The 55,620-nt window shown below is 73.7% G+C and carries 53 protein-coding genes (2 of these 53 cut by a window edge); 29 read left to right on the top strand and 24 right to left on the bottom strand.

Features of this window, described 5'->3' with window-relative positions; translation table 11 throughout:
• From soxR to ACZ6QO_RS12695, 3 genes are all read right to left on the bottom strand, one after another.
• Positions 1-6, bottom strand: the beginning of a protein-coding gene (gene soxR / locus ACZ6QO_RS12685; RefSeq protein WP_465850250.1) for a redox-sensitive transcriptional activator SoxR. The gene continues 450 nt to the left of window position 1, outside the view; 6 of the gene's 456 nt are visible here — the first part of the coding sequence; it begins with the start codon at positions 4-6; its stop codon lies off the left edge, out of view.
• A 225-nt stretch (positions 7-231) separates the two neighbouring features.
• Positions 232-597 carry an STAS domain-containing protein gene (locus ACZ6QO_RS12690; protein WP_465850251.1) on the bottom strand — a complete coding sequence of 122 codons (366 nt, stop codon included), beginning with the start codon at positions 595-597 and terminating at the stop codon, positions 232-234.
• Between the two features lie 217 nt (positions 598-814).
• Positions 815-1,222, bottom strand: coding sequence for an ATP-binding protein (locus ACZ6QO_RS12695; protein ID WP_465850253.1), 408 nt, complete (start codon positions 1,220-1,222; stop codon positions 815-817).
• A gap of 322 nt (positions 1,223-1,544) precedes the next feature.
• Here ACZ6QO_RS12695 and ACZ6QO_RS12700 point away from each other — a divergent pair, with 322 nt between their 5' ends.
• The gene (locus tag ACZ6QO_RS12700) at positions 1,545-5,177 is read left to right on the top strand and encodes an AfsR/SARP family transcriptional regulator (protein ID WP_465850254.1); all 3,633 of its coding nucleotides are present in this window, start codon (positions 1,545-1,547) and stop codon (positions 5,175-5,177) included.
• A 26-nt stretch (positions 5,178-5,203) separates the two neighbouring features.
• Here ACZ6QO_RS12700 and ACZ6QO_RS12705 read toward each other — a convergent pair whose 3' ends face one another.
• The gene (locus ACZ6QO_RS12705) at positions 5,204-7,246 is read right to left on the bottom strand and encodes a cellulose binding domain-containing protein (RefSeq protein WP_465850256.1); all 2,043 of its coding nucleotides are present in this window, start codon (positions 7,244-7,246) and stop codon (positions 5,204-5,206) included.
• A gap of 374 nt (positions 7,247-7,620) precedes the next feature.
• Here ACZ6QO_RS12705 and ACZ6QO_RS12710 point away from each other — a divergent pair, with 374 nt between their 5' ends.
• Together ACZ6QO_RS12710 and ACZ6QO_RS12715 are read left to right on the top strand one after the other, a co-directional pair.
• Entirely contained in the window at positions 7,621-8,601 is a 981-nt protein-coding gene (locus tag ACZ6QO_RS12710; RefSeq protein WP_465850257.1) for an ATP-binding cassette domain-containing protein, read from the top strand.
• Between the two features lie 44 nt (positions 8,602-8,645).
• Positions 8,646-9,437 (top strand): ABC transporter permease, encoded by a 792-nt coding sequence (locus tag ACZ6QO_RS12715; RefSeq protein WP_465850688.1) that lies wholly within the window; start codon positions 8,646-8,648, stop codon positions 9,435-9,437.
• Positions 9,438-9,524: 87 nt separating this feature from the next.
• On the opposite strand, the gene ACZ6QO_RS12720 is transcribed toward ACZ6QO_RS12715, so the two are convergent.
• Positions 9,525-11,042: an FAD-dependent monooxygenase gene (locus ACZ6QO_RS12720; protein WP_465850258.1), complete on the bottom strand. Its 1,518-nt coding sequence runs from the start codon at positions 11,040-11,042 to the stop codon at positions 9,525-9,527.
• A 31-nt stretch (positions 11,043-11,073) separates the two neighbouring features.
• Between ACZ6QO_RS12720 and ACZ6QO_RS12725 the strand changes: the two genes are divergently transcribed.
• Positions 11,074-11,226, top strand: coding sequence for a hypothetical protein (locus ACZ6QO_RS12725; RefSeq protein WP_465850260.1), 153 nt, complete (start codon positions 11,074-11,076; stop codon positions 11,224-11,226).
• Between the two features lie 13 nt (positions 11,227-11,239).
• Here ACZ6QO_RS12725 and ACZ6QO_RS12730 read toward each other — a convergent pair whose 3' ends face one another.
• The 3 genes from ACZ6QO_RS12730 to ACZ6QO_RS12740 all read right to left on the bottom strand — a co-directional run bounded on the left by ACZ6QO_RS12730 (position 11,240) and on the right by ACZ6QO_RS12740 (position 14,202).
• Positions 11,240-12,052: a TetR/AcrR family transcriptional regulator gene (locus ACZ6QO_RS12730; protein WP_465850261.1), complete on the bottom strand. Its 813-nt coding sequence runs from the start codon at positions 12,050-12,052 to the stop codon at positions 11,240-11,242.
• A 135-nt stretch (positions 12,053-12,187) separates the two neighbouring features.
• Positions 12,188-12,871: a response regulator gene (locus tag ACZ6QO_RS12735; protein WP_465850263.1), complete on the bottom strand. Its 684-nt coding sequence runs from the start codon at positions 12,869-12,871 to the stop codon at positions 12,188-12,190.
• A 62-nt stretch (positions 12,872-12,933) separates the two neighbouring features.
• Positions 12,934-14,202, bottom strand: coding sequence for a sensor histidine kinase (locus ACZ6QO_RS12740; protein ID WP_465850264.1), 1,269 nt, complete (start codon positions 14,200-14,202; stop codon positions 12,934-12,936).
• Between the two features lie 169 nt (positions 14,203-14,371).
• Here ACZ6QO_RS12740 and ACZ6QO_RS12745 point away from each other — a divergent pair, with 169 nt between their 5' ends.
• From ACZ6QO_RS12745 to ACZ6QO_RS12760, 4 genes are all read left to right on the top strand, one after another.
• Positions 14,372-15,289: an ABC transporter ATP-binding protein gene (locus ACZ6QO_RS12745; RefSeq protein WP_465850266.1), complete on the top strand. Its 918-nt coding sequence runs from the start codon at positions 14,372-14,374 to the stop codon at positions 15,287-15,289.
• Positions 15,290-15,575: 286 nt separating this feature from the next.
• Entirely contained in the window at positions 15,576-16,604 is a 1,029-nt protein-coding gene (locus ACZ6QO_RS12750) for a GNAT family N-acetyltransferase (RefSeq protein WP_465850268.1), read from the top strand.
• A gap of 114 nt (positions 16,605-16,718) precedes the next feature.
• Positions 16,719-17,906: a cytochrome P450 gene (locus tag ACZ6QO_RS12755; RefSeq protein WP_465850270.1), complete on the top strand. Its 1,188-nt coding sequence runs from the start codon at positions 16,719-16,721 to the stop codon at positions 17,904-17,906.
• 49 nt (positions 17,907-17,955) lie between these two features.
• The gene (locus ACZ6QO_RS12760; RefSeq protein ID WP_465850272.1) at positions 17,956-18,852 is read left to right on the top strand and encodes an isocitrate lyase/PEP mutase family protein; all 897 of its coding nucleotides are present in this window, start codon (positions 17,956-17,958) and stop codon (positions 18,850-18,852) included.
• 49 nt (positions 18,853-18,901) lie between these two features.
• On the opposite strand, the gene ACZ6QO_RS12765 is transcribed toward ACZ6QO_RS12760, so the two are convergent.
• Both ACZ6QO_RS12765 and ACZ6QO_RS12770 read right to left on the bottom strand, forming a co-directional pair.
• On the bottom strand, positions 18,902-19,225 hold the full coding sequence (locus tag ACZ6QO_RS12765; RefSeq protein ID WP_465850274.1) for an ArsR/SmtB family transcription factor: 324 nt from the start codon (positions 19,223-19,225) through the stop codon (positions 18,902-18,904).
• A 111-nt stretch (positions 19,226-19,336) separates the two neighbouring features.
• Positions 19,337-19,612 carry a hypothetical protein gene (locus tag ACZ6QO_RS12770; RefSeq protein WP_465850275.1) on the bottom strand — a complete coding sequence of 92 codons (276 nt, stop codon included), beginning with the start codon at positions 19,610-19,612 and terminating at the stop codon, positions 19,337-19,339.
• 18 nt (positions 19,613-19,630) lie between these two features.
• On the opposite strand from ACZ6QO_RS12770, the gene ACZ6QO_RS12775 reads away from it, so the two are divergent.
• The 3 genes from ACZ6QO_RS12775 (at position 19,631) to ACZ6QO_RS12785 (ending at position 23,515) form a co-directional block, all read left to right on the top strand.
• Entirely contained in the window at positions 19,631-20,638 is a 1,008-nt protein-coding gene (locus ACZ6QO_RS12775) for a cation diffusion facilitator family transporter (protein ID WP_465850277.1), read from the top strand.
• A gap of 33 nt (positions 20,639-20,671) precedes the next feature.
• A complete protein-coding gene (locus tag ACZ6QO_RS12780) occupies positions 20,672-22,294 on the top strand; it encodes a TIGR03086 family metal-binding protein (RefSeq protein ID WP_465850278.1) in 1,623 nt (540 codons plus the stop codon).
• 231 nt (positions 22,295-22,525) lie between these two features.
• Positions 22,526-23,515 carry a sulfotransferase family protein gene (locus tag ACZ6QO_RS12785; protein WP_465850280.1) on the top strand — a complete coding sequence of 330 codons (990 nt, stop codon included), beginning with the start codon at positions 22,526-22,528 and terminating at the stop codon, positions 23,513-23,515.
• 129 nt (positions 23,516-23,644) lie between these two features.
• Here the strand turns inward: ACZ6QO_RS12785 and ACZ6QO_RS12790 are convergent, their stop codons facing one another.
• The gene (locus ACZ6QO_RS12790) at positions 23,645-24,544 is read right to left on the bottom strand and encodes a glycoside hydrolase family protein (RefSeq protein ID WP_465850690.1); all 900 of its coding nucleotides are present in this window, start codon (positions 24,542-24,544) and stop codon (positions 23,645-23,647) included.
• A 279-nt stretch (positions 24,545-24,823) separates the two neighbouring features.
• Between ACZ6QO_RS12790 and ACZ6QO_RS12795 the strand changes: the two genes are divergently transcribed.
• On the top strand, positions 24,824-25,207 hold the full coding sequence (locus ACZ6QO_RS12795; protein ID WP_465850281.1) for a DUF427 domain-containing protein: 384 nt from the start codon (positions 24,824-24,826) through the stop codon (positions 25,205-25,207).
• A gap of 21 nt (positions 25,208-25,228) precedes the next feature.
• On the opposite strand, the gene ACZ6QO_RS12800 is transcribed toward ACZ6QO_RS12795, so the two are convergent.
• Positions 25,229-26,401 (bottom strand): MFS transporter, encoded by a 1,173-nt coding sequence (locus ACZ6QO_RS12800; RefSeq protein WP_465850283.1) that lies wholly within the window; start codon positions 26,399-26,401, stop codon positions 25,229-25,231.
• A 117-nt stretch (positions 26,402-26,518) separates the two neighbouring features.
• On the opposite strand from ACZ6QO_RS12800, the gene ACZ6QO_RS12805 reads away from it, so the two are divergent.
• Both ACZ6QO_RS12805 and ACZ6QO_RS12810 read left to right on the top strand, forming a co-directional pair.
• Entirely contained in the window at positions 26,519-27,148 is a 630-nt protein-coding gene (locus ACZ6QO_RS12805) for an ArsR/SmtB family transcription factor (protein ID WP_465850285.1), read from the top strand.
• Between the two features lie 5 nt (positions 27,149-27,153).
• Positions 27,154-27,903 carry an SRPBCC family protein gene (locus tag ACZ6QO_RS12810; protein ID WP_465850287.1) on the top strand — a complete coding sequence of 250 codons (750 nt, stop codon included), beginning with the start codon at positions 27,154-27,156 and terminating at the stop codon, positions 27,901-27,903.
• 98 nt (positions 27,904-28,001) lie between these two features.
• Here ACZ6QO_RS12810 and ACZ6QO_RS12815 read toward each other — a convergent pair whose 3' ends face one another.
• The 3 genes from ACZ6QO_RS12815 to ACZ6QO_RS12825 form a co-directional block, all read right to left on the bottom strand.
• Complete coding sequence (locus tag ACZ6QO_RS12815; protein ID WP_465850289.1) at positions 28,002-28,739, bottom strand: SRPBCC family protein; 738 nt, start codon at positions 28,737-28,739, stop codon at positions 28,002-28,004.
• A 263-nt stretch (positions 28,740-29,002) separates the two neighbouring features.
• A complete protein-coding gene (locus ACZ6QO_RS12820; protein WP_465850290.1) occupies positions 29,003-29,656 on the bottom strand; it encodes a class I SAM-dependent methyltransferase in 654 nt (217 codons plus the stop codon).
• Between the two features lie 367 nt (positions 29,657-30,023).
• Positions 30,024-31,214: a carotenoid oxygenase family protein gene (locus tag ACZ6QO_RS12825; RefSeq protein WP_465850292.1), complete on the bottom strand. Its 1,191-nt coding sequence runs from the start codon at positions 31,212-31,214 to the stop codon at positions 30,024-30,026.
• A gap of 77 nt (positions 31,215-31,291) precedes the next feature.
• Here ACZ6QO_RS12825 and ACZ6QO_RS12830 point away from each other — a divergent pair, with 77 nt between their 5' ends.
• Positions 31,292-32,056, top strand: a complete 765-nt coding sequence (locus ACZ6QO_RS12830; RefSeq protein ID WP_465850293.1) for a TetR/AcrR family transcriptional regulator — start codon at positions 31,292-31,294, stop codon at positions 32,054-32,056.
• Here ACZ6QO_RS12830 and ACZ6QO_RS12835 read toward each other — a convergent pair.
• Positions 31,954-33,456 carry a sensor histidine kinase gene (locus ACZ6QO_RS12835; protein ID WP_465850295.1) on the bottom strand — a complete coding sequence of 501 codons (1,503 nt, stop codon included), beginning with the start codon at positions 33,454-33,456 and terminating at the stop codon, positions 31,954-31,956. The two genes, ACZ6QO_RS12830 and ACZ6QO_RS12835, sit on opposite strands and share 103 nt — an antisense overlap.
• 288 nt (positions 33,457-33,744) lie before the next feature.
• Here ACZ6QO_RS12835 and ACZ6QO_RS12840 point away from each other — a divergent pair, with 288 nt between their 5' ends.
• Positions 33,745-34,224: a CBS domain-containing protein gene (locus tag ACZ6QO_RS12840; protein ID WP_465850297.1), complete on the top strand. Its 480-nt coding sequence runs from the start codon at positions 33,745-33,747 to the stop codon at positions 34,222-34,224.
• 104 nt (positions 34,225-34,328) lie between these two features.
• On the opposite strand, the gene ACZ6QO_RS12845 is transcribed toward ACZ6QO_RS12840, so the two are convergent.
• Positions 34,329-34,994 (bottom strand): helix-turn-helix domain-containing protein, encoded by a 666-nt coding sequence (locus tag ACZ6QO_RS12845; protein WP_465850299.1) that lies wholly within the window; start codon positions 34,992-34,994, stop codon positions 34,329-34,331.
• A 230-nt stretch (positions 34,995-35,224) separates the two neighbouring features.
• Between ACZ6QO_RS12845 and ACZ6QO_RS12850 the strand changes: the two genes are divergently transcribed.
• From ACZ6QO_RS12850 to ACZ6QO_RS12865, 4 genes are all read left to right on the top strand, one after another.
• Positions 35,225-35,992, top strand: coding sequence for a pyridoxamine 5'-phosphate oxidase family protein (locus tag ACZ6QO_RS12850; protein ID WP_465850301.1), 768 nt, complete (start codon positions 35,225-35,227; stop codon positions 35,990-35,992).
• Positions 35,993-36,121: 129 nt separating this feature from the next.
• Entirely contained in the window at positions 36,122-36,775 is a 654-nt protein-coding gene (locus ACZ6QO_RS12855; RefSeq protein WP_465850303.1) for a response regulator, read from the top strand.
• Between the two features lie 178 nt (positions 36,776-36,953).
• The gene (locus ACZ6QO_RS12860; protein WP_465850305.1) at positions 36,954-37,763 is read left to right on the top strand and encodes a universal stress protein; all 810 of its coding nucleotides are present in this window, start codon (positions 36,954-36,956) and stop codon (positions 37,761-37,763) included.
• 144 nt (positions 37,764-37,907) lie between these two features.
• Positions 37,908-39,611: a sensor histidine kinase gene (locus ACZ6QO_RS12865; protein WP_465850307.1), complete on the top strand. Its 1,704-nt coding sequence runs from the start codon at positions 37,908-37,910 to the stop codon at positions 39,609-39,611.
• Here the strand turns inward: ACZ6QO_RS12865 and ACZ6QO_RS12870 are convergent.
• Positions 39,608-40,015 (bottom strand): pyridoxamine 5'-phosphate oxidase family protein, encoded by a 408-nt coding sequence (locus tag ACZ6QO_RS12870; protein WP_465850309.1) that lies wholly within the window; start codon positions 40,013-40,015, stop codon positions 39,608-39,610. The genes ACZ6QO_RS12865 and ACZ6QO_RS12870 overlap by 4 nt on opposite strands.
• A gap of 266 nt (positions 40,016-40,281) precedes the next feature.
• Between ACZ6QO_RS12870 and ACZ6QO_RS12875 the strand changes: the two genes are divergently transcribed.
• Entirely contained in the window at positions 40,282-42,867 is a 2,586-nt protein-coding gene (locus ACZ6QO_RS12875; protein ID WP_465850311.1) for an ATP-binding protein, read from the top strand.
• A gap of 90 nt (positions 42,868-42,957) precedes the next feature.
• Entirely contained in the window at positions 42,958-43,323 is a 366-nt protein-coding gene (locus ACZ6QO_RS12880) for a DsrE family protein (protein ID WP_465850313.1), read from the top strand.
• 42 nt (positions 43,324-43,365) lie between these two features.
• Here the strand turns inward: ACZ6QO_RS12880 and ACZ6QO_RS12885 are convergent, their stop codons facing one another.
• Positions 43,366-44,439 carry a LacI family DNA-binding transcriptional regulator gene (locus ACZ6QO_RS12885; RefSeq protein WP_465850315.1) on the bottom strand — a complete coding sequence of 358 codons (1,074 nt, stop codon included), beginning with the start codon at positions 44,437-44,439 and terminating at the stop codon, positions 43,366-43,368.
• Positions 44,440-44,585: 146 nt separating this feature from the next.
• Between ACZ6QO_RS12885 and ACZ6QO_RS12890 the strand changes: the two genes are divergently transcribed.
• From ACZ6QO_RS12890 to ACZ6QO_RS12910, 5 genes are all read left to right on the top strand, one after another.
• Positions 44,586-45,950 carry an ABC transporter substrate-binding protein gene (locus ACZ6QO_RS12890; RefSeq protein WP_465850317.1) on the top strand — a complete coding sequence of 455 codons (1,365 nt, stop codon included), beginning with the start codon at positions 44,586-44,588 and terminating at the stop codon, positions 45,948-45,950.
• 8 nt (positions 45,951-45,958) lie between these two features.
• Positions 45,959-46,885 (top strand): carbohydrate ABC transporter permease, encoded by a 927-nt coding sequence (locus tag ACZ6QO_RS12895; protein WP_465850319.1) that lies wholly within the window; start codon positions 45,959-45,961, stop codon positions 46,883-46,885.
• Positions 46,882-47,706 carry a carbohydrate ABC transporter permease gene (locus tag ACZ6QO_RS12900; protein WP_465850321.1) on the top strand — a complete coding sequence of 275 codons (825 nt, stop codon included), beginning with the start codon at positions 46,882-46,884 and terminating at the stop codon, positions 47,704-47,706. The genes ACZ6QO_RS12895 and ACZ6QO_RS12900 overlap by 4 nt, the downstream gene beginning before the upstream one ends.
• Positions 47,707-47,711: 5 nt before the next feature.
• On the top strand, positions 47,712-48,602 hold the full coding sequence (locus tag ACZ6QO_RS12905) for an ROK family protein (RefSeq protein ID WP_465850322.1): 891 nt from the start codon (positions 47,712-47,714) through the stop codon (positions 48,600-48,602).
• 163 nt (positions 48,603-48,765) lie between these two features.
• Positions 48,766-49,911: a glycoside hydrolase family 68 protein gene (locus ACZ6QO_RS12910; protein WP_465850324.1), complete on the top strand. Its 1,146-nt coding sequence runs from the start codon at positions 48,766-48,768 to the stop codon at positions 49,909-49,911.
• 35 nt (positions 49,912-49,946) lie between these two features.
• On the opposite strand, the gene ACZ6QO_RS12915 is transcribed toward ACZ6QO_RS12910, so the two are convergent.
• From ACZ6QO_RS12915 to ACZ6QO_RS12925, 3 genes are all read right to left on the bottom strand, one after another.
• Entirely contained in the window at positions 49,947-51,191 is a 1,245-nt protein-coding gene (locus ACZ6QO_RS12915; RefSeq protein WP_465850326.1) for an MFS transporter, read from the bottom strand.
• A 120-nt stretch (positions 51,192-51,311) separates the two neighbouring features.
• Positions 51,312-51,983 (bottom strand): hypothetical protein, encoded by a 672-nt coding sequence (locus ACZ6QO_RS12920; protein WP_465850328.1) that lies wholly within the window; start codon positions 51,981-51,983, stop codon positions 51,312-51,314.
• Positions 51,984-52,094: 111 nt separating this feature from the next.
• Complete coding sequence (locus tag ACZ6QO_RS12925; RefSeq protein WP_465850330.1) at positions 52,095-53,492, bottom strand: ricin-type beta-trefoil lectin domain protein; 1,398 nt, start codon at positions 53,490-53,492, stop codon at positions 52,095-52,097.
• A gap of 325 nt (positions 53,493-53,817) precedes the next feature.
• Between ACZ6QO_RS12925 and ACZ6QO_RS12930 the strand changes: the two genes are divergently transcribed.
• Positions 53,818-53,982, top strand: coding sequence for a hypothetical protein (locus tag ACZ6QO_RS12930; protein ID WP_465850332.1), 165 nt, complete (start codon positions 53,818-53,820; stop codon positions 53,980-53,982).
• A 53-nt stretch (positions 53,983-54,035) separates the two neighbouring features.
• A complete protein-coding gene (locus ACZ6QO_RS12935; RefSeq protein WP_465850333.1) occupies positions 54,036-54,947 on the top strand; it encodes a lysostaphin resistance A-like protein in 912 nt (303 codons plus the stop codon).
• A gap of 77 nt (positions 54,948-55,024) precedes the next feature.
• Here the strand turns inward: ACZ6QO_RS12935 and ACZ6QO_RS12940 are convergent, their stop codons facing one another.
• Positions 55,025-55,159, bottom strand: a complete 135-nt coding sequence (locus ACZ6QO_RS12940; protein ID WP_465850334.1) for a hypothetical protein — start codon at positions 55,157-55,159, stop codon at positions 55,025-55,027.
• A gap of 113 nt (positions 55,160-55,272) precedes the next feature.
• Positions 55,273-55,620, bottom strand: partial view of a DUF488 domain-containing protein gene (locus ACZ6QO_RS12945; RefSeq protein ID WP_465850335.1) — the 3' portion only. 18 nt of this gene lie beyond the right edge of the window; the window shows 348 of its 366 coding nt (coding positions 19-366); its start codon lies off the right edge, out of view — the gene reads right to left on this strand; it ends in the stop codon at positions 55,273-55,275.

Below are 55,620 nucleotides of genomic sequence, written 5' to 3' on the forward strand. Positions count from 1 at the left end.
TGTCATGACGCCAAGGCTAACCGGACCTGAACATTGGTTCAGGTCCGGCGGTGCCCCCCGCCCTGGCCGGCGTGAGGTGACCGCGCCGCGTTCTCAACGGCGGTCGACGATCCCTTGCTCGGGCAAGCGCGATGTGCGGGCCGGTGGCGGCGGCGCGGCGCGCGGTCCCGGGCATGCGGGCACGGCCCCGGTCAAGATCCTTGGGCGGGGTGTGCCGCTGGGGTGGCCTCGTCAGGAGGCGGGGAGCGCGGCGCGCGCCTCGTCGGCGGTGGGGTAGGTGGAGAAGGCGTCGGCCACGCCGGTCAGGCGGAAGGTGCGCTGGATGCGCGCGTTCAGTCCGGCGAGCGCGACGCTTCCCTCGCGCGTGGCGAGGGTGCGCCTGGCGCCGAGGAACACGCTGATGCCGGTGGAGTCGCAGAAGGCCAGGCCGGTGACGTCGATGATCAGATGCCGGCACTGATCGTCGTAGGCCCTGTCCAGCGCCTTCTGCAGCAGCGGGGCGCTGCCGTGGTCCAGTTCCCCCGACAGGACCAGCGTGCGCACCGAAGAGGGGTGGCCGTCGGCGCAGCCGCCGTCGACCTGCACGGTGAAGTTCATGGGCGACCTATTCGGGGGGTGAGCACTGGGCCAGCGGGGACGGCGAGGGAGGGCACGGGGGGCGGGGGCCCGGTGTGGTGACCGGGACCGGCCCGCGTTCCAACAGCTGATGCTCCACATCGGTGACGATATGCGAAGCGGCCACGCCTGCCCACAGAAAAGCCATGCTTGATCGGTAGGTCGGTAAGTCGGGATCTCTCTGGGGCGGCTCGGGCCGTCAGGCCGGTGGCGTGCCGGCTATCGCCTGGCGCAGCACCACGGCCGAGCCGCTGGCGTCCCGCGTGATGCGCAGTTCGTCGCACAGCTGTTGCATGAGCCACAGGCCGCGGCCGCGCAGCGTCGTCACCCCCGGGTTGCCGGCGTTGGCGTGGGACGGCACCAGCCGTCCGAGGCGGTCGTGCACGGCCACGGTCACCGACTGGTCGTCGTGCCAGGCTTGGACGTGGCCTTCGCCGTGGGCGTGGTCGAGCACGTTGGCGGCGGCCTCGTTCACCGCCAGCACCAGGTCTTGCAGGCGGACGCCGGACAGGCCGGCCCTCGCGGCGTAGCCGCGCACCTGTCCCCGCAGGGTGCTGAGATCATCGGTGATCGGCCACTGCGCGGACGCATGCCCCCTGCGATCCACCGGCACCCTCCTGCCACGCCGCGAGTCGTTCACCTTGCCATAACTGCGCCACCGGCTTGACCATAACGCCTGGACGTCCTGGGTCACGCACCGGCCAGTCTTCCATTCCCGGGCGACGCGGCGTGCGTACAAAGGCACGGTACGGGAGAACGTCGCGCCACGCCCCGGGACGGATGAAAACTGGTGCTACCCGATATGCGTCTTGGTAAAAGGCCTCGCGGCGCCTCGCTGGGCGGGGAGGCGCCGTCCGGCGGAGACCACGGGGATGGCGCGGTCCGCGAGAATGGAGCCGGTCGGGGTCGAGGGAAGGGACGGGGAGGCCGTGCGGGTCGGGATCCTCGGGCCGTTGTGGGTTCAGGACGCGAGCGGGGACACCGTCGAGGTCTCGGGCGCGCGGCTGAGGGCCTTGCTGGTGCGGCTGGCCCTCGATCCGGGGGGTGTGGTCACGGTCGGCCGTCTGGTGGACGACCTGTGGCCGGGGGAGCCTCCGGTCAATCCGGTGGCGGCGTTGCAGTCCCTGGTGGCGCGGCTGCGGCGCGAGCTCGGCGAACGGGACGCGGTCGTCTCGCATCCGTCGGGATACCGGCTCGGCGTGGCGGGGCCTGCCGTCGACGCGTGGGTCTTCGACCGCCAGGTGGCGCGTGGCGTGGCCGCCTTGCGCGCCGGCGACCCGGGCGGCGCCGGGCGGCTGCTGCGCGAGGCGCTGGAGCTGTGGCGGGGGCCGGCGCTGGTGGACGCCGCCCGTTTCCCCTACGCCGCCGCGCCCGCCGCGCGGCTGGCCGAGCTGCGGCTGGCGGCGCTGGAGGCCCGGGTGGACGCCGACCTGGCGTGCTCGGTCCCCGGGCTGGTCGCGGAGCTGGAGGAGCCGGCCGCCGAGCATCCCACGCGTGAGCCGTTGCAGGCCCGGTTGATGCGGGCGCTGTGCGCCGAGGGCCGCCGGGCCGACGCGCTGGAGGTGTACGAGCGGGTGCGGGCGGCGCTGGCCGGGCGGCTCGGCGTGGATCCGGGGCCGGAGCTGCGCGCGGCCCATCTGGACGCCCTGCGCGCCGATCGTCCCGCCCCGGAGGCGGCTTCGGCCCGCGGACGGTTTCCCGGTCACGCGGGCGTGCCCGGCGGGCCGCCGGCCGATGATGTGACCTCGCCGGCCGATGATGTGACCTCGCCGGCCGATGGTGTGACCTCGCCGGGTGGGGCGCCGGCCGGTGAGGCGGGGCCGCGTGGCGTGCGGCCGTCCGACGGCGGTGTCTGGCCGGGTGGGGCGACGGCGGGGATGCCGGTGGAGGTCGCGGGGAACCTTCCGGCGCCGTTGACGAGCCTGGTGGGCAGGCAGGAGGACCTGAGCAGGGTCGCCGAGCTGTTGCGGGGCTCGCGTCTGGTCACCGTGACCGGGCCCGGAGGAGCGGGCAAGACCCGGCTGGCGGTGGAGGCGGCGCGGCGCGAACGGGCGCCGGACGGGGTGTGGCTGGTCGAGCTGGCGCATGTCGCGCGGCCGTCCGGTGTCGCGTCGGCCGTCCGGGCGGCGCTGGCCGGTGCGGGCCTGCCTGCCGGCCTCGGCGGCTCGGCGCGGGCGGAGCCGGCCGAGCTGCTGTGCGCGTCGCTGGCCGGGCGCCGGGTGCTGCTGGTGCTGGACAACTGTGAGCATGTGGTGGAGGAGGTCGCCGAGCTGGTCCAGCGCCTGCTCGCCGCGGCGCCGGGGCTGCGGGTGCTGGCCACCGGCAGGGAGCCGCTCGGCGTCACCGGCGAGTCGCTGCATCCTGTGCCGCCGCTCGCGGTGCCCGAGGAGGACGCCGGGCCGGGTTCGGCGCTGTCCTTCGCCGCGGTCGCGCTGTTCGCCGAGCGCGCGGCGGCCGTCCGTCCGGGGTTCGCGGTCGACGAGGGGACGGTCGCGGACGTGGTCAGGCTGTGCCGGGAGCTGGACGGCATGCCGCTGGCGATCGAGCTGGCCGCCGCCCGGCTGCGTTCCCTGACCGCCGCCCAGGTCGCGGGGATGATCGGCGACCGGCTGGAGGTGCTGGGACGCGGCAGCCGGGCGGTGGAACGCCGGCACCGCACGCTGCGGGCGATGATCGACTGGAGCTGGGAGCTGCTCACCGAGGCCGAGCGGGTGGCGCTGCGGCGTCTGTCGGTGTTCGCGGGGGGCGGGGCGTTCTCGGGCGGGGCGTCGGCCGAGGCGGCGGCGCGGGTGTGCGGCGTGGGCCTGGAGGTGCTGGCGTCGCTGGTCGACCGGTCGCTGGTCGTCCACGCGGTGGAGGACGTCCGGCGGGGGGCGGGCTCGGGCGCGCCGGCGGGCGGGGACGGGGTGCGTTACCGGCTGCTTGAGACGGTGCGGCACTACGCGGCAGAGAAGCTCGCGGACGCCGGGGAGGAACTGGAGCTGCGGGCGGCGCACGCGGCGTACTTCCTCGATGCGGCCGAGCGTGCCGAACCGCTGCTGCGCGGGCCGGAGCAGGACGGCGCGCTGCGGTTGCTGGACGGCTGCCGGGGCGATCTGGACGCGGCGCTCGCCTACGCGGTCGCGGGCGGGCGGGCGGAGACGGCGGTCCGGCTGTTCGCCGCGCGCCTGTGGTCGTGGGTGATGCGAGGCAGGCGGCGGGAGGCGGCCGACTGGGCGGCGGCGGTGGCGCGGGTGGCCGGGGGCGCGCCTCCGCAGGGTCTGGCAGCCGAGCACGCGATGTGCCTCCTGCTGGCCTCGCCCGAGGGCACGTCCGCCGAGGGCGTGCCGGCCGGGAGTGGTTCGGCTGGGGGCGTCTCGACCCAGGGCGGTTCAGCCGAGGGCGTCTCGGCCGGGGACGGCTCGGCCGGGGGCGTGTCGACCCAGGGCGGTTCGACCCAGAGGGGTTCGGCCGAGGGCGTTTCGGCCCAAGGCGTCTTGGCCGGAGGCGGCTCGGTGGCCGTCGGGCCGGGGGAGTTGCTGGACCGGTTGTACGAGTCGGACCGGCCGGCCGTGCTGGGCTCGTGGGCGATCGTCGGCGGGCACGTCGGTGGCGTCGCGGACATCCGGCGTCGCGCGGCCGCCGCGGTCGAGCGGTTCGGCGGACACCCGGACGCGTGGTCGCGGGCCACGGCGCTGCTCGTCGAGGGCATCGTGGAGTTCGAGTTCACCGCAGGGGGCGCGCGGCGGGCGGAGGCGCTGCTGCGGTCGGCGTCGCGGGCCTACCGCGGGCTGGGCGAGCGGTGGGGGATGGCGATGGCGCTGTTCTGGCTGTCGCTGGTGTTGGAGAACCGCGGCGAGCCGGAGCGGGCGCTGGCGCTGCTGGAGGAGTCGGCGGCGCGCGCGGGAGAGATCGGCGGCGTGGACGCGCTGCCGGGGCCGGCGATGCTGCCCGTGCGGCTGGGCCAGTTACGCGCACGTACGGGCGATCTGGCCGGGGCGGAGGCGGTCCTGCGGGAGGCGCGGGCGGCGGCGGAGCGGGCCGGTGACGCGCTGGCGCAGGGGCGCACCTGGCACGCGCTGGGCGAGGTGTCGCGGCGCGCGGGCGATCCGGCGCGGGCACGCGCACGCCTGGACCGGGCGATGGAGCTGCTGACCCCGGCGCGTCCGGACGGCGCTCCCGGAGGCGCGCCGCCGCGCCTGCCGGCGGCTCCGCCGCAGTTGGTGGCGTTCGTGCGGCTGGAGGCGGCGCGGGTGGAGACGCTGGCGGGAGACCCGGTCGCGGGGCGGCGGCACCTGCGGCACGCGCTGGAGCTGATGGCGACGAGCCCGGACGACACCGCGCTGGCCACCGTTCTCGAAGGAGCGGCCGAGTGGCTGGCCGGCGCCGGCGAGCCGGGGCGCGCCGCCGCCGCGCTGGCGGCGGCGGCCCGGCTGCGGGGCGTGCCGCGCAGCGGCGACCGCGAGGTGGCCGCCCTGATCGCCCGGTGTGCCGGCGAACTCGGGGGGGAACGGTTCGCCGCCGCCTGGCGGGCCGGCGGCCCCTCGACCGCTGCGGACCTGGTCGCCGCCCTGTCCGGCTGAGACCAGGTCCGCTTTCGCGCGGGGTGTCAGATGGTGGTGCAGACGGCTCCGTTGAGGGTGAAGACGGCGGGCAGGACGTTGGGGCCGCTGTAGTTGCCGACGAAGCCGGCCGTCGCCGTGGCTCCGGTGGGCAGCGAGCCGTTGCCGGGCTCGTTCACGATCTTGACGTCGGATCCTTCCTCGGTCCACACGCCGCCCCAGCCGCTGCCCAGGCTCTGCCATGGCCTGGGCCAGGCGAACTTCAGCGTCCAGCTGGTGATGGGAGCGCCGTTGTTGGTGACGTCGATGGCGCCGACGTAGCCGCTGCCCCAGTCGTTCTGGTCGGTCAGCCGTACCGCGCAGGAGCTCTCGGCGGGGGTGCCGGTGGTGAACGTCAGGGGCGGGGACGCCCACGAGACGCCGCCGCCGGCGTCTCTGGCGATCACGTTGACCGTGTAGCGCGTGCCGGGGATGAGGTTGGCGACGGTGTAGGAGGTGCCGGGGGTCTCGCCGAGCTGCTCGCTGGTGACGCCGTTCTGGCGGTGGACCTCGTACTTGACGATCGGGCGCGCGCCGGCGGTGGCGGCGGGCCAGGAGATCGTGGCCGTGCGGTCGGTGACGGCGGAGGCCGTCGGCGCTCCCGGGGCGCCGGGCAGGCCCGCTGCGGAGGAGGAGGGGCGCACGATGAGCGTGGTCATCGACAGCGGCGGCAGCGTCCGGGCGGTCGCGCTGCCGGCGGTGGCGGTGGTGATGGCTGTGGCGCCGTTGGTGTGGGTGAGCACGGTGGGCGCCGCGGCGGCCGGGGTGAAGCCGGCGTAGCCGATCGTGACGGGGTAGGAGGTGTCGGCCGAGGCGTTGATCAGCAGGACCGCCAGGTCGCCGTTGGGGCGGCGCGCGGCGTGCGCGGAGACGTTCGCCTCGCCGGTGGCGGCGCGGATGAACTGGTCGCCGGGGCGGGCGAACTGGCTGATCATCCCCAGCGCGAAGTACGGCGCGAAGGGGGTGTTCAGCGGTGGCTCGCAGACGTCTCCGGCGGCGGTGCACGTGGCGCTGGACAGCAGGCCGAAGTCGCCGTAGTCGGTCTGCCCGGCGACCTGCGTGACGGCGCCGATGCCGTTGTGGGTGTTCCACCAGTCGACCGTGAAGACCCCGGCGGCCAGCAGTGTCGCGTAGGTGTCGGCGGCGGCCAGCGCGCCGGGCTGGGTGTTGGTGCCGTTGCTGCTGGTCCCGGTGTTGAACTCGGTCATCGCGATGCCGATGCGGCCGGAGCCGGGGCCGGCGTGGGCGGCGATCTGCTGCCGGGTGAGGTGGATCATGTCGGGGATCTGGCCGGCCTTGTCCAGGGCGCCGGGGTACCAGTGCAGGATCACGAAGTCGATCTTCGGTCCGGCGATCGACAGGACGACCTTGTTCCAGCTGCCCTCGTCGCCGGCGGCGGTCAGCGCGTCGGGCCAGTTGGCGGGGGTGGTCAGCACCGCGCCGATCTTGATGGACGGGTCGGCCGCCTTCATCGCGTCGGCGTAGGCGACGACGTGGCGGGCGTACTCGGCCGGGCTCTTGTCGGCGTGGTCGTCGGCCTCCCACGCGGCGCCGTAGTGGCCGTTGCCGTAGTTCTCGTTGCCGATCTCCCAGTACTTCACGCCGTAGCCCTTGGTGACGTTGGCGTGGCGTACCCAGGCCGCGGCCTCCTCGGCGGTGCCGGTGCCGTAGTTGGCGGTCACCATCACCTGCGCTCCGGTGCGCCGGGCGCCGCGCATGAAGGTGTCGAAGTCGGTGTTCGGCGCCACGTAGCCGCCCGGCGCGGTGTGGTCGGCCCAGTGGTAGATGTCGGAGTAGGAGCCGCCCGGATAGCGCAGCAGCTTCACGCCCGCGTTCTTGAGCCGGTCGGCGGTCTCGTCTGTGCCCAGGTTGGTGTCCCAGATCGCGTGGTTGGCGCCGATGCCGGTCTGCGGCATGGTCGCGAGCGCCGCGCGGGCGTTGACGGTCACCGCGACCGGCGCGGGCTCGTCGTCGGCGTGCGCGGCGCGGACGTTCAGGCCGGCCAGCGTCAGCACGACGGCGGACGCGACCGCTAACAGGGCTTTCGGCATCGGCACCCCTAGCCATGGACGGCATCGGCCTCCGATCCGGAGGCATCATGATCCTGGGAGCTGCCGCCATGCGCGTCAACCGTGCGTGAAACTTTCACCGCACACCGTCAGCGCGGCCGGACGCCGGACGCCGCGTACCGGCCGCCGTGTGCCGCGCTCTCCGCCCTCGTGCCCGTCCCGTGCCTGCCCTGTGCTCTGGTCCTGTGCCCGTGCCGTCCCTCGTGCGCCGTGCCACGGCCTGTCCCTCCGGCCCTGTGGCATGCGGGAACCGCGCCGTCGGAGAGGCGCGGGGTTCGGACCGTCGCTATCTCCGTACATCGTCCGGTATTGTTGCTCTCGGTACAACGTACGGAGTAGGGGATGAGGAGGCCGGAGTGGGATCCACAGGACACGCGATCCTCGCTGAAGGGTTGCGCAAGCGGTACGGCGGCGCCGAGGCTCTGGCCGGCTTCGACCTGGCGGTGCCGCAGGGCACGGTGTGCGGGCTTCTGGGGCCGAACGGGGCGGGCAAGACCACGGCGATCCGCATCCTGACCACGCTGCTGCGGCCCGACGCGGGACGGGCCGAGGTGGCGGGGTTCGACGTGGTGCGCCAGGCGGAGCAGGCCCGCTACCGCATCGGCCTGGTCGGGCAGAACGCCGCCCTCGACGAGGTGCTGAGCGGCAGGCAGAACCTGGAGATGTTCGGCCGCCTGTACCACCTGGGCGCGGCGGGAGCGCGCCGCCGGGCCGGCGAGCTGCTCGAACGGTTCGACCTGGCCGATACCGGCGACAAGCCGGTCAAGCGGTACTCCGGAGGCATGCGCCGCAGGCTCGACCTGGCGGCGAGCCTCATCCTCACCCCGCCGGTGCTGTTCCTGGACGAACCGACCACCGGACTGGACCCTCGCGGGCGGGGGGAGGTCTGGAAGGCGGTCGCCTCGCTGGTCGCCGGCGGGACCACGGTGCTGCTGACCACGCAGTACCTGGAGGAGGCCGACCGGCTGGCCGGCGCGATCTGCGTCCTCGCGGCCGGCCGGGTGATCGCCCAGGGTGGCCCTGAGGAGCTGAAGTCGCTCGTCGGCGGCGACCGCGTCGAGCTGGTGGTGCGCGAGGTCGACGGCATCGGCGCGGCGGCCGCGATCGCCGAGCGGGTGGCCGGGGCGCGCCCGGAGTGCGACCGCGACCGGCGGCGCGTGAGCGTGCCGGTGCGCGACCGGGTGGCCGCGCTGACGGCCATCGCGCGGGCCCTTCAGGACGAGGGAGTGCAGGTCGAGGACATCGCCCTGCGCCGGCCCACCCTCGACGAGGTGTTCCTGCACCTCACCGGCCATCGCGCCACCGCGTCCGGCCCGGCGGCGGAGGTGGCGGCGTGACGGTCGTCGGCCCGGTGGCGGCGCCCGCGCCTCCTCGCACGGCGATGGACCGGCTGCGGTGGGCGCTGGCCGACGCCTGGACCATCACCCGCCGCGACCTGTCGCACCGGGCGCGTCAGCCCGCCCAGGTGGTCGTGGAGCTGCTGTTCCCTGTCATGATCGTGCTGATGTTCGCCTACCTGTTCGGCGGCGGAATGGCCGTCCCCGGCGGAGGCGACTACCGCGAGTTCCTCATGCCGGGCATGTTCGCCATGACCATGGTCTTCGGCATCGAGGCCACCTTCACCGCGATGAGTTCCGACGCCGCCAAGGGCGTCACCGACCGGTTCCGCTCGCTGCCCATGGCCCCCTCGGCGGTGGTGACCGGGCGCTGCGCCGCGGACATGCTGAACTCGGTGCTCGGGCTCGCCGTCATGATCGCGTGCGGGCTCGCGGTCGGCTGGCGCTGGCACCAGGGCCTCGGCCCGGCGCTGGCCGCCGTGGGCCTGCTGTTGCTGCTGCGGTTCGCCCTGCTGTGGGCGGGCGTCTACCTGGGGCTGGCGATCAGCAATCCCGAGGCCGTGATGGCCGTGCAGATCCTGGTGTGGCCGCTGGGGTTCCTGTCCAACACCTTCGCCTCGCCGGCCACGATGCCGGGCTGGCTCGCCGCGGTCGCCGAGTGGAACCCCATGTCGGCGACGGTCTCGGCGACCCGCCGGCTGTTCGGCAACCCCGGCTGGGGCGGCGAGTCCTGGGCGGCGGAGCACGCGTCCCTGCTGGCGCTGGCCTGGCCGCTGCTGCTGGTCGCGGTCTTCTTCCCGCTGTCGGTCCGCCGCTACCGCACGCTCGGCCGCTGAACGTACGGTCGCTGACGTACGGCGGCCGAACGTACGGCGGCCGAACGTCTGGCCGCTGAACACTCGGCGCCCCTGACGCCCGGGCGGTCAGCCGGCGACGGCCGGGGCGGCCGGGCGGTGGCCGAGGGCGGCCAGGTACTCACCCGCCTGGACCGGGTCCTCGGTGACGGCGCCGAGGTACCCGTCCGGGCGGACCACCACGTACCCCCTGTCGCCGTACGCGTCGCGGATGTGCCCGCCGGAGTCGACCAGATCCGCGCCGACCCGGTGAACGCGCACTCCCTCGCCGACCTCGGCGCCGATCCCTCCGGCGGGGGAGCCGCCGTCGGCGGGCGGGCCCAGGACGAGCAGCGTGGTGTGCGGTCCGCGGTAGAGGTCGAACAGGCGGATCGCCACGCCGTCGGCGGTGCGGCACGGCGCGTCGGGCGCCCGGTCCCCGGCGCGGGCGCCGACCGTGGCCAGGGAGTGGCCGCGGTAGGACAGCAGCAGCTGCTGGGTCTCCTCTCCCCGGCGCGCGGCGTCCGGGGCGCCGCTTTTCGCCTTCTCGTGCAGGGCGGTGCTGATGCCGAGGACGTCCGCGGCGACGGGCAGGCGCTCCTCCTCGTAGGTGTCCAGCAGACCGGCGGGCGCGCCGCCGATCACCTGGGCCAGCTTCCACCCCAGGTTGTAGGCGTCCTGGACGCCGGTGTTGAGCCCCTGGCCGCCCGCGGGGGAGTGCACGTGGGCGGCGTCCCCGGCCAGGAACACCCGTCCGACGCCGAACCGTTCCGCCATCCTGATGTTGACCCGGTAGACCGAGGTCCAGGTCAGGCCGGTCAGGCGCACCCGCGAGTCGCCGCTGGCGGCGTCGAGCCTGCTCTGGTACCCCGCCAGGGTGAGCTCGGGCGTCTCCCCCTCCTCCAGGGCGGCGGTGAACTGGAAGACGTCGGTGCCGGGCAGCGGGCACAGCCCGGCGGCGAGCCGCTGCGAGGCGAGGTCGCCCCAGACGTGCCAGTGGTCGTGGTCCAGGTCGGCCGTGGTGACGTCCCCGATGAGCATCCGCTCGCTCTCGTGGGTCGTGCCGGCGAAGCCCACGCCCAGCACTTTGCGCACCGTGCTGCCGCCGCCGTCGGCTCCGACCAGGTAGTCGGCCCTGACCTGTTCACGGACGCCCGCCGGGCCGTCGAGCGTGACGCTCACCCCGGCGGCGTCCTGCTCGAAGGCGGTCACCGTGGTGCCCTGCTCCACGCGCCCGCCCAGCTCGCCGAGCCGCTCGCGCAGGATCGCCTCGGTGCGCCACTGCGGCTGCATCAGGACCATCGGGTACGGCACGGCCGGGGTGGGCTCGGCCGGTTCGTGCAGCCGGCCCTGCCACACCACGGCGTCGCCGGCGTAGGCCTGGATCGGCGGGTAGGGCGCGGCGGTGGCCAGGGTCGGGCCGATCACGCCGAGGTCGTCGAAGACCTCCAGCGTGCGCGGTTGCAGGCCCTTGCCGCGCGAGCCGTTCGGACGCGCGGAGGGCGAGGCGTCCACCAGGCGGAAGGCGACGCCCCTGCGGGCCAGGTCGACGGCGAGGGTCAGCCCGGTGGGCCCGGCGCCGGCGATCAGCACGTGGGTGTGGTTCATGGCCGTGTGTCCCATCTGTGTGGTGGTCTGGATGGGAACCACCCTGGACGGGTCCGCTGCCATGCCACTGCCATGCCACTGCCACCCCGTCCCGCGCCTGCCGTCCGCCTGCCACCGCGTGCTGACCGAGGACGGCCGGCTGCGCGACGTGCACGGCTTCCTCGACAAGGTGCCCGCCGCCTGAGGCGGGCACCCCGTCATGAACCGGACGTCGGCCGGGCTGCTCGCCGGTGTTCGCCGCCGCGCTGCTCGATGAGGACGCCCAGGCCGTCCAGGACGCGCCGCAGGCCGAACTCGTAGGCGTGGTCGGGGCTGTAGGCGGCGTTGTGCGCCTCACCGGAGGCCGCGCCGACCCGGGCGGCCGTCGGGTACTTCTCGGCGTCGAAGACGCGGGCCAGCACGGGGGCGCTCGCGGCCCACCACTGCTGGTCGGTCATCGCGCCCTCGTGCTGGAAGGCGCGGGCGTCGGCGGCCGACCTGGCCGAGGAGAGCACGAAGCCGAGCAGGTAGGTGAGCGCGTCGTCCATCTCGACGTCGTCCAGGCCCAGGCCTTCGAAGGCGCGCAGCTCATGCTCGTACTTGGCCAGCAGGCCGGGGCCGAGCGGCGGGCGGCTGGTGGAGACGGCGGTCACCCAGGGATGGCGTTCGAGCAGCTCGCGGTTGGCGCGTGCCACGGCCTGCAGGCGCTCGCGCCAGTGCAGGCCCGACAGGTCGGGGTGGGACATCTCGCCGAACACCGAGTCGAGCATGAGGTCGAGCAGTTCGGCCTTGCCGGGGACGTAGGTGTAGAGCGACATGGCTCCCACGCCGAGCTCCTGCGCCACCCGCCGCATGGTCAGGGCGGTAAGGCCCTCGGCGTCGGCGAGCCGCACGGCGGCCGTCACGACCTCGTCGACGGTCAGCCCCTGGCGGGGCCCACGCTGTGATGGACGGGCTCCCGGCTGCCTCCAGAGCAGCTCAAGGGTGCGCACCGGGTCTCCGGCGCCGCTGCGTTCGATCGTAGGCGGCACACGGCCATCCTTCCATCAACCATGCACGGTACAAAGTACGGTGTACTGTGTACGGAGTTATGTGGCCGTGCCGGAGCCGCCAGGACACCCCTCGGCCCCTCCGCGCGCGCGCCGGGCGGAGCTTCGTGGACGGGACTAGCCGGCGGGCGGCGCGCTCACCAGGCCGCTGTCGTAGGCGACGACGACGAGCTGGGCGCGGTCGCGGGCGTGGAGCTTGGCGAGCAGCCGTCCCACGTGGCTCTTCACCGTCGCCTGGCTGAGGTGCAGATGCTCGGCGATCTCACCGTTGGACAACCCGCGGGCGATGTGGGTGAGCACCTCGCGTTCCCGTTCGGTGACGCCGTCGAGCCGGCGCGGCAGCGCGCGGGCCGGCTCGGGCCTGCGGGTGAACTCGGCGATCAGCCGCCGGGTCACGGTGGGCGCCAGCAGCGCCTCGCCCGAGGCGATCACGTGGACGGCGGCCAGCAGGTCGGCCGGGCGGGTGTCCTTCAGCAGGAACCCGCTCGCCCCGGCCCGCAGCGCCGCGTAGATGTAGGCGTCCAGGTCGAAGGTGGTCAGGATCAGCACCCGCACCCCCGAGGTCAGCGGGTCCCCGCAGATGCGGCGGGTCGCCTCGATGCCGTCCATCTCGGGCATCCGCACGTCCATCAGCACGACGTCGGGACGCTCCGCGCGGGCCAGCGCGACGGCCTCGGCGCCGGTACCGGCCTCCCCGACGACCGTGAGCCCCGGCGCGGTCTCGATCAGCAGCCGGAAACCGCCGCGCAGCAGCGCCTGGTCATCGGCGACCAGAACCCGGATGTCATCGTCACCGCCCACCACGCGGTCACCCTCCCGAACCTCCCCGGCGTCCGCATGCGCCGCCGGCGTGACGTCGTGCCTCACCGCGCGGCTCCGGTGGCGGCCTCGGCGGCGTCGGCCGTCTGCCGGGTCGCGGGCTCGTACGGCAGGGCGGCGGTGACCGCGAAGCCGCCCGAGGGCCCAGGGCCGGCGTCGAACGACCCTCCGTACATCATCACCCGCTCTCGCATGCCCACCAGGCCGTGCCCGGCGCCGGGCCCTCCGGGCAGCACCCGCGCCCCCGGCCCGTCGTCGGCCACCTCCACCCGCACCTCGCCGCCCCCGCCGTGGACCGTCACCCGGCAGTGCGCGGGCGCGGCGTGCCGGACGACGTTGGTCAGCGCCTCCTGGACGATGCGGTACACCGACAGCTCGACGCCCTCGGGCAGGTCGCCGGCCCGCGCCACGTCCAGCTCGACCCGCACGCCGGCCAGCGCGGCGCGCTCGGCCAGCTCGGGCAGCCCCGACAGCCCCGGCGCCGGGCACAGCTCGGCCGCCGCCTCCCCTTCGCCCTCGGAACGCAGCACGCCCAGCATGTGGCGCATCTCGACGAGCGCGCCCCGGCTCACGGCCTCGATCTCGCGCAGCGCCTTGCGCGCCTCCTGCGGCCGGACCTCGGCGACGTGGTCGGCCACGCCGGCCTTCACAGTGATCAAGGTCATGCTGTGCGCGACGACGTCGTGCAGCTCGCGGGCGATGCGCAGGCGTTCCTCGGCGACCGCCCGCCGCGCCAGCTCGCTCGCCGATCGCTCCACGTACAGGCGGCGCTCCCGCACGGCACGGCCGATGGTCCACGCCCCGCCCATGAGCGGCACCCCGAACAGCAGCGAGGGGAACGGGAACCCGTCCACCCGCCAGCCGACCGGACCGGCCATCGTCGAGGCGACGATGACGACGGCGCTGAGCGCGCCGATCGTTCGCGTGGGCACCCAGCGAAGCCCGGGACGGGTGAGCGCGACCGTGTACAGCGCGAACGCCGCCGCGGCGAAGGCGTCGTGGACCATGTCGGCGAACAGCGACAGCAGCGTCGTCCCCAGCACCGCGCAGAACACCTGCGCCGGCCACAGGCGCCGCACCGCCAGGGGAAGCCCCATGCCGGCCAGCAGCAGGCACTGCGCCACGGCGGGCAGCGTCCCGGACGCCGGATCGCGCCCCAGGGTGATGCCGACCAGCGACAGGGTGTAGCCGGCCGCCGCCACCATGTCGAGCCTGACCAGCCGGCTCAGGCGCGGTCCGGGCGGCGGCCACGCCGAGGCGGAACGGCCCGTGATGGCGAACGGCCGTAGCCGGCCGGTCTCCGCGTCGTCCACCCTTGGAGGTTAGCCGGTGCCGGCCGCCGGTCACCTCCTGCCGGAGGATGTCATCCTCCGGGCGGACCCGCGGCCCCCGCGGGCCCCGGCCATCCGCCCGCGGCAGGGCGGGCAGATCGCGGCCCAGGGCCGATGCGGCGCGCCGCGTCCCCGGAGGAGCCTGGCACCTGTGATCGAAGTGAGAGAACTGACCAAGCGGTACGGCAGCGCCCTCGCCGTCGACCGGCTGTCGTTCGAGGTGCGGCCCGGGCAGGTGACGGGCTTCCTCGGGCCGAACGGCGCCGGTAAGTCCACCACCATGCGCGTCGCCCTCGGCCTGGCCGCCCCGACCTCCGGCGCGGCGCTCGTCGGCGGCCGCCCGTACGCGTCGCTGCGCCGGCCGATGAACGAGGTCGGAGCCCTGCTGGACGTGGCGGCCCTGCACCCCGGGCGCAGCGCCCTGAACCACCTCAGGTGGCTGGCCCGGAGCGGCGGCATCGGCGACGCGCGCGTCGCCCGGGTGCTCGAACAGGTCGGGCTGGCGGGCGTCGCCCGGCGGCGGGCCGGCGGCTTCTCGCTGGGCATGAAACAGCGGCTGGGCATCGCCGCCGCCCTGCTGGGCGACCCCGGGATCCTGCTGTTCGACGAGCCGGTCAACGGCCTGGACCCCGACGGCGTCCGCTGGATCCGCGAGCTGATGCGGGATCTGGCGGCCGAGGGACGCACCATCCTGCTGTCCAGCCATCTGATGAGCGAGATGGAGCTGACCGCCGACCGGCTGATCATCATCGGACGCGGGCGGCTCATCGCCGACACCTCCGTGCGGGACCTCGCCCAGCGGTACGGGCGGGGCGTGCTGGTGCGATCGCCGCGCGCGGCGGACCTGGCCAAGGTGCTGACCGAGGCGGGAGGGTCCGTGGCGGTCGAACCCGGCGGCGGCCTGTCGGTGAGCGGGCTGGAGGTGACCGGCATCGGCGACCTGGCCGCGCGTCACGGCATCGCCGTGTACGAGATGTCCCCGCGCGGAGCCTCCCTGGAGGAGGCCTACCTGCGGCTCACCGCGGGAACCGGCGACCACACGACCCCAGAGTCCAGAAGGACGCCCTGACCGGAACGCCGGTCACCGGGCGTCCTGTGGGTGCGGGGTGGAGGGTGCGCGGCCGGACGGAAGGCGGCTCGGCGGTGTGACGGGCGGGGTGCGCGGAAAAGCGGTTGCGGCGCGGGTGCGCGTCCCGGTAGAACTTGCGGCCGGACGCCCCGCCGGACGGCGGCGGCCCGTAGCAGAAAGGAGGAAGAGGCGATGACCACCCATATCACCGCGCTCGTGTCCTCCGAGGTCGCGCACTGTTGCTGACGCTCGGAGACAGGCGGGCGCGCCTCCGCAGGAGAGTGCTGTGACCGCTGTACCGCAAGACCTGATCATGCGCCCGATCACCGGGCCCGAAGAACTCGGCCTTTTCACCCGGCTGCCCTACATGCTCGACCGCGAACTGGCCGGCGACCTGGAGTCCGGCAGGAGGCGACCCGGCTGGATGTGGGTCGCCCTGCGCGGCGACCGGCTGGTCGCCAGGCTCGCCTGGTGGAGCCGGCCAGGAGATCCGGCCCCCTACCTGCTCGACGTCTTCGACGTGGCCGACGAGCCCCACGGGCCCACCAGCGACGAGCCCCGCGAGCCCACCCGCACCGGCCACCCCCGCGACACCGGGGACTCCGGCGAGAACGGCGGCCACCGCGCGGTGGACGACGGCGTCCTGTTGCTGCGGACGGCCATGGCGCACGTCCTGCCTCAGGGCGCCCGGCCGCCGGAGTACATCCGCTACGCCCCTCCCGGCTGGCGAGACGACGCCGCGATCCGCCATGCCATCGAGACCAGGACCGCCGCGCTCGAACAGACCGGCGCCCGGCTGTTCGTGGAACGGCTGCGCCTGGAATGGCGGCCGGGCACCCCGATCCCCGAGCCCACCGGCCGCCTGGCGTTCCGCCCGGTGGCCGGCCGCGACGAGCTGGTGGCCCTGATGACGCGGGTGCTGGAGGGCACGCTGGACGCCCACAGCCGCGACGAGCTGACCCGGATGACCGCGGAGAAGGCCGCCGCCCAGCAGTACGAGGAGGAACTGGAGGCCTATACCAGTCCCCACGACTGGTGGCGCGTCGCGACGCTGCCCGGCGGCGAACCGGTGGGCTTTGTCATCCCGGCGCACAACTCCTACAACCCGATCATCGCCTACATCGGGGTGGTGCCGGCGCACCGCGGCAACGGCTACATCGACGAGCTGCTCGCCGAGGGCACCCGCGTTCTCGCCGCCCAGGACGTGCCCCGCGTACGAGCGTCCACCGACGTGGCCAATGTCCCCATGGCCAGGGCCTTCCACCGCGCCGGCTACGCCGTCTTCGAACGCGAGCTCAACTACACCTGGCCATGAAACGGCGGGCGGGAGGCCCATGGGCCGGGCTCTCGGCTTCGGGCGCCGGTCGCCGCCTTCCGGGGCTGGATCGTTTCGACGGGCGTCGAAACGATCCAGCCCTAGTGTCGGGGCATGGAGTTCTCGCTGGATGAGAGGCCGTTCGGGCAGGTCGTCGCCACGGACGGAAAGCTCGCGCCCGCCTCGCCGGGCTCTGGCGCGGGTGTGTCTTCGGTGCCGGGGCCGGACGGCCACTTCGTGACGGTCGGCGGCCATCGTGAGGTGTCCGCCGTGCTCGCCGACCCGCGCTTCGTCGTGCCGCCCGCCGCGGCGGACGGCGGTCCTCCGGGGACGGTCGCCTGGCTGCGGCGAAGCGTGGCGCGGTTCAGCGACGGGCCCCGGCACGAACGCCGGCGGGCCCTGGTCGTCGCCGACCTGAGCCGCATGGAGCCCTCGGTGCTGCGTCCGGCCGCACGGGACAGGACGGCCGCCGTGATCACCCGAGCGGGAGGCGAGCCGTTCGACGTCATGTCGTCGGTCGCGCGGACGGTGCCGATCGGCGTCCTCGGTGGCATGCTCGGCGTGGCCGAGGCGGATCCGGCGTCCCCGGCCGGCCTGGAGGCCCTTGTCCACGCCGTCTCGGCGGTCGCCGCGGCCTACCTTCCGGGCGCGGCGCCAGAGGGCGGACCCGGCGCGGAGCGGGCGGACGCGGCGGTGTCCACGCTGGTGGGGATGCTCGGACCGGGTGACCCCGAGACCGTCGCCGCGCGGATCGGCCTGCTGGTGCAGACATGCGAGGCGATGGCGGGCCTCATCGGCAACACGCTGCACGCGGCGCTGCGGCCCCCTGGAGCGGACGGCCAGGAGCCCTCGGCGAGAATCCCGGGGGAGCGGCAGGCCGGTGTGTCAGGGCAGTGGGCGGTCGGGGGCGCGCGGGAACGGCCGGTGGACGTGCTCGTCGCCGAGACGCTGCGCCTCGACCCTCCGGTGCGCGCCACCAGAAGGCTGGCCACCGAGAGCGCCGAGCTCGCGGGGCAGGTCGTTCCGCCGGGCACGACCGTGGTGCTGGACTTCGCCGCCGCGAACCGCGACCCGCGCGTGTTCCCCGATCCCGACCGGTTCGATCCTGCCCGGCGGACGCGGGGCCACCTCACATTCGGCCATGGACCGAGGGCGTGTCCAGGCGCGGATCACGCCCTGGCGCTGACATACGGCGTTCTCGAAGCACTGCTCCCCGGCTGCGAGCCGACCGGCAGCGGTGCCATCTACGGCCCGCTCGCCAACCCACGTGTCCCGCTCCGTCTGGAGGTCCGCGTCCCGTGAAGCGTTGTTTTGTTGACATGTGTTCGGTTGTGCGGGGAGGTCGCGTCCGATGAACGCCACGGTTGACCGTTTCGAGGAGTTCAGCGGGCTCCACCACGGGCAGCGGCCGCTGTTCCTGCCCAACGCCTGGGACCACGCCTCTGCGGCGGCGCTGGTGGCTCGCGGGTTCACCACTCTGGGCACCACCAGCCTGGGTGTGGCGGCCGCCGCGGGCAAACCCGACGCCGTCGGCGCCACCCGTGCGGACACCGTGCGCCTGGCGCGCGGCCTTGCCCGGCTGCCCGCGCTGATCAGCGTGGACATCGAAGGCGGCTTCAGCGAGGACCCGGGCGAGGTCGCCGCCCTCGCCGCGGAGCTGGCGGCCGCCGGAGTGGCCGGCGTGAACATCGAGGACGGTCGCGCCGACGGCACGCTGGCCGATCGTGACCACCAGTGCGCCCTCATCGCGTCGGTCAAGGACGCCGTCCCGGGGTTGTTCGTCAACGCGCGCACCGACGTCTTCTGGCTGGGCGCGGGCGCAGCCGAGCCTGCGCCGCAGCGGGGCGGCGAGCCCGGTCCACCGGAAGGTACCGAGCCCGGTCCACCAGGAGGTACACGGCAGAGGTCCGCGCCCTTGGCGGCGGCCTTGGAGCGGGTGCGGGCGTATCGCGGGGCCGGTGCCGACGGGGTGTTCGTCCCGGGGCTGGCCGACGAGAGCGCCATCGCCGCGCTGGCGGCCGGGGTGGACGCCCCGCTCAACGTCCTGTTCACACCGGGAGGGCCGTCCTTGCGCCGCCTCGCCGAACTGGGGGTGCGCCGGGTGAGCTGCGGCTCACTGCTGTTCCGCGCGGCGCTGCACAACGCCGTCGAGCTCGCCTGGGCGGCCGCGCACGACGAGGTCGCCCCGGCCGGCCTGCCCTCCTACGCCGACGCCCAGGCTCTCGCGGACGTCTTCAGCGTCGAATAGGCCAGTGTCCACGGCCGGTCAGGCGGGTCGCGTCTGTGGCCAGGGATGGTCAGGTCTCGTGGCGGGGGATGCCGGAGACCTCGTGGTCGGCGTGGAACAAGGCCTCGGAGATCAGGCCCCGGACGTGGGCGTCACGAGCGCGGTACAGCACGCGGCGCCCGTGCCGGCGGGTGTCGACCAGTCCGGCGAGGCGGAGTTTGGCCAGGTGCTGGGAGACCGAGGGGCGGGCCACGCCGATGATCTCGGCCAGCGACGAGACGTCGTACTCGCCGGACACCAGGAGCCACATCAGCCGGAGGCGTGTGCCGTCGCTGAGCATGCGGAACGCCTCGACGGCCGTCTCGACCTGAGCGGCGGTGGGTTGCGGTTGCAACGGATGCGCATCTGATCCGTTGTCGCGTGCGTACATGACTACATATACTCCACCCAAGAATCCCCGTCCGCAAGCGAGGAAGCCATGTCTGACCAGCAGCGGTCCGGCTCTTCAGCCCCCGGCAGGCTCGACCGGCCTGACCAGGGGCACGACCACCCCGGCGCTCTCGAAGGCGAACAGGGACTGGAACAGGGAAGCGAGGCGCATGGCGAAGGCCGCGCGTCGCATGTGGAACACGACCACGATCACGACGACCATCACGGGCACTCGCAGTCCCACGTCCCTGGAAACGCGGAGGGCGAGGGTCACGGGTACGTGGAAGAGGACGGTCACGGAGGCGAGCACGGGCACGTGGACGGGCATGGGCATGGGCATGGGCATGGGCATGGGGAAAGGAAGGGGGGCGTGCTGGGGCGGTTGCTGGAGTGGGGGTCTCATCTCGTCACCCCGCACAGCCATGACAGCGCGGACAAGACCGACACGGCGCTGGAGTCCAGCAGCCGGGGCATACGCGTGCTGGCGCTGTCCTTCGCGGTCCTGATGGCCACGGCCGCCGTCCAGGCGGTGATCGTCGCCTATTCCGGATCGGTGGCCCTGCTCGGCGACACGCTGCACAACTTCGCCGACGCCCTGACCGCCGTCCCGCTCGGCATCGCCTTCTGGCTCGGCAGGCGGGCGGCGACCCGCAGGTTCACCTACGGCTACGGCAAGGCGGAGGACCTCGCCGGCCTGGTCATCGTCGCGATCATCACGGCCTCGGCGATCCTGGCCGGTTACGAGGCGGTCCAGCGCCTGCTCGACCCGCAGGACGTCCGGGGGCTGGGCTGGGTCGCGGGCGCCGGTCTGGTCGGCTTCCTCGGCAACGAGTGGGTCGCCCGCTACCGGATCCGGGTGGGGCGCGAGATCGGCTCGGCCGCCCTGGTCGCGGACGGCCTGCACGCCCGCACCGACGGCTTCACCTCGCTCGCCGTGCTGCTCGGCGCGGGCGGCGCGGCGCTCGGGTTCCCGATCGCCGACCCGATCGTCGGCCTGCTGATCACCCTGGCGATCGTCGTGGTGCTGCGGGACGCGGCCAGGGAGATCTACCACCGGCTCATGGACGCCGTCGACCCCGCCCTGCTCGCCCACGCCGAAGGCGTTCTGTCGCAGACGCCGGGCGTGCGCGGAGTCGGCGCCGTCCGGCTGCGGTGGATCGGGCATGTCCTGCGGGCCGAGGTCGACATCAGGGTGGACCACCGCCTGTCCGTCGTCGAGGCGCACGCGGTCGCCGCCGAGGCCGAGCACCGGCTGATCCACCAGGTGCCCCGCCTGCGGGCGGCCACCGTCCACGCCGACCCGGACGGCCCGCTCGACGCCGACTACCACGACCGGCTGAACGAGCACCGCGAGGCGAGGACGGCCCGACCTGCTTGACTCTCCCATCGTGGGAGACCCGAAGGTGGCCGGGTGAGTGAAGACGACAGGACATTGTTGAGCATCGGAGAGCTGGCGGAGCTCACCGGCATGTCGGTGAAGCTGATCCGCCACTGGTCCGACATCGGTGTGGTGCCGCCGGCGAGCCGTACGGCGGCCGGTTACCGGCTCTTTCCGCCGCAGGCGGTGGCCCGGCTCGAACTGGCGCGCGCGCTGCGCGACCTCGGGCTGGGCATGGCCGCGATCAGGGAGGTCGTCGCCCGCGAGCGCGATCTGATCGAGGTGGCGGAGGTCCACGCCGACGCGCTGGAGGTGCAGATCCGCACGCTGAGGTCGCGGCAGGCGGTGCTGCGATCGATCGCCGCCCGCGGGACCGCCGCCGAGAGGCTCGCCGTGATGACCAGGCTGGCGCGGCTGTCGTCCGCCGAGCGCGACGCGGTCGTCCGCGCGTTCGTCGCCGACGCCGTCGGGGACGTGGACGCTCCCGCCTACCGGGAAGGGCTGCTGGCCGCGCTGCCCGAGCTGCCGCGCGAGCCCACGGCCGAGCAGATCGACGCCTGGCTGGAGCTGGGGGAGCTGATGGAGGACCCGGCGCTGGGCTCGGCGATGCGGCACATGGCCGAATACGCCGCGCGGCACGCCCTCCGCGAGCACGACGAGCACGACGTGGCGGAGGTGGAGCGGGTCACCGATCTGTGGGTCGGGCAGGTCACCGCGGCGATCGAGGCCGGCCTCGCGGCCGACTCGCCGGCGGCCGAGCCGGTGGTGGCCGCCGTTGTCGCCGCCTGGCTGCCCACGCAGGCCCGCGTCCCCGGCAGCCCGGAGGGGGACGGCGCGGCGGCACGCCGCATGCTGCTGGAGCAGCTGGAGAACGCCGCCGACGCCCGCCTGGAGCGGTACTGGCAGCTGATGTGCGTACTGAACGACCGGCCGGTGCGGCCCAGCATGGCGGCGGCGGGCCGGTGGCTGACGACCGCGCTGCGAGCCAACCCCGAGCCGGGGGCCCGCGCCGCACGCGTCGCCGCGATACTCGGCGTCGACGGCGAGGACCACCGGGGCGGGGACCAGGAAAGCGTGGACCGGCAGGGCGGGGACGACGCCGGCCCGGCGGGCCTTCTGGACGGTTGCGCCCGCGTCCTGGCCGAGGTCGCGGAGCTGGTCGCCGCCGTGCCGCCCGAGCGCCTGGCGGATCCCACCCCGTGCGACGACTGGGACGTGAAGGCGCTGCTCGACCACCTGGTCTGGGAGAACCTGATGTGGACCAGCCTCGCCGAAGGCGCCCCTCGCTCGGACTTCGACGCCGACCACCTCGGCGGTGACCATGTCGCCGCGTTCGACGCCGCGGCGGCGGGGACGATGGCCGCCTTCTCCCGGCCCGGCATGCTGGCCCGGCCGTACGGGCCCGCGCCCGGGTGGCGGCTGGTGGAGCAGGTCGTCATCGAGATGATCGTGCACGGATGGGACCTGGCCAGGGCGATCGGCCGACCGGCCGACCTGGTCCCCGACGTCGCCGAGGCGATCATGCCCTCCGTGCGCGAGATCTACGGCGACCTGCCGCGCACGCCCGGCGGCTCGTTCGCCCCCGAGCGTCCCGTGCCCGACGGCGCGACCTCCGCCGACCGCCTGGCCGCCTACCTCGGCCGCTCCCTCGGCTGAACCCGGCCGACCGCACCCGCCACGCCCCCCCGGAAGAGCCGGAAGAAGGGACCGGAAGGAAAACGCCGGGACGGATCCGTGTCGCGGGTGCACGAGCGGTCTCCCTACGGAGATCGCTCGTTCGCCGGGGAGATCAATGGGCAGAGATGCGCCATACCCCGATTAAGTCCCCTTTCCCTAGTCATTAAGTGGGTATGATGCTCGATGTTGTGATCTGACCGAGGAGATCGGATGGCCCTACCGGATTTCCTGGTGATCGGTGCGCCCAAGTCGGGCACGACCGCCCTGCACGCGGCGCTCGCCCGGCATCCTGAGATCTTCATGTCCGCCGTCAAAGAACCCAAGTTCTTCCTCACCGACGGCCCGCCGCCCGACCGGGGCGGCCCTGGGGACGCCCAGACGTTCAAGGAGCACATCTGGCGCAGGGCGGACTACGAGGCGCTGTTCGACCAGGCTCCGCCCGGGACGCTCAAGGGGGAGTCGACCCCCTTCTACCTGTACGACCGGCAGGCGCAGCGGCGCATCCGCGCGCTGATCCCGCACGCGCGGCTGATCGTCGTGCTGCGCGACCCGGTCGAGCGCGCGCACTCCAACTGGACGCACCTGTGGTCGGCGGGGCTCGAACCCGTCGGCGACGTGGTGCGCGCCTGTGCCGACGAGGAGCGCCGCGTCGCCGCCGGATGGTCGGCGTTCTGGCATTATGTGTCGCTCGGCCGCTACGGCGAGCAGCTTGAGCACCTTTTCTGGCTGTTTCCCCGGGAGAACGTGCTGGTGTTCCGCTACCGGCACCTCGTGGACGAGCCGGCCGCCACCCTCGACCGCATCTGCGCCTTTCTCGGCGCGCAGCAGGGGCTGATCGACGAGGTGCCCCGCGAGAACGTCACCGCCCATCCCGACCCGACGCTCCGCCACCGGGCGCTCTCGCGGCTGCTGCGCGCGGGCGCCACGGCGGGGCGTCATCTGCCCGGCCCGCTGGCCGTCCGCCTGACCGAACCGCTGGAGAAGGCGCTGCAAGACAGCGGCAGGCCGCGCCGCCCGCTCAGCTGGGAGCAGCGCCAGGCGCTCATCCCGCGCTTCCGGGACGACATCGCGCTGCTGCAGAGGGTGACGGGAGAGGACTTCGGCGACTGGCTGCGCCCGCGCGAGAGGTCGGGCGGGCTGATGGGCGACCGGCCGCCCGGCCAGCGCCAGGCGCGCAACGGACGCCCGCGCGTGCACTGACGCCGGCCCTCACGCAGTGCGACTCGATGGGGCGACTCGTGGGGCCGTCGCGCAGTGCGACCTGATGGCGCTACTCGTGCGAGCCGTCGCGCGGTAGGGCTCGGTGACGCCGCTCGTGGAAGCCGCCGCTCAGCGCAGCTCGGTGCGCAGCTCGTGGGAGCCGTCCTGCCGGGTGATCTCGTAGTACAGACGACGGCGACCGTCGGGCAGCGGCAGGACGTCCAGGTAGCGCAGGCCGCCGTAGGGGGACTGGGCGATGGGCTCGGTGCCGACCGGGGTGAGCGTGGCGTGGTCGGCGCCGGTGGCCAGGCCCGTGCGCTCCTCGTAGTTCTCCGCCGCGCCGGCCCGGCCGTCATAGGCGGCCAGGACCGTGTCGCCGGCGTGCACCACCGAGGTGACGCGGGCCCCGCGCGAGTCCCAGCAGCCCGGGCGGCCGCTGAGCGCCGTGCCCTCCCACGTCCACTCCAGGCCGTCGGCGCTGGTGGCGTAGTCGGTGACCATCTGGTCCTCCTCGCCCGGGTCCGACAGGGGGTGGCAGGAGGCCCACAGGTGCCACAGACCGTCGCGGTAGAGGATCACCGGGTCCTTGACGGCGGTCTTCGGGTCGCCGGGAAGCACGACCTTGCGCTGTGAGGCGTCGAACGCCGACGGGTCGCCGGCCTGCATGACCTCGACCCGCCAGTGCTTGGTGCCGTAGGTGGCGCAGCTGATGTAGAGCCGCCACAGGCCCTCGGGCGTGCGCACCAGCGCGGGACGCTCCAGCGACTCGGTGTCGGCCTCTTCGCGGGTGATGGTGTAGATGGTCTCGAAGTGCTCGCCGTCCAGGGAGCGCGCGACGGCGACCGCGTAGCCGCGGCCCTCTCCGATCGGGCGGCGGAGGCGGTAGGCGAGATAGAAGACGCCGTCGCTGTAGACCGAGCTCGGCGCGCCCACCCAGTTGCCTGGCTCGTCCCCAGGAGGGGCGAGGACGAGCACCGAGCGGTCGGGCCGGGGGATCGGCAGGGCGCTTCGCGGGTCGTTTTCGTTCATCGGCACGTCGAAACAATAGACGGCGATCGGGGGTGTTGACGAAAGATTGGCCGGTCACAGGGGGTGTGAGTCACCCCAGAGGCCCACCCCTGCGCGCCCGCATATCCGGCGAATCCCCGGCCGGGGCGCGAGATCACGCCCGCCGTCGGCGCGCGGTCGCCGGGGCGGCGACAATGGAAGCGGCCACCGCGACGGGCGCCGGTCACCGTCCTTGCTCGCGGCCCGTCCGAGCGGCCGGCAGGCCGTGCGCACACACGAGTCAACGGAAAGGAGCCGACCATGGCCGACAAGCCGGTGCTGACACCAGGTCCGGACCACCCCATCACGGTCGAGCGCAACCCCGCCCGCGTCGTGGTGTCGGCGGGCGGGCGCGTGCTGGCCGACACCCGAGACGCCCTGACCCTGCGCGAGGCGAGCTACCCGCCCGTGCAGTACATCCCGCGCAAGGACGTCGACATGGGGCGGCTCACCCGCACCGCCCACGCGACCTACTGCCCCTACAAGGGCGACGCCTCCTACTACAGCCTCGCCGACGCCGGCGAGCAGGGCGTCAACGCCGTATGGACCTACGAGACCCCCTACGCCGCCGTCGCCGGCATCGAAGGCCACCTCGCCTTCTACCCCGGCCGCGTCGACGCCATCGAAGAACACCCCGCCGGCTGACCGCGCCACGGCGACGGCGGCTCAGACGGCGGCCGGCTCCCGCTCCCCGACCGGGGGGCGGCGGGCCAGCGAGCCCGCCGACAGCGCCACCGCGGCCATCGCCACGGTGACCAGCGCGAACGAGGCCGGAAGGCCGGTGAGGGCCGCGACACCGCCGATCATGCTCGGCGCGACGAAGCCCGGGGCATAGGTGATCATGGCCACCGCCGCGACGCCCTCACTGGGCGTCCGCCCCGCGTTGCCGGCGGCCGCGAACACCAGCGGCACCACCACGGCCACCCCCAGCCCGATCAGCATGAAGCCCGCGATGGCCGGCCACGGGGTGCGCGCGAGGACCACCAGCGCGCCGCCGCACCCGGCCAGCAGGCCGCCGAGGCGCACCGACGCCACCGGGCCGGCGCGGCGCACCACGAGGTCGCCGCAGAGCCGCCCGGCGGCCATGGTGAAGGCGTACCCGGTGTAGGCGGCCGCCGCGACGCCGGGGGTGGCGCCGGTGACCTGCCGCAGATACACCGCGCACCAGTCCTGGGCGCCGGCCTCGCCGAACACCGCGCAGAAGCCGACCAGGCCGAGCACGAGCAGGTGCCGCGACGGCAGCACGAACCGCGCGGGCGCCGCCTGCCCCTCGGGGGCGCGTACGTCCAGCAGCCACGGCCCGGCCGCCGCGCCGACCACCAGCAGCGCCCCGGCCATCACGGCCAGGTGGACGCGCGCGTCCACCCCGGCGTGCGCCGCCAGCACCCCCGCCGCGCCGCCCGCCAGACCTCCGGCGCTCCACATCCCGTGCAGCCCGGGCATGATCGAACGGCCGATCCGCTGCTCGATCTCGATGCCCTGCGCGTTCATCACCACGTCGCACATGCCCGCGACCGCGCCGTACACCAGCAGCGTGACCCACAGCACGGCCAGGTTGGGGGCGAGGGCGGGGAGGGCGAGCATGAGGCACCCGAGAGCGGTCAGCCGGCGCGTCGCGGGGCGGACGCCGATGCGGTGGGCGAACCGCCCGACCATGGGCATCGTCACCAGGGAGCCGACGGCCGGCGCGAGCAGGGCCAGCCCGAGCTCGCCCGGCCCAGCGCCCAGGTGCTCCTGCACCCAGGGAATGCGGGTGGCGAAACTGCCCGACACCGCCCCGTGTACGACGAACGTCACGGCGACGGCCGCGCGCGCGCGTCTGAGGGTCCCCCGATCCACGGGAAAGAACCCTAACAGCGCGGCCCACGCGGGGCGGCCGGCCGCGGTCACGCCTGCCGCCGCGCCGGATACGGGCTCTCCTTGACGGGCAAATACGGTCACTGCGAGGGTTGCGGCATGTTGGATGTGGCGGTCATCGAGGACCCGGCGGCGGCCGAGGTCTCACTGGACCCGATGCGGGCCCGGCTTCTGTCCGAGCTGTCCGAGCCGAGGTCGGCCACCATGCTGGCGGCCAAGGTCGGCCTGCCGCGTCAGAAGGTGAACTACCACCTCAAGACGCTGGAGCGGCACGGCCTGGTCGAGCTGGTCGAAGAGCGGCGCAAGGGCAACGTGACCGAGCGGGTCATGCGCGCCACCGCGGCCTCGTACGTCATCTCGCCGATGGCGCTGGCCGCGGTCGCCCCCGACCCCTCCCGCGCGCCCGACCAGCTGTCGGCGCGCTGGCTGCTCGCGGTCGCCTCCCGGCTGGTGCGCGACGTGGGTCAGCTGATCACCGGGGCCACCAAGGCGCGTCAGAAGGTCGCCACCTTCGCCATCGACGGCGAGATCCGCTTCGCCTCGGCCGCCGACCGGGCCGCCTTCGCCCGCGAGCTGGCCGAGACCGTCACCCGACTGGTCGGCAAGTACCACGACGAGGGCGCCGAGGGCGGCCGTGACCACCGGGTCATCGTGGCCGTCCATCCGAGCATCACCCGTGGCCCCGAGGACGACGGCGGCGCCACCCCGAGCGCGAGCAAGGAGCAGTGAGCGGCATGCGGCACGAATTCGAGGTGCGCGAGGAGATCGCGCTCGACGCGACGCCCGAGGAGGTATGGGAGGCGATCTCCACCGGCCCCGGCGTCGACTCCTGGTTCATGGGCCGCAACGAGATCGAGCCGGGGGAGGGCAACGTCGTGCGCCACAGTCTGATGGGGCGCACCCAGACCGCGACGGTCACCGCCTGGGAGCCCGGCAAGCGGTTCACCTACCAGTCCGACCCCAACCCCGACGGCACGTTCATGGCCTTCGACTACCTCATCGAGGGCCGCGGGCAGGGCAGCACGGTCCTGCGCCTGGTGCACAGCGGCTTCCTCGGCGACGACTGGGAGGCCCAGTACGACGCGCTGAAGAAGGGCGACGGCATGTACCTGAAGAAGCTGGCCGCCTACCTCAAGCACTTCCCCGGGCGCACCTCGACGTTCAGCCTGCTGGTCCCCGGCCCGCAGGTGCCCGATCACGAGCAGGTGTGGGGGGCGTTCAAGAGCGCGCTCGGCGTGGTCGGCGAGGTCACCAAGGGCACGCCGGTGCGTTTGTCGGTCCCTGGGCTGCCCGCCGCGGAAGGGGTCGTCGAGAGCACCGACCACCCGAGCATCCCCAGCGTCTGCACCAGTGACGCGCTGTACACGTTCATGCACGGCTACCGCGACACGGTCGTGGTGGAGCAGCACGGCTTCACCCAGGGCGCCGACGTCGAGGCGACCGAGCAGGCCTGGAAGACCTGGCTGACCCAGGCGTTCGCCTGACCGGCCGGGTATGACCCGGCTGCCGGGCGGCCGGGCCCCGCCCCGCCGGGGGCGCGTCGCGCCCGCAGCGGCCCTCGCCGTGGCGGCGGAGCCCGGGGTCAGGCGAGCTTGCCGAGCCAGGTCTGCCAGGAGTGCTCGGCCTCCTCGGCGTCCACCGGGGCGAACAGGTGGTGACCGATGACCAGCGTGTCGTGCATGCCGAGGATGAAGCGGTAGAGCGCGTCGCCGGTGCGCACGCCCAGGAAGCCCGGCGCGACGTAGTCGGCGACCCCGTCGATCGGCGCCGGCCCGTCGGGGGTCAGCCGCACGCGGTCGCCCGCGGCGACGGGGCCGGTCAGCCCGAGGGCGCGCTCCAGCGTCTCCCACACCGGCTCGCCGCCGCTCGCGGACGGGCGCGCGCCGAAGACCACCGCGGCCCTGCGGCCGTCGAAGTGGGCGAGGTACTGGCCCAAGCTGTGCAGGTACAGGTCCCAGCCGCGCTGGAGGGCGTCGTACTCGGTCTCCCAGTCGTCGCCGAGGACGCCGCTCTGCACCATGCGCAGGACGGTGCCGCCCTGCTCCCGGCCCTCGATGAGGTACTCGAAGGCCATGAACAGCCCTTCGGGGCTCTCGTCGCCGCGGAAGGCGAAGCGCTCGCCCGGCTCCCACGCGGTGACGGCGGCCTCGGTGGCGAAGCCGCCGAAGTGCTGCCGGACCGCCCCGCCCACGCGCGGCTCGATCTCGTTGCGGCCCATGAACCAGGAATCGACGCCGGGGCCGGTGGCGATCGCCCCCCACACCTGCTCGGGGGTGGCCTGCAGCGTGATCTGCTTGCGAAGCTCGAACTCGTGCGGCATCGGATAACTCCTCGGCTCGGCGCCCTGGGGCGCGCCGTCGGTGTCGGTCATGGGGGAGCGGCGCACCCGTCTCGGCGACCGCCTTCCGGTCAATCACGATGCCACCGAAAGTATTAGTTGTCAAGAAGGCTCAAGTTGTCGGTGGTCGCCGCGAACGGCGACGCGCCCGGGGTCGCGAGCCGGGCGGCGATCAGGCCGCGGCGCCGCCTGGCGTCGCGGCTCGCCGCCAAGGAGGCGGGCGCCGGCGCCGCCGGGGGTGGTCGTCACCGCCGCCGGGTAGCGCGCACGACGACGTCGTGCAGGGGGACTGTGTGGCCGTCGTGGCCGTCGTGGCCGTCGTGGCCGGTGAGCGTGCGCAGGTGCTCCTCGGCGGTGACGACCTCCCACTCCGTGCCGTCCATGCGCGCGGTGATGTCCGCGGCGGTGACCGACGCCTCGGCGGGAGGGTGGTGCCCGTGGCCGGTGGAGCCGGGCGTGCGCAGGTGCCCCACGATGAGCAGCGTGCCGCCGGGAGCGACCCATCCGGCGATGCGGTCGTAGAACTCCAACTGGGGCATCGCCGGGTGGGCGTAGTGGGTCATGACCAGGTCGAACCGCGTGTCCGGCGTCCAGACGCCCAGGTCGGCCTCGACCCACCGCAGGCGCTCGGGGGCCGCGCTCGCCGTCGCCCGCTCCGCGGCGCGGGCGAGCGCCGCGGAGGAGATGTCGGCCGCGGTGACGTCCCAGCCGTGGCGGGCGAGCCAAATAGCCTCGGCGCCGCCGCCGCACCCCGCGTCCAGGGCCGTGCCCGGTGTGAGGCCGCCGGTCTCGCGGGCGAGGTACGGGTTCGGCGGGTTGCCGCCCATGGATCCGGGCTTCCCGGCCCGGCCCTGCCGCCAGTGCTCCTCCCAGAACTCCTTGTCGAATCCGTGCGTCACAGGTCGTCCTCCTCGTTCGCGACGATCTCCGCGTCGTGGCCGATGACCGTCGCGGTCACGTGGCGACGGCTCCCCCCGGCACTCACCCGCGCATGGTCCACCCATGTCCGCGAGTGCTCCCCGGTCGGTGCCTCATGGTGCTGACGGAGAACACGAATGCGCAAACCCTTTTGCCGGAATGGCAAAACGGCGGGCCGGGCGAGGCCGGCGACCGCGCTCTTGACGCCGCCGGACCGAGACGCCGGTACGCGAGCATCCACTGCGACGTCATCCACGGCGGGCGGTCCGGTCGCGCCGCCGCTCGGCGCCGAGACGGCCAGGCGGCCCGGCGGTGAGGCGGCCCGGCGGTGAGGCGGCGAGGCCGGCGTCAGGACGCGGGGAGCCAGGCGGTGTGCCGGGCGTCGGGGAAGGCGCCAGGCAGGTGGACCACCGCCTGGGGGGCGCCGGCCAGGTTGTGGGCGTCCAGCACCAGCAGCTCGCCGCGGCGGCCGGTGAGGTCGCGCGTGAGCACCATGACCCAGCCGTCCCCCTCGATCGCGCCGGGGCGCGGCACGAAGACCGGGCGCCCGGCGCGACGGTCCGGGCCGAGCTCGCGCACCTGGGTGACGCCCGCGGCCAGGTCCAGCCCGACGACCGACCGCCCGCCCGCCGCGCGGGCGAACACCAGGTGGTGCCGGCGGCCGGCGCGCCGCGGGTCGGCCGACGCCTGCGCGGCCGACGCGATCAGCTCTCGCGCCGACGCCGTGCCGGTGGACAGGTCGAGCGTCCAGCGGTGCACCGACGAAGGCTCGGCTGCGCCATCGCCGTCCTGCCAGGGGCTGCCGAAGGCCCGCGCGTGACGGACCGCGTCCACGACGACCCGCCGCCCGCGGTCCTCGTAGGCGTTCACCACCTCGGACACGTAGCAGGGGTCGATCGGGAACCAGCTCGGCCCCGAGGGGTCCCAGGCGTCCCGCCGCAGCAGGCCGACTCGGGCGGCACGGCCGGGCCGCCAGCGGTAGGGCGAGGCGGAGCCCATCATGGCCGCGGCGCGGTCGTGGACGACCGGCAGGTCGAACACGACGACGAACCGCTCGGTGAGCGCCACCGTCCGCAGCAGCGGCGCGCCGGGCAGCGCGAACGGCCGGACGTCGCGGACCTCGCCGTGCGGCCCGAGGACCAGGTGCTCGGCGACGCCGGACCCCGGGCGCACGGCCACGGTGTGCCACTCGCCGCCCGCCCGGTCGCGGACGGGCGTGGCGACGTGCGCGCCGGGGAGCGAGGGCATGGGGATCGAGGCCGTGAAGGCCGTCCCGTCAGCGGCAGGGCTCAGACCCGCGGCCATGGAGGCCGTCCCGCCGGTGGCGGGGGTCAGGCGCCGCGCGGTGCCGCCGCCGAAGCGGACGCCGTACACCAGCGCCGGCCGGGACGCGCCGCTGGAGCCGCCCGCCGGGTGGGCGGAGGCGCACACAAGCGCGCCGCCGAGACCCGCGGGCACGACTCCGTCGACGGTCAGCGGCGCGTCGTGCGGCCCGCGACCGGATGCCGCGATCGCGGCGGCGTGCTCGGCGACGGTCATCTCGGGACACCTCCTGGAAGGCCGTATGGCATAACGGCGTTATGAAAAAAATAACGGCGTTATGCCATACTGTCAAGATGAGTCCACGCCGAACCGATCCGCAGACGCGCACCGCCCTCGTCGACATCGCCGCGGGCCTGCTCGCCGGGGAGGGCCCCCAGGCGCTCTCGGCCCGCCGCATCGCCGCGGAGGCCGGCAGCTCGACGATGACCCTCTACACCAACTTCGGCGGTATGAGCGGCCTGGTCCGCGAGATGGTGCACGAGGGGTTCTCCCGGCTGGAGGCCTACTTCTCGCACGTGTCGCAGACCGGCGACCCGGTGGCCGACATGGCGCTGCTCGGGCGCGCCTACCGGCACAACGCCCTGACCAACCCCCATCTGTACGCCGTCATGTTCGGCGGTGCGACGCCGGCCGGCTTCTCCCTTACGGCGGAGGACCGCCAGCACGGCCGCTACACCCTCGGCACGGTGGTGCAGTGCGCCACCCGCTGCATCGAGGCGGGCCGGTTCCGCGCAGGGGACGCCGAGCTGGTCGCCCACCAGCTGTGGACCGCCGTCCACGGGCTGGTCACGCTGGAGCTCGGCGAGTACCTCATCGAGCCGTGCAACGCGGGCGTGGTGTTCGAGGCCCAGCTCACCGGCCTGATGGTCGGCGCCGGCGACGGGTACGAGCCTGCGGCCCGGTCGGTGCGCGCATCGCTGGACCGCCTCGCGTCCGAGCTCGGCGGCGTGGCCCCCTACCCGGCCGGCGGCGACCCGTCCCTGAACGACCCCGCAGGCGGCGGCCCGTCGGCGAGCGACCCGTCCGCCAGCGACACCTCCGTGAACGACCCGGCCTGACCGGGCGCCCCTGCGACCGGAAGCCGCTCGCGCGCGTTCTCCTCCGGCGACGGCGCCCTCGGCAGGCACAGGACGAACCGCGCGCCCCGGGGACTGTCCTGGATGGTCAGCGTGCCGCCCGCCATCTCGGCGATCTGCCGGGCGATGGGCAGGCCGAGGCCCGTTCCCCCGGTGTCCCTGCTGCGCGCGGCGTCCAGCCGGGTGAAGCGCTGGAAGACCAGCTCCCGCTTGTCGGGGGCGATGCCGGCGCCGTCGTCCAGGACCTCCAGCACCGCCGCCCCCGCCTTGTAGGCAGGGCTCCCGCCGGGTCGCACGTCGCGGTACACCTTGATGGTGATGGTGCTCTCGGCGTGCCGCTCGGCGTTGTCCACCAGGTTGGTCACCAGCCGGGCGAGCCGCACGCGGTCGGCCACCACCTCCACCCCCTCGCTCAGGGCGTAGTTCACCCGCTTGCCGGTGTGGCGAACCTCCATCTCGGCCCTGGCCAGCTGTGCCAGGTCCACCCGGTCGCTGGCGCCGGGCGTGCCGGCGTCCAGGCGGGCCAGCGTCAGCAGGTCGCTGACGATCGCCTGCAGGCGGTCCAGCCCGCTGAGGACGGCCCGGCTGGTCGCGTGCCAGTCGTGGTCGTCGGAGTCCATCAGGGCGTCCTCCACCTCGGCGCGGATGGCCGCGATCGGGGTGCGCAGGTCGTGGGAGGCGTCGGAGGCAAGGCGGCGTTGCTGCTCCACCGCCGCCTGCAGCCGCCCGAGGGTCAGGTTGACGCTCTCGGCCAGGTCGTGCAGCTCGTCGTCGGTGCCGGGGGTGGGCACCCGCCTTCCCGGGCAGCTCGCGTTGATCTCGTCCAGCTCCGTCCGGATGGCGTCCACCGAGGCCAGGGACGCCGCCACGGCGCGGTGGGTGCCGTAGGTGATCGCGATGACCAGCAGCACCGCGCCGCCGATCACGGCCGTGGCCACCATCGGATTGACGAGCGGCGGGATCACCGGGGCGGCGGTGTAGATCTTCCATTCCCGGCCGGAGAGGAGCACCTGCTGCCCGGCCACGATCGAGCACTGGTCGCGAGGGAAGGCGGGGCTGCCGCAGATGGTCTCGGTGACCCCGCTCCTGCCGTCGCCCAGGCGCAGGTCGGCCATCGGCGGCTTGCCCTCGATCTCCTTGGACGCCGCCACGATCGTGCCCTGCGGGTCGATCACCTGGATGTCGTAGATGACTCCGTGCGGAATCGGATCCAGGACGTTGCCGCGGTCGACCTCGGCGGCGACCCGCACGGCGGTCCCGAGGACCTCCTTGGTCAGGTACGCGGTGGCGGTGCGCTGCACGGCGATCAGGATCATGGCGGCCAGAAGGGCGCACAGCAGTGCCGCCACCACGCCGGCGTAGAGCGTGAGGCGGCGTTTCACCGGCCAACGTTGCCCCGGAGTCATACCGAATCCCCCTATAGCAGTCGACCACACCGTGCAGGGAATCTTGTCGCGGGGGTCATGGTGACCCCGGTGCCGCCGCCGGGGCGGCCGGCGAAGCCCGTGACAGCGGTGATCGTCCGTGCCGGGTCCGAGGTTCGTCGCCCGTGAGTCGGAGGTCCCGTGGTGCCGGGACGTTCGGCCCCTGCCCGCGAGCGGCGCACCGTTGTTCGATGAGGTGACGGGCGAGCCGTCAGGGCCCTCGTCGGACTTCGGTGAGGAGGCGCCATGGACATCGAGAGCTTGACCGCGGCGGACGTGATGAGCCGTGTGGTCGTCACGGTCAGGCCGGACGAGTCGCCCCTGATGGCCTGGGAGCTGATGCGGCGCGGCGGCGTCCACCACCTGCCCGTGGTCGACGCCCGCTCCCGCGTGCTCGGCGTGCTGAGGCGCGAGGACATCGCCTCCCACTGGTCGGGCGGACCGGCCGAGCAGTCCAGCGGCCAGGTGGGGCGGTTCCTGGGCTCGCGGCGCTGCCCGCACGTGACCCGTGGCACGGCGCTGCCGAGCATCGCCGCGACGATGGTGGACTGCGACGTCGACGTCGTGCCCGTGGTCGGCGACGCAGGCACCCTGGAAGGGCTGGTCACCGCCGTCGACGTGCTGCGGGTCGTCGCCGGGCGGCGGGCGTCCGCGACCGGGCCGAGCGACGTGGTGGCGGCGCTGTTCCGCCTGGAGCCGGTGCTCCCGCCCGAGCATCCCCGCTGAACGCGAGCCATCCCGCCGTAGCACGTCGCGGGCGGCTCACATGCTGAGCTTCGCGGCTCATATGCCGGGGGCGGCCGCTCACATGTCGTCGATGCGGCGGCGACTCACATGCCGTCGATGCGGCGGCCGGTGACCTCATGCGGGACGATGCGGATGTACAGGTCGCGCTCGCCGCCCGCCCACGGCTCCACGCCCCGCGCCGCGCCCGCCCCCTCGCCGGGGGACAGGTGGTGCGCCGGGCCCTGCGCGAGCACGCTCCACCCCTCTCTGCTGAACTCGTCGATGCGGTCCACCTCGAAGCCGACCTTGACCTCGACGCCCGCCGCGCCGCTGCGCAGGCTCAGGTCCATCGCGCCGCCCGCCCGCGTGCGGAACACGATCGCCCCGTCCTGGACGGCGTAGTTGACCGGGAACGCCGCCGGGCCGGTGGGACCGTCGAACGCCACCCGCCCGACCCCTCCCGGGGAGATCAGGCGCAGGCACTCGTCGCGGTCGAGCGCGTGCAGGACGGGCCGGACGGCGGCCCCGCCCTGGCCGGGCGGACTGCCGGCGCCGGCGCCGAGGAGCTCGGTGGCCGTGGTCTCCAGGGCCGCCGCCAGGCGGAGCAACACGTCCTCGCCCGCCGGGGAGGGGTGGGTCTCCAGATACTGCAGGTAGCCGGGCGCCATGCCGGCCCGCTCGGCGACCTGCCCGCGGGTCAGCCCGAGCCGCTGGCGCCGGTGGGCGATGCGGCGGCCCAGATCGCCCGGCGAGGTCGTTCCGTACGACATAGGCACCTCCCGTGCGCGGACCGGGCCGGTGCCGCCGGGCTCCCGGCCCGGCCGCCGGCCCCCGGGCGCGCCGATCGCATCGGCCCGCACCCGCGTCCGTCACCTCCGACGCTACTCCGGTCACCCATCGCCGATGCCCGGCGGGCGGCCTCGATCAAGGGACGAGGGTCCCTGGCGGGGAGGGACTTCGCCCCTGTGCCCGCCCGTCCCGCCGGCGCGATCATTGGATCATGAGACCCGCCCCGCCCGAGGGCCACGACGTCGTTCCGCGCTGCGCCGATCGGCCGCGCCGAGGCGCGCACGAGGCCGCCGGACCGCCGCGCGTCCCCGTTCGGTACGAGTACCGACACCGGCGCGCGGCGGACGTGGAAGAGTTGGACGCGCGCATCATCGGGGTAGGGCCGCTCATGGACGACGATCGCGAGATCGCCGAGCCGGTGATCGTCACGCCCTCCGGCGCGGACGGCCGCGGCGCAAGGAGTGCGGCCGGCTCGCGCCCGGCCGATCGCCTCCCGCCGCGGCCGTCCGCGCCGATGGCCACGACCATGGAAAGAAGGACACAGATGAACGACCGCGTCGCCCCTCCGTCGCTGGACGAGCTCGACCTAGAGGAGTGCCTGCGGCTCATATCCCGGGGAGGAGTCGGCCGGGTCGGCTTCACCGCGGGCGCGGGGCCGGTGATCCTGCCGGTCACCTACATCATGTACGAGAACTCGGTGCTGTTCCGCACCGCCATCGGCGGCCCGCTGGACGCCGACCTCAGCACCGGGGTGAGAGGCGTCGAGCTGAAGGTCGCCTTCGAGGTGGACGAGTTCGACGTGGCCGCCCGCGAGGGCTGGAGCGTCCTGATCCAGGGGGCGGCCCACCAGGTGACCTCGGAGGAGGAGCTGGCCGCCGTCCAGGGCACGGGCGTGGAATCGTGGGCGGGCGGCGAGCGGCCGCTGTACATCCGGATCACCCCCATGCAGATCACCGGCCGCCGCGTCCGCAGAGCCTAGGGGGCGACCGCTCATGCTCGCCAAGCGCGCGTCCTCCCGTCCCTCCGCCGAGGTTCTCCCACCGGCGCCCGCATCGCCGTCGCCGAGCCCTCTACCGTCAGGCGGGCGTGAGCGAATAGCGTCCGCACTATGATTCGGGTTTTCCTGGTAGATGATCATGAGGTGGTCCGGCGCGGCGTCGCGGCGCTGCTGGAGGCCGAGGACGACATCGAAGTCGTCGGCGAGGCCGGCACCGCCGAGTCGGCGCTGGCGCGCATACCCGCGCTGAAGCCGGACGTCGCCGTGCTCGACGTCCGGCTGCCCGACGGCAGCGGCGTCGACGTCTGCAGGGAGGTCCGCTCCCGCATGCCCGAGCTGGCCTGCCTCATGCTGACGTCGTACGCCGACGAGGAGGCGCTGTTCAACGCCGTGATGGCGGGCGCGGCCGGCTACGTGCTCAAGCAGATCCACGGGTCCGACCTGGTGGGGGCCGTGCGCACCGTCGCGGCCGGGCAGTCGCTGCTCGACCCGCGCACCACCGCCACCATGCTCCAGCGGCTGCGCGACCAGGCCTCCCACAAGGATCCGCTGGCGGCCCTCACCGACCAGGAACGCCACATCCTGGAGCTCATCGGCGAGGGGATGACCAACCGGCAGATCGGCGAGCGCCTGTTCCTGGCGGAGAAGACCGTCAAGAACTACGTCTCCAACCTGCTGGCCAAGCTGAACATGCAGCGCCGCACCCAGGTCGCGGCCCTGGCGGCCCGCCTGAAGGCCGACCGGCCCGGCGCCGACGCCGGCTGACCCGGCACGGGCGAAGGCGTCCGCTCCTTGTGCGGAGGAGCGGACGCGAACGCAGTCCCATCGCAGGGCTGCGCGCCCGGCCGCTCCCTTCCCTTCCGGCCTCCCTCAGGACCTTGTGCTCTGTTCCCTCACGGCGCCGGTCGGTGTGATGGAACGGTACGAACGGGGAGGGAGCGCCGTGATAGTGGTGGGAGTCGACGGATCCCCGGCCGGGCTGGAGGCCGCACGCTGGGCCGCTGCGGAGGCGGCGCTGCGCGGTGCCGCGGTGCGGGTCGCCCACGCGATGGCGGCATGGGCCTGCGAGCCCGGCGCCGGTCCCTACGCCGAGGTCGCGCGGTGGATGCGCGAAGGCGCCGACGCGGTCCTGGCGGCGGCGCTGGACGAGGTGCGCCGGGCCGCCCCCGGCGTCGAGGCGAGCACCGCCCGGCTGCCCGGCGACCCGAGGCCCGCGCTCATCGCCGCCGCCGAGGACGCCGAACTGCTCGTCGTGGGCAACCACGGCCTCGGCGGGTTCCGTGGCCTGCTGCTCGGGTCGGTCGCCCTCGGCGTCTCCGGACGCGCCCGCTGCCCGGTGGTCGTCGTGCGCGCCGTGCCGGAAGACGCCCGGCCGCGGATCGTCACCGGCCTCGACGGCGCGGGCACCGGAGCCGAGACGCTGCGGTTCGCCTTCACCGAGGCCCGCCTGCGCCGCGCGGAGCTCGTCGTGGTCCACGCCACCGACGCCGGCCCCGGCCCGCCGGGCGCGGAGGAACAGGGGCCGCCGTCCGGCGCGCTGGGCCCCTGGCTGGAGCGCCACCCCGAGGTCAAGGTAAGCGAGCTGGAGCTGCCCGGGCATCCGGTGGACGTCCTGCTGGAGGCGAGCGCCCACACCGAGCTGCTGGTCGTGGGCTCGCGCGGGCGCGGCGGCTTCACCGGCCTGCTGCTCGGCTCGGTCAGCCACGCCCTGCTGCACCACGCGACCTGCCCGGTGGCGGTGGTGCGCGGCTGAGCCTCCCGGTGACACGGCGCCGCGCCGCCCGGCGCGGCGCCGTGGAGGAGTCGTCGCAGGCCGGGAGGCCAGGCCGGGAAGCAGGCCGGGATCCGGGCGTCCCGGAGCACGACACGACGCCCGGTCGATGCGACACTTCCTGGTATGACGGAGAACGAGCCGCGTTCGGTCATCCCCAACATGCGGCTGGACGACCTGCTGTCGGAGCTGCAGGTGCGGCTGGAGGCCGTGCTGGCCACCCGCGACCGTGTGCACGCGCTGCTGGACGCCGTGGTGTCCGTGGGCAGCGACCTCGCCCTGGAGACGGTGCTGCACCGGATCGTGGAGACGGCCACGACCCTGGTCGACGCCACCTACGGTGCCATGGGCGTGATCGGCGAGGAGAACACCCTGGTGCAGTTCGTCCCCGTCGGCCTGGGCGAGGAGGAGATCGCCCGCATCGAGCACTGGCCGCACGGGCTCGGCCTGCTCGGGCTGCTGATCAAGGAGCCGCAGACGCTGCGGCTGTCCCACATCTCCCGGCATCCCGAGTCCTACGGCTTCCCGCCCGGCCACCCGCCCATGGGCAGCTTCCTCGGCGTGCCGATCCGGGTGCGCGAGGAGGTCTTCGGCAACCTCTACCTGACCGAGAAGCGCGGGGGAGGGGAGTTCGACGAGGACGACGAGGCCATCGTGGTCGCCCTGGCCACCGCCGCCGGCGTCGCCATCGAGAACGCCCGGCTGTACGAGGACACCCGGCGCCGCGAGACCTGGCTGCAGGCCTCCTCCGAGATCACCACCCGCCTGCTGTCCGGGGCCGATCCGCAGGAGGTGCTGAGCCTCATGGCCCGCCGCGCCCGCGAGATGGCCGACGCCGACAGCTCGGCGATCCTGCTGCCCGACGCCGGCGACGACAAGACGCTGCGCGTGGCGATCAGGGACGGCGAGCCGGGCGCCTGGCGGCCCGGCGGCGAGGTGCCCATCTCCCGGTCCCTGGAGGGCGAGGCGTTCGTACGCGGCGAGCCGCTGATGCTGAACGAGCACGGCGACGGCGAGCTCCTCGGGGCCGTCGACGACCGCCCCATGCGCGGCCCGGTGGTGGCGGTGCCGCTCGGCGCGGCCGGCGCCGTGCGCGGCGTGCTGTCGCTGGGCAAGCGGCACGGGCGCATCCCGTTCAGCCGCTCCGAACTGCGCACCCTCGGCGCCTTCGCCGGGCAGGCCGCCGTCGCGCTGGAGCTGGCCGAGACCCGCGAGGACGCCGAGCGCCTCGGCCTGCTGGAGGACCGCGACCGCATCGCCAAGGACCTGCACGACGTCGTCATCCAGCGGCTGTTCGCCGTGGCCATGACGCTGATGAGCGCGGTGCGCCTGGTGGAGCGGCCAGAGGCGTCCTCCCGGCTGCAGAGCGCGATCGACGAGCTGGACACCACGATCCGGCAGATCCGCTCGACCATCTTCGCCCTGCAGACCCCGCGCGAGGCCGCCGGGCCGAGCCTGCGCGCGCAGATCGTCGAGGTGGTGGAGAACGCCCGCGGTCACCTCGGGTTCATGCCGGCGCTCAGCATGGAGGGCCAGCTCGACAACCAGGTGCCGCCGCGGCTCGCCGAGCAGGTGCTCGCCGTGCTGAGCGAGTCGCTGTCCAACGTCGTCCGCCACGCGAAGGCGACCCGCGCCGAGGTGGTCGCCCGCGCCGACGGCGGCCGGCTGACGGTGATCGTGGAGGACAACGGCGTCGGCGTCCCCGAGGGGGGACGGCGCAGCGGCCTGCGCAACCTCGAAGAGCGCGCCGCGAACCTCGGCGGCTCGTTCGAGGTGAGCCGCCCCGAGGCCGGCGGCACGCGCCTGCGGTGGAGCGTGCCGCTCGGCTAGCGGTGGATGCGGCGGCCGGAGATCTGCTCGGTGGACACCACGATGAAGTGCTCCCGGCCGCCCGGCGTCCACGGGACGAGCGGCAGCCGGGCGAGGCGGGCGATCTCCTCGGGGTCGGTGACCGCGCGCGCGTTCCCGACCGCGGTGACCGACCAGCCGGTGCGCGCCTCGGCGTCGAACTGGTCGGCCTCGAACGCGACGATGGCGTTGCGGGCCGCGGCGGACAGCTTGGAGCCCTCGCCGGTGCGGATCACGATGGTCGAGCCGTCGAGGTGGAAGTTGACCGGCTGGACGGCCGGGAGCGCGCGGTCGGTGTACACGATCCGCCCGATCGGGGCGGAGCCGAGCAGTTCCATGCACTCTTCCCGGGAGAGCACCTGCAAACCGGCAGCATCGATCTTCACGCGTCAAAGCCTGCCGGAGCGGCAGGCGGTCCGGTTAGGGGCTAAGGTCACCTCTTTGGGCATGTCACCTGGCGTGCTCCCGTGGGCCCGGCCCGAATCGGGCCTCCCTGCGCTGACGCCGGCCGGGCGCCATGACCTCCCGGTGCCATGGGTGAGGACGCCTCGCGCGCTCCGGGCGCCGGGCTGTCCGGCGAGGCCGCGGCGCCTACGGTGATCGTGCGCGACCGTCGCCCCCGTCGCGCCGATGCGGGTCTAGCATCAGGTCGATGGAACTGTGGGAGCGTTCGGCGACGCTGGACCTCCTCGGCGATCTTCTGCGCGAGAGCGCCCGCGGCGGGCGCGTGGCGGTCGTGGCCGGCGAGGCGGGCATCGGCAAGTCCGCGCTCGTGACCGAGTTCGCCCGGCGCTGCGGCCCGGCGGCCCGGGTGCTCTGGGGCGGTTGCGACCGGTTGATCACGCCACGCGCGCTAGGACCCCTGCATGACATCGGCCGCCGGGCCGGAGGCGCGCTGGCCGACCGGTTGAGCTCCGGCGCCGCGCGGGAGGAGATCTTCGCAGCGTTCTTCGACGAGCTTTCCGGCCACGCGCGGCGGCCCCGCCCGGTCGTCGTGGTGGAGGACGCCCACTGGGCCGATGAGGCCACCCTCGACTGGCTGGTCTGGTCGGGCCGGCGGATCGGCCGCGTGCCGGCCCTGTTCGTGGTGACCTACCGTGACGACGAGGTGGGCGCCGAGCATCCGCTGCGCGGCGCCCTGGCCGCTCTGCCCAGCGCCATCGTGCGGCGCGTGTCGCTGCCGCCGCTGTCGCAGGAGTGCGTGGCCGAGCGGGCGCGCCTGGCAGGCCGGGATCCACGGCAGGTCCACCGGCTGACCGGCGGCAACCCGCTGCTGATGACCGAGTTGCTCAAGGCCGGCGGGCCGGCGGCGCCGGCCACCGTGCAGGATCTCATCCTGGACCGGCTGCGGGCCCTGCCGCGGCCCGCCCGGGAACTGGCCCGGCTGGTGGCGGTCATCCCCACCCGCGCCGACGCCGCCGTCATGGCCCACGCCCCGGACCTGGTCGACGTGTGCGTCGACGCCGGAGTGCTCGTGGCCTCCGGCGACGGCGTGTCGTTCCGTCACGAGCTGCTGCGCAGCGCGGTGGAGGACGCGCTGCCGCCCGCGCGGCGCGCCGCCCTGCACCGGCGGGCGCTGGACATACTGGCAGGTGTCGCCGGGGTCGACCCCGGCCGCCTGGTCCACCACGCCCTGCACGCGGGGGACGACGCCGCGGTCCTGCGGTACGGGCGGCTGGCGGGGGCCGGCGCGGCCCGGCAGGGCGCGCATCGGGAGGCGGCCGCGCATTACCGCGCCGCGGCGGCACACGCCGACCGGCTGCCCGACCTTCAGCGGGCCGAGCTGCTGGAGGCGTACGCGTTGCAGGCCTACCTCGCAGGGCAGGCCGAAGAAGGGCTGCGGGCCCGGCGGGCGGCGCTGGCCGTACGGGAGGATTTGCGCCAGCCCGAACAGGTGGGGGAGAACCTGCGCTGGATCTCCCGGCTGGCATGGTGGGCCGGGCGCGCGGGAGAGGCCCGGGAGGCGGCGGCCCGTGCGGTGGCGGTCCTGGCCGCCGGCCCGCCGGGGCGGCGGCTGGCGATGGCCTACAGCAACCGATCGCAGCTGCACATGCTGGCGGGCGAGTTCGAGGCCGCGGTCGCGTGGGGGGAGCGGGCACGGAGCCTGGCCGACCGGCTGGGAGACGCCGAGACCTCCGTCCACGCCGCCGTCAACGTGAGCACCGCCCGGCTGAAGGACGGCGACGAAGGCGCGGCCGCGGCGCTGCGGGAGGCGCACGAGCGGGCCTCGTCCCTGGGATTGGCCGACCACGCCGCCCGGGCGCTGGTCAACCTGGCCACCTCGCTGGTCGAGACGGCCGAGTACGAGGCCGCCGTCCCGGCGGTCGAGCGGGCGCTGGCCTACGCCACCGGGCAGGACCTCGACGGCTACGTCCAGTATCTGCTCGGGGTGCGGGCGGGGGTGCGGCTGGCCCGCTGCGACTGGACCGGCGCGCTGGCCGACGCCGAGGCGGCGCTGGGCCGGCCTGCCCGGGCCGGCGTCGCCGTGGTGCCCGCGCTGATCGCCCGGGGCCGCATCCAGGCGGCTCGCGGCGAGCCCGAGGCGATGGCCACGCTGGAGGAGGCGGCCCGCCAGGCCGAACGCACCGGTGAGGCGCAGCGGGTCTGCCCGGTGGCGGCGGCCAGGTCGGAGTGCTTCCTGCTGTTCGGCGACGCCCGGCGCGCCGCCGAACAGGCCCGGCACGGCCTTGACCTGGCCGTCGCGGCGGGCGGCACCCACCACATCGGCGAGCTGGCCTACCGGCTGTGGCGGGCCGGCGGAACCGGCGTCCCTGACCAGGTGCCGCCGCCGTACCGGATGATGATCGACGGCGACTGGGCGGGCGCGGCCGCCGAGTGGTCCCGGCGCGGCGCCGCGTACGGGCGCGTCGAAGCGCTGGCGGGCGGTGACCGGGACGCGGCGGCCGAGGCGTTGCGCGTCCTGCACGAGCTGGGGGCCACGCGGGCGGCGGAGCGGCTGCGGGCCGAGCTGAGAAGGCGGGGATTCACCCGGCTGCCGCGCGGCCCCCGCCGGGCGACGGCCGCCAACGCGGCCGGCCTGACGCCACGCCAGGCGGAAGTGCTCGCGCTGCTGGCCGAAGGGCTGTCCAACGGCGAGATCGCCGCGCGGCTGTCGCTGTCGGCCAAGACCGTCGACCACCACGTCTCGGCGGTGCTGGGCAAGCTCGGCGTGGCCGGCCGCGGCCAGGCGGCCGCCGTGGCCCGCCGGCTGAACCTGGTGCGTCCTCCCGCAAATTAGGGAGAACTCCCCAATCGCCGCGCACTGCCGGCGACCTACCGTTCCCCACGAATCCCTCATTCTCCATTGGCAGGAAGAACAGGAGAGATCATGGCTGGAAAGGCCGTCGTCAGTCTGACGACCGGGCTGGAGGACACCGAGCGGGTCACGGTGGCGTTCCTGGTCGCGGTCGGCGCCGCCGAGCAGGGGCGTCCCACGCTCATGTTCCTCACCAAGGAGGCGGCGCGGCTGGCACTGGAAGGCGTCGCCACCGCCGTCGCCTGTGAGGGCTGCCCTCCACTGGCCGACCTCGCCGCCCGGTACGCCAAGGCGGGCGGACGCTACCTGGTCTGCCCGATCTGTTTCGAGGCCCGCAAACTCGACAAGGGGCGGCTCATCGAGGGCGCGGAACTGGGCGGCACCGTCCCCATGTGGCAGTGGATCGGCGATGAGGGCGCGACCACCTTCAGCTACTGACGCGACCCGGCCGCCGGCCGGACGGAAACCACCCGGGGGCGTTCAGCCGGGGGACCCGGCGGTGAGCGACGGCGAGACCGATTCGCGGCTCCGCAGCGGCATCGGCACCCGGTGCACCTCGCCGGTCCGGCCGGTGTCCGCGGGGTCGCGGTCGATCTCGGTGAACAGCACGTCGACGGCCTTGCGGCCCAGCTCGTAGTGGGGCAGCGCCACGGTGGTGAGCTTGGGCCGCATCCATGAGGCGACGGGGTGGTCGTCGAAGGAGACGACGGAGACGTCCGCGGGCACCTTGAGCCCGAAGTCGTCGAGTGCCTGGTAGGCGCCCATGGCGATCCGGTCGTTGAAGCAGATCAGCGCGCGCGGCCGTACGGTCTCCAGCAGGTCGCGCGTCGCGGCGAGGCCGTACTCGGGCTGCCAGTCGGGGCACCTGCGGCCGCCCGCCACCTTGACCCCCGCCTCGCTGAACGCCGCGCGGATGCCGACGAGCCGTTCCCCGGCCGCGACGCTCTCCGACCGCACCTCGCGCAGGCTCGGGCCGACGCCGATCAGGTAGATGCCGTCGCGGTGGCCGGCGTCCAGCAGGACCTGGGCGGCGAGGCGACCGGCCTGGACCTCGTCGGGCAGGACGGCGGGCAGGACGGCGGGCCCCTTGGACAGCGCGTTGAGCAGCACGGCGGGCGACGCCGTGATGCCTTTGGGCACCTTGATGGTCCTGGTGAACATCGAGGCCAGGATGAGGCCGTCCACCTGGCGGTCGTGCATGGCCTGCAGCAGCAGGCGCTCGAGCTCCGCGTCGCCCTCGGTCTCGCCGATGAACAACATGAACCCGCGGTCCCGGGCGGCCTCCAGCGCTCCCTTGATCATGTCGCCGGCCAGCCGCGAGGTGGCGACGGTGTCGGAGACGAAGCCGATCGTCCGCGAGGTGCCCGTGCGCAGGCCCACCGAGACGATGTTGGGCCGGTACTGAAGCTCGGCGGCCGCCGCCAGCACCCGCTGCTCGACGTCCTGAGAGATGCGCAGCTCACGGCCGCGGCCGGACAGCACCAGCGAGGCGGTCGGCCGGGAGACACCCGCGGCCTTGGCCACATCGGCCAGCGTGACCCGTCGTGTGCTCACCCAGGGCTCCGATCGTCAAGAGTGTGTTACGGAGGGTTGACATCCTGCGACGCGCATGGTGAGACTATCGGGCGCTAACCCGATTTAGCAAAAGGTCGGGACGTCAGCCCCGTGCCGGTCGTCCCAGGCAGCAGAGGAGATGCAACATGGCTCGTCGAGGTCGCCCCGGCAGGTCCGGGGCCGTGCTTGTGATCGCCATGGGGACGCTGGCCGCCGCCTGCGCGGCTCCCGGCAGTGACAACGACCCGCAACCCCAGGCCACCGGCACCTCGTCGGTGTCCGCGGCGCCCACCTGCGGCACGGCGCCGATCACGCTCAACGGCTACTTCGAGACCGGCTTCCCGCTGCCCAAGACGCTGACCACCGAGTTCACCAAGCAGCACCCGAACGTCACCTGGAACGTCCGCGAGGACCAGTTCGCGGTGATCACGCAGAACGCCCCGCGCGTGCTGGCGGACAACCCGCCCGACCTGATGCGCCTGCCGCAGGTCTCCGAGCTGGTCAAGGACGACCTGCTGAAGAACCTGGACGGCTATGCGACCGCGTTCGGCTGGGACAAGTGGCCGGCCTCGCAGCTGGAGCAGCTGCGCCTCGGCCCGGGCGGGCGGCCGCGCGGCGAGGGCTCGCTGTACGCCATGGGGCTCAACACCAGCATGACCGGCGTCTTCTACAACAAGAAACTCGCCGACAAGATCGGGATGTCCGCGCCGCCCGCCACGCTGGCGGAGCTGGACGACGCGCTGGCCAAGGCCAAGAGCGCGGGCATCACGCCCATCGTGCAGTTCAACGGCGGCGCCACCGGCGGCCTGGCGTTCCCGCTGCAGAACCTCATGGCCTCCTACGGCCCGTCCGGCCCGATCAACGACTGGATCTTCCAGAAGCCCGGCGCCACCATCGACACCCCGTCGAACCTGCAGGCCACCCGGCACCTGGAGAAGTGGATCAAGGCGGGCTACTTCCAGAAGGACGTCAACGCGGTCGACTACGCGACCATGATGAGCCGCTTCATCGACGGCCAGGGCCTGTTCATGTTCGACGGCGACTGGGAGTCGGGCAGACTCGACAAGGAGATGCCGGGCGGCGCCGGCTTCATGTTGATGCCGCCGGCGCAGCAGGGCGGCAAGCGGGCCGCGATGTCGGCGCCGCTCACCTTCGGCATCGCCGCGAGGGCCAAGAACGCCGACTGCGCCGCCTTCTTCCTCAACTGGGTGGCCACCGACAAGCGGGCCCGCGAGATCGGCGTCGAGGTCGGCGGGTCGCGGCCGATGGGACCGGCCGACGCGTACATGCCGGCCGTCGCCTCCGACACGGTCACCGCGAGCACTCTGGCCGCCGGGGCCGACATCGCCAAGGACAATGGCGCGATGGACTTCATCGCCAACGCCACCGGCGCCATCTACGCCAAGAGCTGGACGCCGCAGCTGCAGAAGCTGGTGGCCGGCCAGCAGACCCCGCAGGAGCTGCTGAAGACGGTCCAGGCCGACTACGCCGGCCAGCTCGAAGGGAACTGAGCGATTTGATGACCCGCCCGGCCGGCGCCCGATCGGCGCGCCGGCGGCCGGTCGCGACCAGGTTGCGCGGCCCGCGCGGCCTGGTCGGCTGGCTGTTCGTCGCCCCGGCGCTGCTGTTCTACGCGGTGTTCGTCCTGCGCCCGATCGCCGTGACGGCACAGTACTCGCTGTACGAGTGGAACGGCATCGGCGCCTCCACCTGGGTGGGCCTGGCCAACTACGGCAAGGTCTTCACCGACCCGGACCTGTTCGACTCGCTGCTCAACGCCGTCAAGCTGATCGTGTTCTTCAGCGCGATCCCGGTCGTGCTGGGCCTGGCGATCGCCGCGACGATCAGGCGCATCGCGGCGAGCCGGCTCGCCCTGGTGGCCCGGACGGTGCTGTTCCTGCCGCAGGTCATCCCGCTGGTGGCCGCCGGCATCGCGTGGAGCTGGCTGCTGGCCTCCACCGGAGTGATCAACCAGCTTCTCTCGCTCGTCGGCCTCGGCGGGGTGACCCGCGCGTGGCTCGGCGACTTCGGCACCGCGCTGCCGGCGGTCGGCATGATCGGGGCGTGGGTGCTGCTCGGGCTGTGCACGCTGCTGCTGCTGGCGGGCATGAGCAAGATCGACCCGGCGCTGTACGAGGCCGCCCGGCTCGACGGCGCCGGGCCGTGGCGGGAGTTCGTCTCGATCACGGTCCCGAGCCTGCGCCAGGAGATCGCGGTCTGCGTCACCGTGACCGTGATCGCGGCCCTGGCCAGCTTCGACATCATCTACATCTCCACCCAGGGCGGGCCCGGCAACACGACCATGGTCCCCGGCCTGCAGATCTTCTACCTGGCCTTCTTCGAACGAGAGGTCGGCCTGGCCTCGGCCCTGGCCATGGTGCTCATGATCCTGGTGGTCGCGTGCGCCCTGCCCATCCAGTGGTTCGCTAAGGACGGCAACCGATGATCACCGCGCGGGGGGAGGCCTGGACCGGCAGGCTCCTGCTCATCGTCATGATGGCGGTCACGCTGCTGCCGTTCCTCAGCCTGTTCGTCACCGCCCTGCACCGCTCGGGCTCCTACCCCGCCGGACTGGCCTGGCCGGACGACCCGCAGTGGGGCAACTTCCTGCTGGCCTTCGAGGCGGCGCACATGGGGGAGCTGCTGAAGTCGAGCGTCCTCATCGTGCTGGGCGTGGTCCCGATCTCGATCCTGCTGGGCACGATGGCCGGCTTCGCCGTCGGCCACCTGCGCGTCATCGGCGGACGCGTGATCTTCCTGCTGTTCGTGCTCGGCCTGACCCTCCCGTTCGAGGGCATCATCACGCCGCTGTACTACCAGATCCGCGACATGGGGCTCCTCAACACGCGCTGGGCCATCATCCTGCCGCTCATCGGCCTGTTCATGCCGTTCAGCGTCTTCTGGATGCGGGCCCACTTCGTCAACATGCCCGCCGAGCTGTCCGAGAGCGCGCGGATGGACGGCGCCAACGTGTGGCAGCTGTTCCGCCGCATCCACGTCCCCCTGGCCATGCCGGCGATCTCGTCGCTGGGCATCCTGCTGTTCCTGTGGACCTGGAACCAGTTCCTGCTGGCCATCGTCCTGGTCGACGACCCGCTGAAACGCACCATGGCCGGCGCCCTGGGCGCCTTCCAGGGCCAGTGGGGCACCGACATCCCGCTGCTCTGCGCCGGATCGCTGCTGATCCTGACCCCCACGCTCCTGATCTTCCTGATCTTCCAGCGTCACTTCGTCAAGGCCCTGCTGCAGGGTTCACTGAAGGGATGACGGCGATGAGCGCACCGGTCTACGGCGGGATCGAGGCGGGCGGCACCAAGTGGGTGTGCGCGGTCGCCGACGCCGGCGGAGCGATCCTCACCACGAAGGTGATCGCGACCACCACGCCGGAGGCGACCATCGCGGGCGCCGTACGGTTCTTCCAGGACCACCGGACGCTCACCGCGATCGGCGTGGGCAGCTTCGGCCCCCTCGAACTGCGGACCGGCTCGCCGGCGTACGGCCACATCACCGTCACCCCCAAACCCGGCTGGGCGCACACCGACGTCGTCTCCCCGCTGCGCGCCGCGCTGGGCGTCCCCGTCGCGCTGGACACCGACGTGAACGCCGCCGCGCTGGGGGAGTGGCGGCACGGCGCGGCGCGAGGGCTGGAGACGGCCGCCTACATGACCGTGGGCACCGGCATCGGCGTGGGAGCCGTGGTGCACGGCCGGCTGCTGCACGGCCTGTCCCACCCGGAGTTCGGGCACGTCCGCGTCCCGCACGACCGGGCCCGGGACGCGTTCGCGGGCAGTTGCCCCTTCCACGGTGACTGCCTGGAAGGGCTCGCCTCCGGCGAGGCGATGTTCCGGCGGTGGGGACGGCGTGCCGAGGACCTCGACGACCCGGCGGCGTGGGAGCTGGAGGCCGAGTACCTCGCCCACGCCGTCATGAACCTGACCTACGCGCTGTCACCCGAGCGGATCATCATCGGCGGCGGCGTCGCCAAGCGCGCCGGGCTGATGGCGCGCGTCCGGGCGCGCGCGTTCGACCTCGCCGCGGGCTATCCGGCGGCACCGGCGCTGACCGGCCGGGCCGCCATGGACGAGTACGTGGTCGGTCCCGGGCTCGGCGACCACTCCGGGATCGCGGGCGCCGTCGAACTCGCGATGCGCCGCCCCGCCTGACCGGCGGGCCCGGCGCACCCTGCGGCCGGACCACATCCACCAGTTGAGAGAAGAGGTCATCCATGCTGTCCCGAGGACGGTCAGGCGCCCCAGGCGCAACGGCGACCGGACCCACCGCGCTCCAGCGACGCCCCGGGGTTCTCCGTCGCGGGCAGGGCGCCGCGTGAGCGGTGGCCGACCGGCGTACTGGACCCGCCGGCATCTCGACCTGCTCGCCGAGACGAGCGCCGTCACGGCGCCCGTCATCGATCCGCCGTCCCTGCCGCGGATCCTGCCCGGCCACGATCTGTGGGACCTGTGGCCGGTCCAGGAGGAGGACGGCGCCACGAGCGTGATCGGCGGCCGGGAGCTGTGGATGGCCCTGTCGGCGCCCGCCGCCGGGCATCCGGAAGAGCGCCACGACCGGGCGCGGATCCGCTTGCTCGGCAAGGACGGCGAGCAGTGGCACGACCTGGGGGACGCCTTCGCCGACGGCGCCTCGCCCGGCAGCCGTGAATGGTCGGGTTCGGCGGTCCGCCGGCCCGGCGGCACCGTGTCGGTGTTCTACACGGCCGCGGGACGGCGCGGCGAGGCGCGCCCGACGTTCCGGCAGAGCGTCGTCGAGGCCCGCCTCACCCTGGTCGCCGACGGCGGGCGGATCGTGCCGCGGCGGGACGCCGAGCATCGGGAGGTGCTGCGCTCCGACGGCCGGATGTACCTGCCGGCCGACGAGGTCGAGGGGGCGCCGGGCCGTATCAGGGCGTTCCGTGACCCCGGCTGGTTCCGCGACCCGGCCGACGGGCGCGACCACCTGCTCGTCGCCGCGTCCGTGGCCTGGGAGGACGGCTTCACCGGCGCGATCGCCCTGGCCGGGTCACGGGCCGGCGCCTGGTCGCTGCTCGCGCCCCTGATCGTCGCCGAAGGCGTCAACCACGAACTCGAACGGCCGCACGTCGTCGTGCACGACTCCTGGTACTACCTGTTCTTCTCCACCCAGCGTCACAACTTCCATCCGGCCGGCCGTGCGCCCACCGGGTTGTACGGCTTCGCCGCGCCGAGCCTGACCGGACCGTACGAGCCGCTCAACGGATCCGGGCTCGTGCTGCGGAACCCTTCCTCCGAGCCCGACCAGGCCTACGCGTGGTGGGTGCTGCCGGACCTCCGCGTGGTCGGCTTCGCCAACTACCGCTCCTTGCAGGGAGCGGACCCGCGCTTCGCGGAGGCCGCGCAGGCACGAGCCGGGTTCGGCGGCACGGTGGCGCCGATGCTCCAGCTCGCCCTGAACGGCACGACAACGTCCATCACCCCGATCGGCGCCGCCGCCCACTAAGTCCCATAACGGACATACTTTGTAAAGGCCATGTCTTAGTAAAAATTTCTCTTACCCCGACCAAGAACAAAAAATCTAGAAGGCCTCCGGAGGAGCAGCAGCGGAGTAGCCAGCAGGAGCGCGCCGGCCAGGCCGATGGCCGTGCGCGGGCCGAGCAGGCCGCCCAGCACGCCCCACCCGGCCGTCAGGAGCGCGGTCGAGGCCTTGGTCGTCACCGCCCAGGCGGACAGCGTGCGGGCGGCCCGGTCGGGCGCGGTGCGTTCGAGGCGGTAGGTGGCGCAGACGGGGTTGAAGACCCCGCAGCAGAAGATCAGCCCGAGCTCGACGCCCATCACCAGCAGCAGCCCTCCGGTGCCCGGCCTCAGGAAGACGAGCCCGACGGGCCAGATCGCGCGCAGCGTCCCCGCCATGACGAGAACCCGGCGCTGCCCGAACCGGGTGACGAGCGGCCGGGCCAGTCGCGAACCGAGCAGCCCGCCGATCGCGGGCGCGGCGAAGGCGAGCCCGTACTGCCACGGTGCGAACCCGAGCCGGCCGAGCATCAGGACGGCCAGCAGCGCGTCGGCGGCCATCACCAGGCCGTTGAACAAGGCCGTGTTGAAGAACAGCGGGCGCAGCGTCGCGTCGGCGAGGATGTGCCGCCAGCCGTCGAGCAGGTCACCGGCCCGCATGCGCGCGGCCTGGCGGCGCTCGGGCCGCGGCTCCCGGCCGCCCGCCGCGCGGATGCCCAGGGCCGACAGCAGGTAGCTGACCGCGTCGGCCGCCACCGTCGCCACCGGGCCGAGAAGCCCGATCGCGGCGCCGCCCAGCGGCGGCCCGATGACCGTGGTCGTCCAGGCCGTCGACTCCAAGCGGGCGTTGGCGACGAGCAGCTGCTCGGCCGGCAGCAGCGTCTTCAGGTACGCGCCGGAGGCGGCGCGGAAGCAGATGTCGGCCGCCGCGACGACGACCGAGACCAGCAGGAGCTGGACGAAGGAGAGCACGCCGAACGCGAATGCGGCGGGGATCGTCAGCAGCGCCGCGAACCGCACCAGGTCCATTCCGATCAGCACCGGCCGCTTGCGGCGGAATTCCACCCACGGGCCGAGCGGCACCGCCACGGCCGCGCCCGCCAAGGCCCCCACCGAGGACAACGCCGCGACCTCGGCCGGCCCGGCGTGCAACGCCTGGATCGCGATCAGCGGGAACGCGCCGAAGGCGAGCCACGTGCCGAGCGCGCTGGTCCCGTACGCCCCCCACAGCCACCCGAACCGCCGTCCCAACCGGTGCCCGCTCCGCATGCCCGACGCTCCTCGCCACTCACTCGCACGACCAACCCGCGATCGGGAGCATCAAAGCGCGCGCCGTACCAGGGGACCAACTCGATGATCGGTGCCGCCGGTTCGCCCGCACCCGCTCGGTCAGGCGCGGTGCCATTCGTGGCGTTCGAGGAAGGCCCGGTCGTCGGTGGCGTATTCGGCGAAGGCGTCCTGGACGGCTCGCAGGCCGGCGACGTGCGTGCGTGACAGCACGTTCGCCACGCTGTCCTTGTACTCCAGCTCGTAGCCGCCCGGCTCGGGGGAGACCTGGATGAAGTGCCGGCCGAAGACGACCAGCGCGGCGAAGGGGTTCTCGGCGGACAAGGTGGCGAGCGCGTCGGAGACCAGGCCGAGGTCGGGGTCGGCGATGACCAGGCCGTCGCCGGTGTGCAACTGCATCTCGCGGTGGGCGCCCCGTGGCCCGAGGTTGTGCACCAGCTCGCGCTGGGGGTCGTAGCAGACCAGCTGGCACTGCCTGGCGAGCGCGAACGCGGCGCCCGCGACCTCGTCGGACCGCTCCAGGTCCACGACGACCAGGGCATGGGCGGGGGAGACCCGCACGGCCTCGGGCAGCCGCTCGGCGAACGCGGCGACGCCCGGGTGCGGCCGGATCGACGCCGCGGCGCCCGTGAGCGGTCGCGGCGCACTGGGGGCGTCCTGGTGCGGTGCGGCGGGTGCGGCGCTTTCGCCGCCGCCGAGGGCCGCGAAGATCTCCTTCGCTCGCAGCTTGGTGATCGGCTCGGGTTCGTGCCAGACGGCCAGGACGAAGTTCACGCTCCCCATGGTCCTACACGGCGCGAGTGCAAGGCCGGCCGGTGGTGACCGGCCGGAGGCGGCCGCCGCCGCCGGGGGTGCCGGTGACGGCGGCGGCCTGGTGGGGACGGGTCAGAATCCTGCGGTGATGCGGGTGAAGTCCCAGTTGTTCTGGGAGACGCCGCTGCAGGTCTCGCTGACGCCGCCGCCGGGGCAGGGGCGGTCGCGGTTGACCGACCAGAAGGCCAGGCGGGTGAGGCCCTTGGACCTGGCCCAGTCGCGGATCTGGGTCCAGGTGCCGGTGGTGGTGACCTCCTGCTGGTCGGACAGCCCGTTCATGCCCGAGATGCCCATGTGCGCGTAAGCCTGCGCGTCGGTCCAGCCCCAGGCGTTCTTGAGCGCGTTCTTCAGTCCTTCTGAGGCGTTGACGGTGCTCTGGTACATGTTGGCGCCGCCGCCGAAGTCGAACGGCATGATCGTGTAGTTGTCGATGGGGATGTTCATCGCCCGCGACTGGTTGATCAGCCGGACGCCGTCGGCGGTCGGGCCGCTGGTGCCGGTGCCGAAGGTGAGCACCACCTTGACGTTCGGGTTGTTCTGCTTGACGGTCTTCAGTCCGCCGAGGATGCGGTCCTGGACGGTGTAGTTGGAGAACTCGTCGGTGTTCTCGATGTCGAAGTCGACCACGGCGGGGCCGACGGCGTTGATGACCTGCTGCACGGCGCCGGCGAAGGCGCTGGAGGAGGAGCAGTTGGGGCCGAGCTTGTTGCCCGACCAGCCGCCGAAGGAGACCTGGACGCTGCCGCCCGCGCCCTTGATCGCGTTGATCGTCTGGGCGTCGACGCCGCCGGTCAGCGGCCGGGAGCCGTCCCACATGGGCGTGCAGCCTCCGCCGGAGAGGATGAAGGCCATGGTGAAGGACCTCACGCCCGTGGAGCTCATCACCGAGGTGGCGCTGGGCGGGCTGCCCCAGCCCATGTAGAGGTAGGGGGCGCCGGCCATCTTGCCGGGGGTGGGCGGCGGGGTGGTGCCGCCGCTGGGCAGGGTCCACCTCTGGTTGTCGCTCGCGTAGCAGTCCCAGATCTGCAGCGGGGTGCCGTCGGCCGAGCTCGGCCCGGTGGCGTCCAGGCACTTGCCGAGGGCGCGCAGCGTGCCGTCGCTCTGGGCGGTCCAGATCTGGGCGGCGGTGCCGTTGCAGTCGTAGAGCTGGACCTTGGTGCCGTTGGCGCTGGAGGCGGCCGCCACGTCCAGGCACTTGCCGAGGGCGCGGACGGTGCCGTCGGAGCCGGTGGTCCACTGCTGGGCGTTGGTGCCGTTGCAGGTGTACAGCTGGATCTTCGTGCCGTTGGCGCTGGAGGCCGCCGCCACGTCGACGCACTTGCCGCCGTAGCCGGTGATCTGGCCGGTGGCGGCCGAGGCGGGGGTCAGGCCGGTGGCCAGCAGGGGCAGGGTCGCGGCGACGGCGACCGTGATGAGCCGGGTGCGGATTCGGGAGCGGGGGCGGAAACGGCTGGAGTGTTCCGGATTCATGGGGGGTGTCGCTTCCTTCGTGCGAGGGGAGTGCGTGCGCCTCGGGTCCTGCGTCCTGCGCGGGGACGGGAGCGAGGCCGCGCCTCCCTCGGGGCCGGCCCTTCCGTGGGAGTCCGGGCGGACGAGACTCCTGAACTCTTAGGAAGGTTTCTTAATTAATAAGGGGATTCAACGCCCTGCGCCCACTGGTAGTCAAGAGCTCCGTCGCCATCGGCGTCCCGGCCCTCACGTCGCCAGGCCGCACCATCGGAAACCGCCGGTGCGTCGGGGTGCGGTCGGAGTACGGCAGAGCCGGACCGCGTGCGCGGCGCCGGCGAGAGGCCGGATGAGCACCGGCGTCCCCGCTGCCGGGGCGCCTGGAACGCGCGGGCAGAGGGTCGCGGACCCCCGCCGCTGGGAGGCGCTGGCCGTGTGCCTGACGGCACGGATCGCGTTCCGCGACGACCGCACCATCGCCGGTCTGCACATCCTCGAAAGGCGGACGCCGTGACCATCGAATCTCCGGGCCTTGCGAAGACGGCCACGCCCCGAGGCGGACCCCGCATGAGCGGCCGCGAACTGCGATCGATCGGTGTGTTCACCGCCTTGGCGTTCGCGCTCGCCTGGCTCATCGCGCTCCCGCTCTGGTTCGGTGACGGACTCGCCAGCCCTTATTTCACCCTCGTGGCCGCCGCCACGATGATGACCCCCGCGATCGCCGCCCTCGTCGTCGTGTTCTTCGTCGAGCGGCCGCAGCACAGGACGCGGACGCTCGGACTGTGGCCGTTGCGACCGGTCCGGAGCCTGGCCGGCTACGCGGCGCTGGGGATCATCGTGTCCATCGCGCTCGTCCTGGTGGCGCTCCCGGTCGGCGCGCTGCTGGGGGTCTACCCGGCCGATTTCGTGAACTTCTCCGCGTTCCAGCAGGTCCTCGACGAGCAGGCGGGCGCCGCGGGAGTGGCCGAAATCCCGATCCCGATCGGCGCGCTCGTCGTCATCCAGCTCGCCGTACTCCCCTTGGCGGCGTTCATCAACCTCATCCCGGCGCTGGGGGAGGAACTCGGGTGGCGAGGGTGGCTGCTGCCCGAACTGATGCCGCTCGGCACGCTCCCAGCCTTGCTGATCTCGGGCGTGATCTGGGGCCTTTGGCACGCCCCGCTCATTCTCCTCGGGTACAACTACCCGGATGCGCCGGGCTGGCTCGGCGTGACCGCGATGGTCGGCACGTGCATCCTGGTCGGCGCGGTCTTCGGCTGGCTGCGGCTCCGCTCGGGGTCGGTGTGGCCCGCGGCCCTCGCGCATGCGGCGTTCAACGGGGCGGGCGGGACCTACCTGCTCTTCGCCGAGGCCGGCGAGCGCGTCGACACCACGCAGGCGACGATCCTCGGCTGGAGCGGGTGGATCGTGCCGCTCGCGCTCGTCGTGATCCTGATCGCCACGGGACGGTTCACTCCCGCGAAGCACCCAGGACAGTGAAGGCCTGTCTCACTGGTCGCGGCTCTGCGTGCCGCGTCTGGCCGCTCGCCTGTCCCGCCACCTCGCACCGGCCCCGATCACTCCTTGCCTGGTGCGTGCTCGCTCAACGTGTGCAGGGCAAGGGTGGAGTGCGCGTAGGCGCCGCCGGCGCGCATCTCCGCCGCGACCCGGATCGCCTCCATGATCTCCTCCGGGCGAGTCGCTTGCGCCACGCCGCGATCTCGGGCGTGGCCTTCGGGTAGAGGGGCTCGTTCACAGGGTCGCCACAGTAATCCACGCACTCGGCCGTACGGCCTGGATCCTTCATCCGGGCTGACGGGAGTGTTCAGTGGCGCAGCAGTTCGGCGAGCACGGCCGCCTCGCTGATCTCCGGCTGTTTGGTCGCGGTGAGCAAGGTCAGCACGCCGCCCTGGGCCGCGAGTTCGCGCAGGTGCTTCAGCGCGGCCGCCCGTTCGGGGTCTGCCAGTTCGCTGCGGTAACGGCGGCCGAACTCGGCGAAGAGTTCGGGGTCGTGGTGGTACCAGGTGCGCAGCTCTGTCGAGGGGGCGATCTGTTTGCACCATTCGTCGAGGCCGGCCTTGGCCTTGGTCATTCCTCGCGGCCAGATCCGGTCGACCAGCACCCTGACGCCGTCATCTCGCGCCGGCTCCTCGTAGATCCGGCGCACCTGAAC

Source organism: Sphaerisporangium sp. NPDC049457 (genome assembly GCF_055586705.1).

Excerpts from the sequence above, each read along its gene's own strand:
- ACZ6QO_RS12690 (WP_465850251.1), bottom strand. The coding sequence starts at position 597 with ATGAACTTCACCGTGCAGGTCGACGGCGGCTGCGCCGACGGCCACCCC.
- ACZ6QO_RS12705 (WP_465850256.1), bottom strand. The coding sequence starts at position 7,246 with ATGCCGAAAGCCCTGTTAGCGGTCGCGTCCGCCGTCGTGCTGACGCTG.
- ACZ6QO_RS12715 (WP_465850688.1), top strand. The coding sequence starts at position 8,646 with ATGGACCGGCTGCGGTGGGCGCTGGCCGACGCCTGGACCATCACCCGC.
- ACZ6QO_RS12720 (WP_465850258.1), bottom strand. The coding sequence starts at position 11,042 with ATGAACCACACCCACGTGCTGATCGCCGGCGCCGGGCCCACCGGGCTG.
- ACZ6QO_RS12725 (WP_465850260.1), top strand. The coding sequence starts at position 11,074 with ATGGGAACCACCCTGGACGGGTCCGCTGCCATGCCACTGCCATGCCAC.
- ACZ6QO_RS12755 (WP_465850270.1), top strand. The coding sequence starts at position 16,719 with ATGGAGTTCTCGCTGGATGAGAGGCCGTTCGGGCAGGTCGTCGCCACG.
- ACZ6QO_RS12760 (WP_465850272.1), top strand. The coding sequence starts at position 17,956 with ATGAACGCCACGGTTGACCGTTTCGAGGAGTTCAGCGGGCTCCACCAC.
- ACZ6QO_RS12770 (WP_465850275.1), bottom strand. The coding sequence starts at position 19,612 with ATGCCCATGCCCATGCCCATGCCCATGCCCGTCCACGTGCCCGTGCTC.
- ACZ6QO_RS12785 (WP_465850280.1), top strand. The coding sequence starts at position 22,526 with ATGGCCCTACCGGATTTCCTGGTGATCGGTGCGCCCAAGTCGGGCACG.
- ACZ6QO_RS12790 (WP_465850690.1), bottom strand. The coding sequence starts at position 24,544 with ATGAACGAAAACGACCCGCGAAGCGCCCTGCCGATCCCCCGGCCCGAC.
- ACZ6QO_RS12795 (WP_465850281.1), top strand. The coding sequence starts at position 24,824 with ATGGCCGACAAGCCGGTGCTGACACCAGGTCCGGACCACCCCATCACG.
- ACZ6QO_RS12805 (WP_465850285.1), top strand. The coding sequence starts at position 26,519 with ATGTTGGATGTGGCGGTCATCGAGGACCCGGCGGCGGCCGAGGTCTCA.
- ACZ6QO_RS12810 (WP_465850287.1), top strand. The coding sequence starts at position 27,154 with ATGCGGCACGAATTCGAGGTGCGCGAGGAGATCGCGCTCGACGCGACG.
- ACZ6QO_RS12815 (WP_465850289.1), bottom strand. The coding sequence starts at position 28,739 with ATGCCGCACGAGTTCGAGCTTCGCAAGCAGATCACGCTGCAGGCCACC.
- ACZ6QO_RS12825 (WP_465850292.1), bottom strand. The coding sequence starts at position 31,214 with ATGACCGTCGCCGAGCACGCCGCCGCGATCGCGGCATCCGGTCGCGGG.
- ACZ6QO_RS12830 (WP_465850293.1), top strand. The coding sequence starts at position 31,292 with ATGAGTCCACGCCGAACCGATCCGCAGACGCGCACCGCCCTCGTCGAC.
- ACZ6QO_RS12840 (WP_465850297.1), top strand. The coding sequence starts at position 33,745 with ATGGACATCGAGAGCTTGACCGCGGCGGACGTGATGAGCCGTGTGGTC.
- ACZ6QO_RS12845 (WP_465850299.1), bottom strand. The coding sequence starts at position 34,994 with ATGTCGTACGGAACGACCTCGCCGGGCGATCTGGGCCGCCGCATCGCC.
- ACZ6QO_RS12850 (WP_465850301.1), top strand. The coding sequence starts at position 35,225 with ATGAGACCCGCCCCGCCCGAGGGCCACGACGTCGTTCCGCGCTGCGCC.
- ACZ6QO_RS12855 (WP_465850303.1), top strand. The coding sequence starts at position 36,122 with ATGATTCGGGTTTTCCTGGTAGATGATCATGAGGTGGTCCGGCGCGGC.
- ACZ6QO_RS12865 (WP_465850307.1), top strand. The coding sequence starts at position 37,908 with ATGACGGAGAACGAGCCGCGTTCGGTCATCCCCAACATGCGGCTGGAC.
- ACZ6QO_RS12875 (WP_465850311.1), top strand. The coding sequence starts at position 40,282 with ATGGAACTGTGGGAGCGTTCGGCGACGCTGGACCTCCTCGGCGATCTT.
- ACZ6QO_RS12880 (WP_465850313.1), top strand. The coding sequence starts at position 42,958 with ATGGCTGGAAAGGCCGTCGTCAGTCTGACGACCGGGCTGGAGGACACC.
- ACZ6QO_RS12890 (WP_465850317.1), top strand. The coding sequence starts at position 44,586 with ATGGCTCGTCGAGGTCGCCCCGGCAGGTCCGGGGCCGTGCTTGTGATC.
- ACZ6QO_RS12895 (WP_465850319.1), top strand. The coding sequence starts at position 45,959 with ATGACCCGCCCGGCCGGCGCCCGATCGGCGCGCCGGCGGCCGGTCGCG.
- ACZ6QO_RS12900 (WP_465850321.1), top strand. The coding sequence starts at position 46,882 with ATGATCACCGCGCGGGGGGAGGCCTGGACCGGCAGGCTCCTGCTCATC.
- ACZ6QO_RS12905 (WP_465850322.1), top strand. The coding sequence starts at position 47,712 with ATGAGCGCACCGGTCTACGGCGGGATCGAGGCGGGCGGCACCAAGTGG.
- ACZ6QO_RS12915 (WP_465850326.1), bottom strand. The coding sequence starts at position 51,191 with ATGCGGAGCGGGCACCGGTTGGGACGGCGGTTCGGGTGGCTGTGGGGG.
- ACZ6QO_RS12925 (WP_465850330.1), bottom strand. The coding sequence starts at position 53,492 with ATGAATCCGGAACACTCCAGCCGTTTCCGCCCCCGCTCCCGAATCCGC.
- ACZ6QO_RS12930 (WP_465850332.1), top strand. The coding sequence starts at position 53,818 with ATGAGCACCGGCGTCCCCGCTGCCGGGGCGCCTGGAACGCGCGGGCAG.
- ACZ6QO_RS12935 (WP_465850333.1), top strand. The coding sequence starts at position 54,036 with ATGAGCGGCCGCGAACTGCGATCGATCGGTGTGTTCACCGCCTTGGCG.